This window comes from Gloeocapsopsis crepidinum LEGE 06123, assembly GCF_015207655.1.
Lineage (GTDB): Bacteria > Cyanobacteriota > Cyanobacteriia > Cyanobacteriales > Chroococcidiopsidaceae > Gloeocapsopsis > Gloeocapsopsis crepidinum.
This window is the reverse complement of the sequence record NZ_JADEWN010000006.1, coordinates 57672-115342: the sequence shown is the minus strand read 5'-3', so window position 1 is coordinate 115342 and position 57671 is coordinate 57672. Positions and strand designations below refer to the sequence as shown.

The following is a 57671-nucleotide window of genomic DNA, read 5'->3' as shown; positions in this document are numbered from 1 at the left end:
AGCTTCTAGCGGAAAATTAATTGTGCCAATTGAATGCGGTTTCGTCCAAAATAAGCGTTCGGGCTGGATTAATTGAATTAATCTACCTTGATAAATTTCTGCTTCTGCATACTCGGCAGCCAATGCTACTTTACCAGGATAGCGCTGCAATACTTGAGCTAATTGTTGATCGTCAGCGGAACCGTAGCTACTAGGATTGGTAAATAAAATATCCAAAGCAACGACTTTTGCACCTGCTGCCATCAACTGATCGATTACTTGTGCATACGCAGCACGTTGCCATGCCCAAGCTTTCAGTGGTTCCAAATAAGCATATTTTTGTGGATCTGCTTCCAACAATTGCTTGGGTATTGATAATGATGGCTCATCAATCGCCAAAATGACAATATCCTCTGGTGGTGCTACTGATCCGCGTAATTCAAAAAACATTGTCTGAACATGAGATTCCCACAGCTGAACTAATCGCCAATTTCCGCCTATTGCGATCGCAGCTGCGATTGCCCAAGCTATTGTAAGAATGTGTCCGATCCAGGCAAGACGTAACGATTGACGTACCGTCAATATTGCAGTGATTTTTGTCGTTGCTTTATGCACTTTAGGCGATCGCTTACCAGCTGAGTCTTTTTTCTGGAGCTTGGATGCTGTATCGTGTTGTGTCATATCTTGCCTGGAAGCTTGTTTTCCCTACAACAACCTGATTTTGTCTTTTCTAAGTTAATCTCTCAAAATTTCAATATCAACCGAATTTAGCTATGATATGCATATATTACTCGCAATAGCATTTATACTTAGGCAGTAAAAATCTCTGGTACTATGTACCCTATCAACAATTTTATTCGACAATGGAAAATCTCCAAAATTAAAGAGTTGTCTCGTGCTGTCTATATTTAAGCAAAACTACTTGCTGTCATCGACACTAATAGGTGCCTAAGAAGTAGCGTTAGCATTAATACTATAGACTGTGCCTGTGATTATAAATTTCTCAGAGTGTAGAGACTGTTATAATTCAGCCGACAAGCATAAAACGACAACTCAGATTTATATTTGTGACTAAACTTATTATGTCTTATTATCAGTTTACACGCTATTTAGGAGGTATTACTAAGCTACATTAAAGCCTAAAATTAGTGGCAGTAGCAGCGATTTAAACAATTTTAGCCAGCTATACTGTGTGTTTTAGTAAGTACTGAGAGCAACAAGCTAGGAAAAAATTGGTAGGAGTTATTGCAAAAAAGCATTAAACCTCAAAAAATGTTTAGATGCTATGTGACAGTAGGGTAGAAACAAAAGGCAATTGTGTATTATCTGAAACAGTAACCTGAACAAAGGATTTTCTAAAAAATGCGGCATATTTTGCGGCTTCGGAAAAATATATTTTATTCAATTATTTTAAGTAATATAGTACTTCTAAATGATTTGTGAATTTGATAACGTACTAGAAGAGTGGCTAATGGCTAACGAAAGAGAAGCTAGTATGCCGATCAAATAGTGAAAAAGTGACTCTTGAATAATTAGCAGCCCCAAGGAGATGTTCATAAATCAAATAGAAACGCTATATAAGTTGCAATATAAATCAAAAGGAAACTAACTATTTTTCTAAGCTTTTAGGTTTAACTTTTATGGCATGCTTAATAAACCGCACGTCTATTTTTGTAGACGGCAATAATATGTTCTATGCGCAACAAAAAAATGGTTGGTTTTTCGATCCAAGAAGAGTATTGGAATACTTTAAAACAGAGCAGCCAGAGACGATATTAATCAATGCCTTTTGGTATACCGGCTTAAAAGATCCACAAGATCAGCGTGGTTTTAGAGATGCATTAATCAGCTTAGGATATACAGTACGGCATAAAATTCTTAAAGAATATTACGACGATACCTCTGGACGTTATTCGCAAAAAGCGAACCTAGATATTGAAATTGTCGTAGATATGTTTAATACTGTAGAGCAATATAACCATGTTATTTTATTTAGTGGAGATGGAGATTTTGAACGAGCAATTGAGCTATTACGATCAAAAGATACTCACATTACTGTAGTATCCACAGAAGGAATGATTGCACGAGAATTACGGAATGCTACTGATAGATATATTGATTTAAATGATATTAGAGAATACATAGAGAAAGTAGATTATTAATAATTTAGTTGGAATATAGTTGATATTTTAGACTTAAATACAAAGAACAAAAGGCAGAGTATACAGAGCAATAGCATGAACGTGTTTACATATAATTTACGATTGCTGTAGTAGAAATCAAGAATAAGTTGACACAAACAACATCAAATAAGGAGTACTATGCACGCACAACAAGATCGCATCATTATCTTTGACACAACATTGCGGGACGGAGAACAATGTCCTGGTGCCACATTAAATGTAGAAGAGAAAGTGATGATTGCTCGCCAACTGTCACGGTTGGGTGTAGATATTATCGAAGCTGGATTTGCATTTGCCAGTCCTGGAGACTTTAATGCAGTACAGCAAATTGCCGAAACTGTGGGTACTGAAGATGGTCCTGTAATTTGTAGTTTGGCAAGAGCAATCAAGGATGATATTAAAGCAGCAGCAGAGGCATTAAAGCCAGCTACTAAAGCAAGAATTCATACATTTATTTCCACGTCAGATATTCATCTAGAGTACCAGTTGAAGAAATCCCGTTCTGAGGTGTTAGCGATCGCCGAAGAAATGGTCGCCTATGCTAAATCTTTCATGGATGATGTAGAATTTTCCCCAATGGATGCGGTACGCACTGATCCAGAGTACTTGTATCAAGTGCTAGAACGCGCGATCGCGGCTGGAGCAAAAACAATTAATATTCCGGACACCGTAGGTTACACCACCCCTAGTGAATTTGGAGCGCTGATTCGTGGTATAAAAGAGAACGTTCCGAATATTGACCAAGCAATTATTTCGGTTCACGGTCATAATGACTTAGGTTTAGCTGTTGCTAACTTCTTAGAAGCCGTTAAGAATGGAGCGCGACAACTCGAATGTACGATTAACGGTATTGGGGAACGCGCTGGCAATGCAGCCTTAGAAGAATTAGTCATGGCGCTACACGTCAGACGGCAACACTATAACCCTTATTTAGGTCGCCCAGTTGAGTCTGAAGCACCTTTGACAAATATTGATACGCACCAGATTTATAAAACTTCCCGACTTGTTTCTAACTTAACAGGGATGCTAGTACAGCCAAATAAGGCGATTGTTGGGGCAAATGCTTTTGCCCACGAATCTGGAATTCATCAAGATGGGGTATTGAAAAATAAGCTGACGTATGAAATTATGGATGCCCAATCCATCGGCTTAACTGATAATCAAATCGTCTTAGGCAAACATTCAGGACGTAACGCCTTCCGCACTCGTCTAAAGGAATTGGGATTTGAACTGTCGGAAACAGATTTAAATAAAGCATTTTTGCGGTTTAAAGACTTAGCAGATAAGAAAAAAGAAATTTCTGATTGGGATTTAGAAGCAATCGTCAACGATGAAATTCAACAAACGCCAGAACTATTTCGTTTAGAGTTTGTGCAAGTCTCCTGTGGCGATCGCGCGTGTCCCACTGCTACTGTGTCGATTCGTACTCCTGAAGGCGAAGAATTAACCGATGCGGCAATTGGAACCGGACCCGTTGATGCTGTCTATAAGGCAATTAACCGCGTGGTGAATGTCCCCAATCAACTCATTGAGTTTTCTGTTCAGTCAGTGACTGCGGGGATTGATGCGATCGGTGAAGTCACAATTCGCCTGCGTTATGAAGATCGCGTGTATTCTGGTCATGCAGCTAATACAGATATCATCGTTGCCTCAGCCCAAGCGTACGTTAACGCCCTGAATCGTTTGTATGCTGCCATCCAGAATAAGCAGCAACAATTAACCGTGTAAAACATGATAGGGTGGGCAATGCCCACCTTTTTTATTTGCAGCCAGGTCATCATGCGCGATGATGTATTTGCCAAAGAACAACGATTCCATGACGAATGGGCTTCTACAATCGACGTCGAAGGAATTCAAGTTAGAGATTATTTTGAAGCTTGTACTGCCCCCGAAAATCGCTTTATTCTGAATCATCTGGGAGATATTAGAGGCAAGTTGTTATTAGATTTAGGTTGTGGCGCGGGTGAAAACAGCGTCTACTTTGCGAAAAAAGGGGCAAGATGTGTTGCAGCAGATTATTCACCAGGAATGGTGGAAGTTGCATTGAAACTTGCTGAGGCAAATGGAGTGAAAGTCCAAGGACGCACAATGAACGCGATCGCACTTGATTGTCCTGATAACACCTTTGATATAGTTTATGCCTCAAATCTTCTACACCATATCCCTAACCCCCGCGCAGCCATTCGAGAAATGCATCGCGTTCTTAAGCCAGGTGGAAAAGCTTGTTTTTGGGACCCTCTACGGCACAACCCTGTGATTAATGTCTATCGACGCATTGCCACAAAGGTGCGCACGGAAGATGAAATGCCGTTGGATATCAATATTGTAGATTTTGTGCGATCGCACTTCTCAAAAACAACTTACGATACCTTTTGGCTAGCGACTTTATGGATCTTCCTCCGCTTTTATTTAATTGAAAAAGTAGATCCAAATAAAGAAAGATACTGGAAGAAAATCATCCTTGAACACTCCCGACTAGCACCCACATATCAAAGCTTAGAAAAGTTTGATATCCTTCTCAAAAAACTACCTCTAATGAAACGCTTCGCCTGGAATATCGCCGTTGTCGCTACAAAATAATTTGTACTAAGGGCAAGGAGATTAGCTATCAGAGATTTTAATAATTCCTCTCACCCCTCACTCCTCGCCCCTCACCCCTTTCTTCTACGGTTGCCGATTTGCTGCCCGATCTAATTCAGGAACTGCTTCCGCAGATTCAACTGCTGGTTCTGAATCAGGAAATACAAACCGCAATAAAGGTGGTGCTAAAAAGGTCGTCAAAATGACCATCATAATAATCGCTGCTTCTAACGGTTTAGAAAGCGCACCACTTGCCGAACCAACTCCAGCAAAGACAAGTCCGACTTCACCACGAGGAATCATCCCCACACCGATCGCCAAACGATTGATTCCAGGTTGACCAAATACAGCTAAACCTGTGACGACTTTACCGACGATCGCGATCGCAATTAAAAAACTTGCAATCAACAAACCTTCGCGATTTGTTGGATTGGCTGGGTTCAATACTCCCAAGTCAGTTTTTGCACCTACAGTGACAAAGAAAATTGGTACTAGGATATCAGCGATCGGAATGACTTGACGTTGCAATTCTTTGCGTTTATCGGTTTCATCCAATACTAGACCAGCCGCAAAAGCACCTAAAATTGCCTCTAAGTGAATCACAGCTGCTAAGTATGCCATAGCGTAAGCAAAAATGATTGCTGGTATGACAATGCCGCCGCGAGTCTTAAACAGATCCACTACGGAGACAAACGTTTTATTGAATACTTTACCCAGAAGAATAGCACCAATTAAGAAACCACTCGCACTAAGAATCAAGTAAACAACGTTGGTGACATCAATCTCACCAGTTTTTGCCAAGCTAGCAACGACCGCTAAGACAATAATGCCTAACACGTCGTCAATAACCGCAGCACCCAAAATAATTTGACCTTCTTTAGAATTAAGTCGCCCCAATTCAGACAAAACCTTCGACGTAATGCCAATACTCGTTGCAGTTAAAGCTGCACCTGCAAAAATTGCTGGAACAGCTGAAATTCCAAAGAAAACCATCAATCCCGCAGTACCAGCCGCAAAAGGGACAGCTACCCCTACCACCGCGACTAGTGTTGCTTGAATACCAACATCGAGTAATTCCTTTAAATTCGACTCTAGACCAATTTCAAACAGCAGAATGACAACACCAATTTCTGCCAAAACACTAATAACATCATTTTGGTCGCGAAACACAGCGCCTGCTAGATCAGGAGTAAGACCTCCAGTAGATTCTAGAAATCGAATAATCAAAGAACTAGAAGGTTCTACCCCAGCTTCTGGAAAAGCTAAAAGATGCAAGGCAGAAACCCCAACTAACACACCACCAACCAATTCTCCCAAAACAGGTGGTAAACCAACGCGGTTTGAAAATTCTCCGCCTAGTTTACTCGCTAAATAAATGACGACCAAACTCAGCAGTACTGCTGTTAGCAACAGTGTTCCATATTCTGCTTCTGAGGAAGCCTCTGTCGCAGATTCTGTCGCACTTGCCAGCAAATACGTATTTCCCCATCCTGGGAGTTGCATCAACCAGGTTAAACTTGGCAATTGCATTTACCTTCCAATATCTGTACAAACATTCTTTTTACTGTACAAGTTTGCTAACTAAATTAGGAGTGGTTATTAATGATTGTGTAAATAGGGTTTCTTTATACTTAATATTCAAAAAAATTGGTCAACTCCTGATTTTTAACTAATTTTAAGTTACAAAAACTGTAACAATTGCAACATTGTTTTTGTTTAATGTCAGATTAGATAGCACGTCATGCATGACGTCAAAATTTAATTAGCCTCTAAATGTGAGGACAGCAAAATCAATGAATCCCTCTTCTGTAGCTGAAAGTCGCCAACATAAATATTTTTCCAATTTGATGAATCCGTTACGCGGAGTATTTGTAACAACTAGCGTATTATGTTTAGCATTCGCCGCTCCTGTTATGGCACAACAACCACAACCGCAAGTTCCAATTTCTATGCGTACTATTACTGTGAGCGGTCGCGGTACGGAGTCAATTCCCACGACATTGACACAAGTACGTTTAGGAGTTGAAGTCCAAGGTAAAACTGCCGCTGAAGTGCAACAAGAGGCTGCCCGACGCTCATCAGCAGTTGTCGCCTTACTCAAAGCACGTAATGTAGAAAGACTCGAAACTACGGGTATCACACTTAACCCAATCTATAGCTACACTGATAATACACAGCGGTTGACTGGATATTCGGCAACAAATATTGTCAGTTTTCGGATTGCTACTGAAAGAACAGGAAATTTATTAGATGAAGCAGTGAAAGCTGGGGCAACAAGAATTGACAGTGTAAGTTTTATTGCGACGGATAGTGCGATCGCTCAAGCCCAACAGCAAGCCTTACGTGAGGCAACACAAGATGCCCAACAACAAGCTAACACTGTGTTAAATGTCTTGAATCTCTCACCAAGTGAAGTTGTCAGCATTCAAATTAATAATGCTGGTACGACCCCACCACCACCTGTTCCTTTAATGCGTCAAGCAGCGGCTATGGCAGATAGCGCTGCTACTACACCAATTGTTGGTGGCGAACAGCAAGTTGAGGCAACAGTAACGCTGCAAATTCGGTACTAGGGAGAATGCCCTTCGACTGAAGTCGGAGCTACAGAAACAAAGTGTGCCTCCGCACACTAGGATAAAAATTTTACTAGTAAGTCCACGAAGGTGGACTATCCTGCGGGAAGCCGCTACGCGTCTACGTTTGTCTAGTAGCGAATTTATTCGCACTCGCATTCATGCAAATGTCATATGTTCTGCTAAAAATTGTCGTCGCCACCAGAAAAATTGGAGTTGGAATCTTGTTTGGAACCTAAAAGATCTAATTTATCAACAAGGATAATCGGTGACGTGCGTGTTGCACCTGTATTGCGATCGCTCCAAGTATCAAACTTTAAAGATCCTTTGACTCCAATTAGACTTCCTTTGTGGACATAATTCCCTGCAATCTCTGCTGTTTTGCCCCACAACTCCAGCGTAAACCAATCAGGTTCATCACTATTACGTGACTGACGTCTTACCGCCAACGTCAATCGGCACTTAACACTGCCAGATTCAAAATATTTGATATCTGGTTCGCCACCAACACGACCTACCAAAGTTACAACATTAAGACTCATCGCTTTTTCCAGTACAGATGTACTCTCTTATAGTGTAATTGCGAATATCCTCACTCTCACCAGGTTTGGTGAGGAACAATTATGTTCAACTTTTCTAGCATATGAATTATGATCTAAGCATCTTGCCCGCCTTGAGTTGCCATCCATCAAAATTCTATTAAATTTGGACTCACAAGCTGCTATTTTTGACGTCACACATTAGCATAGAAGTGTGACTGATTTGTATAAACCCTTATGCTCCTTAAAAGAAGGTCACTGGTTTAAGTTGATCTGTGGAGCTAGTTTTCAACATCTACCTGCGGTTAGAAATTTAACATTAGCTTACACATTAGCTGGTGCTGACTGTATTGACGTGGCGGCTGATCCTGCAGTAGTTGCAGCAGCGCAAGAAGCGTTGGAAGTGGCGAAGTTGCTGGCTGTTGATGCTCAGCAGCAGGGTTTTGCTTACCAGGGTAGCCCGTGGTTAATGGTGAGCTTAAATGATGGAGAAGACCCGCATTTTCGTAAAGCAGAATTTAACCCCCAGGTGTGTCCAGTTGCATGTCCTCGACCGTGTGAAAAGATTTGTCCAGCGCAAGCAATCGTGTTTGACCGCGATCTCTTTTCTGGCGTAGTCCAAGATCTTTGTTATGGATGCGGTCGCTGTATACCGGTTTGTCCTAGCGATCTAATTTACACTCGCTCGTACGTTTCTACACCAGGGGCGATCGCACCGTTAGTTTTATCTACTGGAGTTGATGCACTTGAAATTCACACGCAAGTAGGGCGAATAACTGAATTTAAAAGATTATGGCAGGGAATCAAACCTTGGGTTAACAGGTTAAAGTTAATAGCAATTAGCTGTCCTGACGGAGACGGCATGATTGATTACTTGTGGAACCTGCATAGTATCATTGCACCACTACCCTGCCCGTTGATTTGGCAAACCGACGGACGACCTATGAGCGGTGATATTGGTGATGGCACAACCCTAGCTGCCGTGAAGCTCAGTCAAAAGGTACTCGCAGCCGGATTACCTGGATATGTACAGTTAGCTGGAGGGACTAATGATTATACCGTTGCAAAGTTAAGAGCGATCGGACTGATGAAGGGGTCAGGGGACGCTGGCGCAGATCTTCGGTTCAGGGTTCAGAGGTCAGGGAAGATTGAAAACGATCGCTCACCATTAAGCTCATCACTTACTACTAGCCACCAGCTACTAGCCACTAGCCACCCCTCCATTTCTGGTATTGCTTACGGTAGTTACGCTCGCGCTTTACTTTCACCTATTTTAGAGCAATTAGATCAAATGCCCATAAATCAAGCTACTGTGGTGTCCCCACTGCATTTAGAAGATAACCAGGAATTACTCTGGCAGGCTGTGAAGCTAGCAAATTCTTTAGTTTCTCAGCTAAAGTCAGTGTAAAAATGCTGAAATCACACGCTCACTCTCTTACTCTCTTGTTGATAACGCCACCCTAGGAAGAATGCCCAATACAGACGATCTGCAAAAATTGCTAGATATTTTGCCGTTAGAGATTCGACAAGCTTTAGAGTACCACCCTTTGAGGGATAACTTGGTTGAAGTAGTGATGGACTTGGGGCGTCTTCCCGAAGCCCGCTTCCCCAATCAAGCCGAGTACCTTTCTGATACACCTATTTCGCAGGAACAACTCAACGAGTGCATCCAGCGTGTAGGGGAATTCGGAGGAGATAACCGAGCCGGAATTGAGAAAACTTTACACCGCATTAGTGCTATCCGTAACCGCACAGGTAAAATTATCGGCTTAACCTGTCGTGTTGGTCGCGCGGTTTACGGCACAATCGGTATGATTCGCGATCTGGTAGAAACTGGTCGCTCAATTTTAATGCTTGGTCGTCCAGGAGTCGGTAAAACGACAGCTTTACGCGAAATTGCACGGGTACTAGCAGATGAACTCAATAAACGAGTTGTAATTATTGATACATCGAATGAAATTGCTGGAGATGGAGACGTTGCACATCCGGCAATAGGTCGCGCCCGTCGCATGCAAGTTACACGTCCTGAATTGCAGCATCAAGTGATGATTGAGGCAGTGGAAAACCATATGCCAGAAGTCATTGTCATTGATGAAATTGGTACTGAACTTGAAGCTATGGCAGCACGGACAATCGCTGAACGCGGTGTACAGTTAGTCGGAACAGCGCACGGTAATCAAATTGAAAACTTGATTAAAAACCCTACACTGTCAGACTTAGTTGGAGGAATTCAAGCTGTCACATTAGGCGATGACGAAGCCCGACGGCGACGCAGCCAGAAAACTGTTTTAGAACGTAAAGCGCCACCTACGTTTGAAATTGCGGTAGAAATGCTCGAACGCCAGCGTTGGGTAGTTCATGAAAGTGTAGCAGATACTGTAGATAGTCTCTTACGCGGACATCAACCAAGCCCCCAAATGCGTACTGTAGATGATGCGGGTAAAGTGACTGTAACTCGTCAGCAACCTGTCTCAATTCGAGGCATTACCGACGAGAAACAAGACCTCAGAATGCCTGGAAATACATCAACTACGCCAGTACTACAACCAAATGGATGGCGGGCATCAGGACAAATGTCACCATTGCCTCGCTACTCCAAAGAGCCAGAATCAGGAATAAGTGAATTCGAGCGATTACTCGACCAATCGCTCGATCAGAGCGATCTCTTTGGCTATGGTGCGCAAACTGCAGGACCAAATGGAGAAGATTTACCTCTACACATCTATCCCTATGGTGTGAGTCGTCACCAGTTAGAACAAGTGATTCAGGTGTTGAATTTACCTGTAGTCTTGACAAAAGACATTGATAGTGCTGACGCAATTTTGGCATTGCGATCGCACGTCAAAAATCACTCAAAGTTGCGTCATATCGCGAAAGTGCGTCAAGTTCCGATCCACATGATTAAAGCCAGCACTATTCCCCAAATTACGCGGACGCTGCGCCGGATGTTGGACATGGACGAACCACTGACAACTGATGAACGCGAACTGAGCTTATTTACCCAAGGGGGAAGTGAAGACGAAATTGATGCCTTAGAAGAGGCACGCCTGGCAGTAGAGCAAATTGTAATTCCCAAAGGACAACCTGTGGAGTTATTACCGCGATCGCCTAAAGTCCGCAAGATGCAACACGAACTTGTAGAACACTATCGCCTAAAATCCAATAGCTTTGGCGAAGAACCTAATCGTCGCTTGCGGATTTACCCAGCTTGAGTGACGGAAGAAGGGGCAGAGGGTAGGTGGGTAGTGGGTAGACTAAGAGAGTTATGAATGTTGAGTGTTGAGTGTTGAGTTAAGAAAACTCAAAGTTCAAATTTCTTTTAATAAATGCCTCCGGCACCTTTCTTCGCGAACAAAACTCAGAACTCAAAACTGCAAAACTCTATTACCTACACTCCCACACTCCTACTCTCTCACTAGCTACTAGCCACTCTTCCACTCACTCCTGACCTCTCTTAAAAAGACTTGACACTTTTTCTAAATTTACTGCTAATATAGTTAAGGTTGACCCATTGGGGCGTAGCCAAGTGGTAAGGCAGCGGGTTTTGGTCCCGCCATTCCTAGGTTCGAATCCTAGCGCCCCAGTTCTTAAAATCACCAAGCAATTGTAAAGCTCATACAGCGCTACCTTCAGTCAGTGAAGGAAATTGAAGACTTGTCGCCTATGTGCTTGAAAAATGTTGCTAAAGCAATCTTAATGGTGTAGTACACCGTAACAATAAGATTGCGTAGAGGGTATGACAGCACAACCAACGATTCTCGCACTTGATTTTGATGGCGTCATTTGCGACGGGCTGAAAGAATATTTTGAGACAGCTTGGCGTACCTACTGTAATATTTGGCTACAAACAGACGAAACGCCACCAGATAATTTAGCCGAAAAGTTTTATCGGTTACGACCAGTCATTGAAACAGGCTGGGAAATGCCAGTATTAATTGCTGCTTTGCTAGCGGGAGTCGCAGAAGAGCAAATTTTGCAAGATTGGAATGCGATCGCTCCTGCGATCGTGCAAGAGAAACATCTTCAATCTGCTGATATTGCCCAGAAACTCGACTTTTTGCGCGACAAATGGATTACAGACGATTTAGCAAGTTGGCTTGGTTTACACCGCTTTTATCCTGGCGTTATCAAAAAACTCGATTCCTTAACTAATAGCCCCATCCAAGTGTTTATTGTGACTACTAAAGAAGGACGATTTGTGCAGCAACTACTGGCACAACAAGGAATTCAACTACCAGAAAAATCAGTGTTCGGGAAAGAAAACAAACGCCCTAAACATGAAATTCTGCACGAGTTAATTACGGCGGCAAAAACATTGCCCGCAAGCTTGTGGTTTGTTGAAGATCGAATCAAAACGCTAGAACTTGTTGCTCAACAGTCAAATCTTGGCACTGTAAAACTTTACTTAGCCGATTGGGGCTACAACACCAGCGATGAGCGACAAGCTGCCCAAAATCACGATCGCATTCAGCTATTGTCACTTTCTCAGTTTGCTGATGATTTTTCAATTTGGGGTTAAATCGTGCAGCCAGCATCTTTACGAAATAAGAAATATCAATAATTTCTCCTGTGCTAACTTACCCTCCTGCTGTCTATTTGTCTCAACCTTAGAGAAAACAATATAAGCTAGAAGCTAATAGCTAAAAGCCCATAGCTAACTATGCTCGATTTAACAAAACTAGCAAAAGCGATGCAAGGCATTAGCCAGCATCTTACTTTAGAAGCTGCTGCCAGTCGCCAGCGCGTAGAATTAGCCCAAGAATTATTTGCGGATGCGTGTACGCAACAAGCTGAATTAGTAGAAAAACAACACAAATGGCGCGATCGCATTCTGTTCAGCATCGCTACACCCGTTGAACCTCTTGATACTGCGATTGACATTCCGATTCCGCCACCTGTCCACACCGTCATTGCGACTGATGGCTCGCAAATTGCCCCAAATCAGCACGAAATTGCTTACTGCTACCTTCTTAATATCGGGCGCGTTGTCTTACACTATGGGCAAAATCGGCAGCCATTATTAGATAGCTTACCCGAAGTGTTTTATCGCCCTGAAGACTTGTACATTTCACGTCAGTGGGGAATTCGTACGGAAGAATGGATGGGATATTGCCGTACCGCTTCGGAAGCCACTGTTTTGGCAGAATTAGCAATTTTAGGGGCGAAAAGCGTTAGCGTTAGCGAAGCGAGGCGAAGCCCAGCGGGACGAAGTCCAAAGCGTGGGGCGAAAAATGGAAAGTTATCGTCTTCAGTGCCACTCTTAGCAATGGTTGATGGTTCGCTTATTTATTGGTTTTTAGAGCAATTACCTTTAGAAGCACGCGATCGCATTTTGCCACCAATTCTAGATGCTTGGGATCAGCTCAAAGATGCAGGAATTCCGATCATGGGCTACCTCAGTGCTTCGCGCAGTGGAGAAGCCATTAACTTTTTACGCTTACAAGCGTGTCCGCACGAAAATCCTGATTGCGTGACATATTGCCCTAATCTTGTTGCCGAAAAAGCACCGTGTCAGATGCTCGATCCTCTGCGAGATATTGCATTGTGGACGTTTACCCTTAAACCAGGACAGCGCAGTGCCTTGTGGCGCAGTTCGCACCGCATCCTCGACCTGTATGGCTGCCATAGTGTTTATTTTTGCTACGTCCATGTAGGAACAGAAATTGCTCGCATAGAAGTACCAGCCTGGGTAGCAGAAAACACAACGTTACTCGATCAATCCCTAAGCTTGATGTTGGCTCAGGTACAAAAAGGATACGGCTATCCGGTAGCGCTTGCAGAAGCACATAATCAAGCCGTGGTTCGTGGCGGCGATCGCGCCCGTTTCTTTACCTTGCTCGAACAACAAATGATTAAAGCTGGTTTACGCAATGTAGGAATTTCCTACAAGGAAGCCCGAAAACGCGGCAGTATTGCCTAAAAGGTATTAGTTTTGAGTTTTGAGTGATGAGTTTTAAATAGATAGAAAAGAGTATTCTCCTCTGCTTTTTCAATTCTCTGACCTCTCATTCGGGTTCATCACTCAAAGTTTCAATCAATAAATCTACCTGCTGCTGTCTTTGTTGGAGAAAAGTTTCGCATTGACGTAAATATTCAACAGCTGCTGTAAATTTCTCAAAGACCTCTTCTAATTCCAACTCCCCAGCTTCAATTTGCGCAATAATTCTTTCTACTTCAGCAACCTTAGCTTCATAATTCCAATCGGGTTTGAGTGTTGCATCTACTGCGTCAGAGTTGACTACCTTACTTCGTCTAGCCATAAAACAACCATTATCTAGTACTTCAATTGATGATTTGTGTCACTTCAACTTTGACTTGACCTTCAGTTAACTGAATAAATAGTTTCTGTCCTATTGCTAAATTACTAGCATGACGTACGATCTCTCCCTGCTCTTGTCTGACTACGGCGTAACCTCGCTTTAATACTGCTTTGGGATCGAGACTCGCTAATTTCTGCTCTAAAAACTGGCAGCGTAAAGTTGCTTGCTGTAACTGCTGTTTTGTTCTCGCGACAAGTTGATGACGCTGCGATGCTAATAACTGTCTTTCTTGGAGAATCTTTTGCTCTAAGCGTAAACGCCGCAAACGAATTTTAAATTCCTCTAGCTGGTTTTCTGCATTCTTTAGCTGCTGATACATGACTGTGCACAAAGTTGTTATTCTTTGCTGGTGTTCAAAATAAAGTTCTTGTAATTCAGGCACAACGCATTCCGCTGCTGCTGTGGGAGTATGGACGCAAACATCGGCAACTAAGTCAGCTAAAGATTCATCGCGTTGATGACCAATACCCGTAATCACCGGAATCGAGCATTGGGCGATCGCTCTCACCACTCGTTCATCATTAAAGCAAGCTAATTCTTCAACTGCACCACCGCCCCGCGCCAAAATTAAGACCTCTGCTCTACCGTCTTCTTCCACCCGTGCAATTGCCTTCGCGATTGAGCTTGGTGCTTGCTCACCTTGAACTAAAGCTGGAGAGAATAATACGCGCACCCCTGGATAACGGCTGCGAAGTGTTTTTTGAATATCACCCCATGCTGCACCCGCAGGAGAAGAGACAACCGCAATTGTCTGAGGATGGATCGGGAGCGATCGCTTGCGTTCAACGGCAAATAACCCTTCTGCTTCTAAGCGGTTACGGAGCTGGCGATAACGTAATGCCTGTAAGCCATCGCCTGCTGGCAAAGCTTGCCATACAGTTAACTGATACTGTCCTCTTTGGGGATATAGTCGCAAACTTCCCAAAACAATTAACTGTTCTCCGCGTTGAGGAATTTGTGTCAGTTTGTCTATTTGACTGTGCCACACCACACAGTTGATCGCGGCTTTGCCTTCGGTATCTTGTAGTGTAAAAAACAGCCCCTTAGAGTGCCCATTAGCGCTAGAAACTTCACCAATGACCCAAATGTGGTGTAACTGGGCATTTTCCTCTAACAGCGCCTGAATGTAAGCGGTTAATCCAGCTACAGAAATTGCAGTATCCGTCACTAAATCTGCTTGATAAAAAGTCATTACAAAACTAAAAGAACAGTTAGTTGTCAGTGGTAAGCTTAAAACTATTATCTCTTGTGTATAAGCCAAGATTGTTAGTTAAAAATCTTACTAAATTACTACGTAGGATAAACGTAGATTCATGGTTCAGCCGTTTATTGAGAGTGACTTGTTTTACCATTAAAACTCGGCTTGAAGTTTCATGCAAAAGTAGAGAAAATCTAGCTAAAATAGTATATCTGCACTAGTCATAACTCCCAGAATAATTTTAAACCTCCCTACTTAGAGGCAATAATGGCTATTGATACAACTGATACATCCGGAAAGCAAAAAGCCCTGAACTTGGTACTAAACCAAATTGAACGCAGCTTCGGTAAAGGAGCAATTATGCGTCTTGGTGATGCCACTCGAATGCGGGTGGAAACAATTTCCACGGGCGCGTTAACTCTAGATTTAGCTTTGGGCGGTGGTTTACCCAAAGGGCGAGTCATCGAAGTTTATGGTCCAGAAAGTTCTGGTAAAACGACAGTAGCACTGCACGCAGTTGCAGAAGTTCAGAAAAATGGTGGTGTTGCTGCATTTGTTGATGCGGAACACGCCCTCGATCCTACCTATGCTGCTGCACTGGGAGTTGATATTGCCAATTTACTGGTTTCTCAACCTGATACAGGGGAAGCGGCTTTAGAAATTGTGGATCAGCTCGTCCGCTCGGCAGCTGTAGACATTGTCGTAGTAGACTCAGTAGCTGCACTTGTTCCCCGTGCTGAAATTGAAGGCGAAATGGGTGATACGCACGTTGGTCTTCAAGCTCGTTTAATGAGCCAGGCGTTAAGGAAAATCACAGGTAATATTGGTAAATCTGGCTGTACTGTCATATTTCTCAACCAGTTGCGCCAAAAGATCGGTGTGACTTACGGCAACCCAGAAACAACTACTGGTGGTAACGCTCTAAAGTTTTACGCTTCAGTTCGACTCGACATTCGCCGGATTCAAACCTTGAAAAAAGGTACCGAAGAGTTTGGTAATCGTGTCAAAGTTAAAGTTGCTAAAAACAAAGTTGCTCCACCTTTTCGAGTGGCAGAATTTGACATTGTGTTTGGCAAAGGTGTTTCAACTCTAGGCTGTATTGTTGACCTAGCGGAAGAAACTGGTGTTGTTGTCCGCAAAGGAGCTTGGTATAGCTATAACGGCGATAATATTGCTCAAGGTCGTGATAACGCCATCAAATATTTAGAAGAAAATCTTGAACTAGCGCAGCAAATTCAGCAGATAGTTCGAGAAAAGCTGGAAATGGGAGCAGTTGTTTCTGCTAATTCAGTTGGAGAAACTGAAGACGACGCAGAATTAGATGCTGACGAATAATTATAATTATTAGGAGTGGTAAGACAAGTCAAGTCTATTCCACTTCTAGTACTTTGTTAAGTTAAAATCCCTAGCTGTGCTGTACGAGCTAGGGATCTTATTTGGATCTGATCTTTGCGCAGTTGCGTCCTATAAACCTAAGTAGCGATCGCCTTGCCACCTGCTGAGACTAAAAGATTTAGAGTGCCACAATCTCTAAACCTTTTTGCTAAGCAATATTGGTGATTCATTAGGGGAAACAGAATGTTTGACTAAATTAGCAAGTTCTTGTAACTGACTAATCGCTTCAGCGCCCTCTAACTTCATAAGTTCCCGATCGTCACGCATCTCAGTCCAAGTGATGCCATAATCGGACACGAGAAACCGAATCAAATGGTTGTCTCCCAAGCTAACCATAAATGAGGCGCTGCTCATTTGCCCGCCACAGGTATAACATGATGCCAAATAACCACGTCGCTCTAACACGGTTGCCAGAGCTTGCAGATTCATCACGAGATCCTGGACATATTGTCGGTGTTGTTCTGCTAATCTGAGAAACACGGTCGTCCTCCAAACACCACACTTAATTGTAGACCTATTTTTAGACTTTCTTTATATTTACCTAAAAATATATTTATTTCAGAGGTAAATATCCTATCTAAATTCAGATAAACATTTACATAGATACAAGCTAACTGATTATTTGCTGATTGACTGTATGCAAAAAGTCATATTTCTTGCTTAAATCTACAGACTGTCACTCTCACAGAGTGTTTCTATCGTTAGCGGTAGCTAGAAATAACGCAAAAGTCAAGTCTGGCTCACCTGATACTCTGCTATTTGAGAATGACAATAGCAAGCGTAAATTTTTATGACATTTATGAAGAATCAATTCAGTCAGACCTAGGTCACTTGCCACCAGCCAAAAGCTGGACCAATAAACCGAACAGTGATCCACCAAATAACTAGAAAGCCAATACCAAACCAAGCACCGCGATTGCTCCATTTACTAAATTGTTGGGCTTGACTTTTGGTGACAGGAAGCCAAGGAAGAATTTGAGCTTCTTTACCGTAGTTCTCCCCTAGTGCTGCTTTACGACGCTTTGCTTCGCCCATAGTCCTATTCCATTCTGAATTTTGAGATTGTGGATTGAAAAAACTTAATAAATACTCAGTAATCAGTCTCGTAGTCAATGTCAAACATCTGCTGTGCCTTGATAATAGCGCTCCTACTAGCACGACAGCAATGGGTGAGGGATCGTGAAGAAGCTGGGGAAGATTAGGAGTCGTGAAGTGTTGAGTTCTGAGTGCTGAGTTATGAGTGAAGAAAATTCTTTTTATTCAAAATTCAAAACTAATCACTAGCCAAAGCGCCACTCATCACTCACCCCTCAATTTGTTGGAGAGAGGAAACTGGAATCTAAATAATCAATTCTTGCCATAGGACTAAGAGCAGCTAGAATTTGAGAGCCATAACTACGGTGTAAGACTCTGCTGTCGAGCAAGGCAACTACACCTTGGCGATCGCGAACTGGGGCGATCGCGCGGGCTAATTCATTCAAAGCAGCTGGCAAGAGGTAAAAACGAAACCAATCTTGATGCTTGTGCTTGTAGTAAGCAACTCGACCTGCGACTAGGGGGTTTTCTAAAGAAGGGAGAGGTAACGTGGCAATGATCAATAATTGTGGAGTTGGGAATTCACTTTGATGCTGTCGCCAAAAGTCCCAACCAGTTACTAAGATCCCGCGATTGTCTAAAGTCGTTTTCTCAACTTGTACCCGCGAACCAAATTCTGCAGCTAAAGTTGCACCAACTTGTGCCTTGAGAGGTACATCTCCTACCAAAATGACAGTCGTTCCAGGAGATGCAACGGTTAAGCTAAGGAGCGAAAGTACTTTCTCAATAAATGCAGTTTGAAATTCTGGTGTATTTGGTAAAGGTAAGCGATCGGGCAAATAAAGTTGAATGAGATTCTCACGGCGCTCGTCAGAAAACTTTAGACAAGTTAATTCGCCTAAACCCAAGTTTCTACGATAGATGGGAGCTTCAGCCTCTTGATCCAAAGCACTTCCAATTAACACAACTGGTTGTCTAGACCAAATTGGGGCAAGTGCAGACGCAACTTCCACAGGCGTAGAGTGGACGGAAAATAAGCCTTGAGATCGCGAAATTGTTGCCCAAAGTAGTTGATTGTCGCGCGGGCGTTGCCAAAATTTACGCCAAGCATTTGGCATCCAGAGGTCATGTGAGGATGTAGCGAGTTGCTCAATATCATCGCTGTGTCGCGCTTGATCTTTTGTGCAACTTATTTTTAGGTTTTGATAAAGACTAGCGAGAATGTCTTGTTCTTGATGCGAGCATAGATAGCACTCGTAAGGATTAATTGGATGTTGAAAAACAGCTTTTGTCAGTTGTACTCGTGCATTGCGAATAACTTCTACCTGTTGGGGAAAAGCGAGCATTAATTCATCCCAATCACCAGTTTGAATACTTGCCGTAAGTTGAGTTCGAGTCCACATTTCCAGATCATCTACGCCATCAAGAATTGTAGGAATACTCGCAGGAAATCCTTTTCCTGCCAACTGCGCTGCTAACCAAGCTGTAGGAGAGACGATCAATAATCCTTGAAAATTATCGTAAGCCCAAGAATCACCTGTGAGAATTTTTTTATCAGTTTGCAACCACTGCTGGAGTGGTGGAATTTCAACACGTAATAATCGCTGCTGCACTTCCTCAGAAGCAACAATAATCACAGGTTCTTGCCACATTAATGCGGGAGCAAGATAACTCAGGCGATATCGCCCTTGATAGCCACTACCAGCCCCGACTTGAATTAAAGCACTACGCTTGAGCCGCAATCCTCGTGCTACCAACCGTGCCATCGTTAAATGATGATGCCAGGAAGCTTCGCCCTGCGATCGCAGGAAGTTATGCAGTGAGTAGTGGACTTCTGCTTCAATCACGTAGTTTTACTCGTACTATCAACTTAGGATTGCTCGCGCCTGTTTTATTATGAATGCAAACACAAAAAAGTCTTCCTTGGTAACTGTTACAACCACTGAGAAGCATAGGTATAAAACCAAAATACTAACTCATCGATATCGCAGTGTAGGGAGGCTTTATGCAGTGTAGCTAAATTTAATGCGATCGCGCCTCCCTGAAGTTAAGAAGTATATGTTTGGATACTTACATACTAGAAAACAGACATTGTAACTCTTTACAAAAGCAGACTATTTCCCTGAAGCATTCAGTTGCAAAACCACTTTGATACCATGCTCTGGTCGCAGAGTAATTGAAGGCTGCGGCACAATTGGAACAGGCAAAAGATTGAGACGAAACTTCTGAGCAACTGTTGTGAGTAATAAAATAGCTTCCATGAGTGCAAAACCTTTGCCAATACAAATGCGTGGTCCATCACCAAAAGGAATATAAACGCCTCTGGGCAGTTGTTTTTCTAAATCGTCTGCCCAGCGTTCTGGCTTAAAAATTTCGGGATCGGCAAAATACTGAGGATTGCGATGCATTGCCCACTGGCTAATCATAATCGTGCAGCCTTTGGGTACGTTGTAGTCACCAATTTGACAATCCACCGCAGCTTCGCGCCCAAAAATTGCAACTGGTGGATAGAGTCGCATCGATTCTTTTACAATCATATCGGTATAACGCAATTGCGGAATATCAGCGTCAGTAGGAGAACGTCAATCAAGTACTTCTTGCAACTCAGTTTGGAGTTTAGCTAATACTTGAGGATGTTGAGCAAGTAGCATCCATGTCCAGGTCAACGCGTTTGCTGTTGTTTCATGCCCTGCTAACATCAAAGTTGCCACCTCATCGCGTAATTGGCGATCGCTCATTCCAGTACCATCGTCTTCATCACGCGCCTGCATGAGCATTGAGAGTAAATCTCCAGGATCTTCACCGCTAGTGCGTCTTTGCTCAATAATGCTATAAATCGTCGTGTCCATTTGACTAATAGCATTGCGATAGCGAATATTTTCTGGTCGAGGAAACCATTCCCAAATCAAAAAATTCTGCTGGCGCTTACTTTCAAACCAATTCATTGCGACATCCAACGCATGAGCGATCGCCTGTGCGTTTCCTTCATCAATGTTCTGATTAAATAGACATTTCATCACAATATTGAGAGTAAGACGCATCATATCGGCATGAATATTCCGCGTTTCTCCATCTTGCCAGGTAGTCAGCATTCGTTCAGTATATTCAACCATTACCGTGGCATAACTAGCAATTAGCTTTTGGTGAAACACAGGCTGCACAAGGCGGCGCTGGCGAAACCACGATTCACCCTCGCTTGTTAATAATCCTTCACCCAATAAAGTGCGCAATGCCTGAAAACCACGACTTTTAATAAAAGAGTCCCTGTCTTTAAGGATTTCCTCAATTAAATCAGGGTGCGTAACTAAACATGTTGGAGTTAATCCCAAGCGCATTGGCACAATATCACCATACTCCCGCGCACAATGCGTTAAAAAACCTAATGGATCTTGGCTCAAGTCGAGTAGATTACCAACTAAAGCCTTGCCTTCTGGTCCTGGTAGTTCAAAAATATCTTGCACCATGATGTCCCTGATGATTTCTACTACGATGCAACCCGTACCCCCAATTTATCGAGGCTAACAAAAAGTGACGGGCTGATCGTTAATAGCTTTAGTTCCGCTGCGAGTGCAAAGATGTTAGCTCAAAGACAATATTTGTTTCAGTTTTAAAGCCATGTCGTCATAGAGCAGTAGAACTGGGTTTACAATTATGGGCAAGAGTCTTTGTAAAGTAAATAGGATGTCTTGCTGCACCAGTGCAGAAAGGGCATCACCAGAACGTCTCTGTGCTGAACCTGGTCAGAATATAGCAGGAACACTAAATGCAGAATGCTTAGCCGAAAGATTGCTTAGGAATTGATCCTGATGAAGCTATCAATTGAGATAACTACACTGCGACAGGAATTGCAACGCAAGTTTATAATCGAAAGCATTGCCAGTCTGTATAGTTCCTCAGTGGCTCTTAAATAATTACCATGTCTGCCGATCACTCTTCAAATTCTCAAAGTACCTCAAGTCTAGAAGAAATCCGTGCTGCGCGTTTAGAAAAAGTTGCTCAACTTAAGCAACTAGGGATGAATCCTTACGCTTACCGCTGGGAAGTGACGCATCATACAACACAACTCCAAGAAAAATTTGCCGATTTACCAAGCGGTGAAGAGGTTGATGTCGAAGTTGCGATCGCCGGTCGTATCCTCGCACGTCGCGTTTTTGGTAAACTTGCTTTTTTCAGCTTGCAAGATGAAACTGGCACAATTCAACTATACCTAGATAAAAAAAGAATCCAGCAAGGCATGGCAAGTACCGATCCCGATGCTTTTAATCACTTGAAGCAGCTAACGGATGTGGGAGATATTCTAGGAGCCAAAGGTACTATCAAGAAGACAGAAAAAGGTGAGTTATCGGTTAATGTCAGCGAGTACGCGATTCTGACTAAATCTTTGTTGCCTTTACCAGATAAATGGCATGGTCTCACAGATACCGAAAAGCGCTATCGTCAGCGGTATGTTGATTTAATTGTGAATCCAGAAGTACAGCAGACTTTTCGCCGCCGCGCTCGAATTACTGCTGGAATTCGTCGTTATTTGGAAACACAGGGCTTTATTGAAATTGAAACTCCTGTACTACAAGCAGAGGCTGGAGGCGCAGATGCACGTCCGTTTATCACCTACCACAATACGCTGGAAATGGAGTTGTATCTGCGAATTGCGACTGAACTACACCTCAAGCGGATGATTGTGGGTGGATTTGAAAAAGTATTCGAGTTAGGACGCATTTTTCGTAATGAAGGCGTTTCGACACGCCACAACCCAGAATTTACCTCGGTAGAAGTTTACCAAGCTTATGGTGATTACCATGACATGATGGCGCTGACGGAGGATTTGATTGTTACTGTGGCGCAAGAGGTATTGGGTAAGCTGCAAATTACATACCAAGGTGAGGCAATTGATTTAACTCCTCCTTGGCGACGCGTGACGATGCACGATTTAGTCAAAGAAGCTACAGAAATTGATTTTGCGGCATTTTCTTCACTGGAAGAAGCAAAAGCTGCGGCGGCAAATGCTGGAATTGACGTTGAGGCATGTGATTCAATTGGTAAAGTTCTCAATGAAGCATTTGAGCAAAAAGTAGAATCTCAACTTATTCAGCCGACGTATGTTCTCGATTATCCTGTAGAAATTTCACCTTTGGCAAAGCCGCATCGTTCCAAGCCTGGTTTGGTTGAGCGATTTGAATTGTTTATTGTGGGTAGAGAGACAGCAAATGGTTTTTCTGAGTTAACCGATCCGATCGATCAACGTCAGCGACTTGAAGCCCAAGCAGCGCGGAAAGCAGCTGGAGATTTGGAAGCACAGGGCGTTGATGAAGATTTTATCACCGCCTTAGAGTATGGAATGCCACCAACTGTAGGTTTAGGTATTGGAATTGACCGCTTGGTGATGCTATTGACAGATTGTGCGAGTATTCGCGATGCGATCGCTTTTCCATTACTCAAATCCGCTAGCAGCTTGATCAAAAAATACGATTACGATCCAGCTAGGAAACTTCTCCAAATTGAATTCAAAAATGGCAGCATCTACAACTACCAAGATGTTCCCGCTGATATTGCGCAAGGGTTAGAACAGGAGACTTCTCAAGGACATTATTTCAACGAATACATTCGCGGTAAATTTGCATACGACCAAGTGCGGCTGAAAAGTGAGTGAGAGAAGGGATCAGAGGTTAGGGAAGAACAATAATAGTATTTACCTAAAACCTAATCACTATTTCCTTGCTTCTCGTCCCTAGTTAACAATCCTTTAGCCTACTTCTACAAGAAGTTGAACGATGCGATCGCAAACTCTTATGGAGATACGAAGACTACAGGAGAACGATCATGAGCTTTTGGCTTCCGCCCTTTGGCTATTGATCCCAGAGTCAGAACGAGGCAGCGTAGCTAGCCATGCTTATCTGAAGCAAGCCTTGGGTTGTAAGAATTGCTATTTCCTTTTGTGTCTAGTTGATTCAACTCCCGTTGGTTATTTGAGTGCTTTTCGTTTTCCCGCTGTAGAGAATACCAGCTTCCAAGTGTATTTGTACGATATTGTCGTTGATGCAAGGTTCAGGAGAAAAGGGATAGGAACTCGAATGATTGAAGAGCTTAAAAAGTGTTGTATAGAAGATCAGGTTAGCCGCATTTGGGTCGGAACATCTTTGGATAATGAGGCGGCAAAGAGGGCTTTTGAGATAACCGGTGCGCGGAAAGTTCGAGAGACATATATTGAATACATCTACGATCTTGATGAGGGTGCCTAAGGTAAAAGAAATTCTTTTTATTGGTAAATACTGTATAACAACCGCATGCAGCTAACCCCCAGCAGCGTCGTCAAGAAGCCTCATCGTATTCGATGCCAGGTAGTTTTACGCAAAAGAGTCATTGAAATTGCAGCAATACAGACAGTATTAGTCCACGTAGGTGGACTTTGTATATTTAGCCTGCGTCCCGTAGCATCCACCTTTAGTTAGAAACTTCAGCTAACTCAATCACGCGTCCTTCGAGATCTTTGACTAAAAAGGTTAATGGCTTTTGACTGAGAATTTTGTGCTTTAACCCACGAACTTCCACACGCATTAAGATTTGTTCTAAACAGTCGCGGTCAAAGCAAACATGACGTTGCTGGTTCTTTCTACCCAAACCAGCACCAGAGACTACGTGCAACTGAGTATTTTTCTTGAGTTGATACCACAGCCCATCAGGAGCATTCAAACTACGAGTTGTACCAATTCCTGGACTAGCAGACATATATAATGGGTCAATTCCTGCTGCACCAATAGTTTGCTCATAGTTGTAGTAATAGTGTAGTGGCACATCAGCAGCGGGTAAATCAAGCAGTCCTTCATACAACTGTCTGGCTATTTCCATATCTGACACCATCACGGTGTGTACTTTGGGCGCGCTGGTAAGAAATAGCCACATAGCACCTGCATAGGCGGCTAGTAGCATAACCATAATTCCTTGCGTAGAAAACAAGGTGTCGAGTCCTGGGAAAAAAGCACCTACAGTTAAAGGCGAAAGGAGAGACATATTACCAAAAACTAAAAACATTAATTTACAAGGGTTTGAGCGATAATTTGTATTAAAAACTGCAACTGCTGTCTTGCTTGAGAGTGCGATTAATTCACTTTGAGCAATCAAGTGTTGCTGAGCTAAATATTCTTACGTATACATTTCTAGTTTATCAATGACAAAAAATCTAACTTTTGTCCTCCCGTCTATTATGCGCTAAGCATTTGTACTGAAGCAAACGAGCGAGAAGTTCCTCACTTAAGTTTTAAGTTAATTTAGCAAGCGATCGCTATTTTGATAAAACAGCAAAAAAGTGAGGATAACCACTCCTCACTTTTCGGATGAAGTTTTTGAGAGTTGATGGAGGCAACTTACTAATTGACTAAGACAGCACCATCTTGTTGGACTCGAATTGTTGTTCTATCCTCTGCTAAATCAGTTGTTGCGTCTAATGTAACTTCCAACAATCCCATTGAAGTTGCACTCAAAGTTGGTCTAAGTAATCCTCGATCTTGTCGGGAAAATGTTAACGATACAGGTGCAGGTAGATCGCGTAATGTCACTTCTGACTTTCCTGCGAGGCTGCGTTGTTCAGTATTACCAATGACTTGATAGAAAATCACAGCATTGGTTGTATTAGTCAATCTAATATTCACTCTCCCATCAACAGGCATTACTCTTGTAATAGGAGCTTGTTGTTGTTCTGGTAGCGGAGGCTGAGTTACAGAACTAGGTGCTGGAGTTGAACTGGGTGCTGTAGGTGGACAAGGGGAAGGAGGTGTTGTTCCTGGGGTTGTAGGTGATACTGGTATATCAGAACTTGGAGATACTGGAGTTTGGGTACGGTTATAAGGTGGTTCGCTAAAAATGCTTGGTCTAGGGTTAAGCGATGGACTACTAGGACTGGGTTGAACTTGGGAATATAACTTACTTCCTCTGGGAACGGCAAATGCTGCGCTTCCAGATATTATTGGCATTATTATTATCGTACTAAAAACAGTTAGAAATTGGATTTTTTTAAAATTATGTGGAGTAACGTTAAACATTTTTACCTCTTGGGCAAACATTCAACCTTGTTCAGTTTGATCAACTTATTTAAAAGTACTTTCTTTCATCAAAAGCTATACAATAGCTACCTTCAATTTCCTTTCTCTTAACTGGATTATATGCTAAAAAAAATTAAGTTATGAGTTAATTAAAACATTGAACTCATAACTTAACTATACTCAACTATTTACTATGAATTAAGCTTCTTCCCAGAGTTGTCGAACTTTTCCAGGTAGATATTGAGCAATTTCCTGACTTCGTTCTTCCGATAATTCCTCTTTAGTTGCAGCAAACACAGCTTTGACGGCTTGGTCGCGGTCTATATCGTAACCTGTTGCTGCCATTGGTGATTCATTTTTAACGCGCGTTAAAAAGCGTTCGTCATTAACATTGGAAATATCAGTAGGATTGTGACGATTTGAATGATCAAAAGGCGCGCGAATCCTGCTCAAGAAGCCAACAATGGGATTAGTATCGCGCCAAAGGTCTGCGATTTCCATTTGTAGCGCTTTATCCTCTGTAGGCAACACTTCTTTGTGTAACTCTTGTTCTACTTGGTCAGAGGTTTCTGTGGGCATCAAATCGCGCATGGCACGGTAAATTACCTCAGTGACATCCCTAGCATCAAAAATATCCTCAAATCCCCCTTTGATCATTACCTTTTCCAGAAAAGGCATATCTTTTGTGGCAATCGGAACTGATACCCCTTCTTTGAGAGATTTAGGAGGATTCTCCTCCATTTTTTGTAGCATTCGCTTACCTTTTTCGGTGAGTTCTGCTGATTCAAAGGTAATTAAATGTGGTAAGGGACCATCTTCTGCACCAAAAGTATTAGCAACTCTAAAGTCAACTTCTTTAGATTCAACTGCACTAGGAACGTCTTCTTGGTTGGCATAGGCATTTCCTGAAAATTCTGCCTTGATATATTGTGTTTGATTGAGATAATCGAGATGACCTAATAATTCAGCTCTTGTTATCTGTATGCCTGGGAAGAAGTCACTTTCCTCAAAGTTAACTTCGTGCATTTCCTGACCACTATCGTTAATTTTATTGAGGATGATGTAGACAATATCTTCTCTAATTGGAATGGGCATTGCACTTTTCCTAATTTTTCTAAATTGTTAGCAGTAGTAGCACTATGAGTACAGGTATTTGATTTTCCAGTTGTGACCCTATTTTCTTACAGGAGCGGCACTGAGTAAACTGACGAGGGATCAATTGCGGCAAAGCACTACAACTGATATCAAAAAAGCAATTAGCTTTTAGTTGAAATAAAACGGATAAATCCGATAGTTTGAAACCAAGATATTATCCATTGATTAAGGGAATTAGCTAATTGCTAACCACTAGTCGCCAATTGTCATGTCACTGTAAATTATTAGGAATAATTACTTCCTTGCATCTGTCACAGGAAGCATTTTGATAACTTTTTATTTTAAGGATGAGTATTAAGACTCAGTATTTAGCGGTAAAGTAACAGTAAAAGTTGTGCCTTGATGTAAGAGACTTTCTACTTGAATTTGACCGTGGTGATTCTCGGCGATCGCCAACGCGATCGCTAAACCAAGTCCCGAACCTGTTGGAATAGCAACCGGAGTTGTTGCAGTATGAGTGCGCGCAGGGTCTACGCGATAAAAACGATCAAACAATCGCGGTAAGGCTGTTTCAGGAATACCAATACCTGTATCACTCACCTTAACTTGCAGCAAAGCGATACGAGTCGCCAGCGGTGAAGCGATTCTCGTCAACTCAACATTGACTTTACCACCGTGTGGTGTGTAATGTACTGCGTTAACGATTAAGTTGGTAAACAAACGCACGAGTTGATTCCAATCACCTTGAAGCGTAAACCAATCCTCAATCAGTTGCGGGTTATGCGATTCAGGCGCTTCAATTAAATGTAGCGACAGCGTAATATTCTTTTCATTTGCGGGTAGTTGTTGTTCTTCCACCACTTCCATCAGCAAAGCATCCAAAGGACACGCAGCAAAACATGGCTGCACAATGCCACTATCTTGTCGTGCGAGAAAGAGTAAATCGTCTACTAAACGACCTAATCGTTGAGTCAGCCTTTCAATGACGGTTAACTGTTGGTAGTATTTAGCACCAGCGCCTGAAGCTTCTAAAAGTTCAGGGTCTGTGAGTGCTACTTGGACATTAGTTTGAATCAAGGCAATTGGACTTCTCAGTTCGTGGGAAGCATCAGCAGTGAATTGTTTGAGGCGTTGATAAGATTCGCGTACGGGTTCCATTGCTTTTCCGGAAAGAAACCAACCACAAAAGGCAACAGAAAGCACCATTAACCCTGTTCCAAGACTTAAGTCAAAAATTAACTGGCGGATTGGTTTTGTGACTTCAAACCACGGATGGCTAACGCGCAAATACCCTAACACTTGTCGTCCAACTTCAACTCTTTCGGTCACTTGTCGCAGTAAGAGTGAAGTGTAATCTTCCTGTCCTTCGACTGCATCTTGATCTCGAATAACCTTGACAGTTTCACCAGTGCGATTTGGATGAACTGGAAGACCTAATGGTTCAGATAAAGTTGACCATAGAAGTTCGCCAGTGGGGCTAAACCACTCCAAATCAATATGGTCGTCCTCAACAGCATCTGCATTATCGCGAAAAGTCGCTTCGATGTTGATGCGAAATTTGTCAGCATTCGTTGTGGTAGATTCAATCACAAGCGATCGCTCGACTACCTCGACAACGTGATTGAGAGTATCGTCAATGCGCTCGATCAACGTACTCCGAACATACAGATAGACTCCACTAGCAAACAATAGTAGTAATACGGCAGTTACAGATGTATACCACAAAGCCAAACGGCGACGAGTAGCTTGAAACATTTTGAATTTTTGAGCTTAAGATTACGGTAGTGCATCCTCCTCACACGTTGCTAATGGTACAAGCGTTGGTTATCTCTAAAACAAGCTCAACTGATCTACTGACGCTTCACTCGATGCCGTTATTTTAATCGTATGACATTACCTGCATAGAGTGTCATTCTTATTACGTTCTTATTACGTTACTCAGTTTCCGAGCGTTAGGGTGAACGCTGCTGCTGCCAAAAATGCTGCTATTGCCCGAATATGGTTCCAAAATGTCCAGTTAGTCAGGTAGCTAGCCCACAAGTTTGCACCCTCAATGGTGTCTGGCTTAACTGTCGCTAGCGCTTCATTGAGTGGCACATTAAACACGATTGTTACTAGCACTGTACCGACAAGATAGAGGAGGCTACCAATAAGCAAGTAAGCAGCGCCAGGTTGATGCCACTTTGATAGCGAAAAAATAGCTAAAAGAAGGCAAGATAGGGATGTTCCAAATAAGGCAGCCATGAACAAGGGATTAATTGCTGTGATATTGATCGATTGCATGGCAATGATACCTTGCGTTGATGGAAGTCGGGCAAGTGCGCTCATCACGAAAGTCGAGAAGGCAAAGAAAACTCCGGCTACCAACCCGCAGCCTAACGCTGCAAAAAGCTGCAAAACAACAGGTAAGTGGTTAACACTTATCATAAAGCCTCCTAATGTTGTTGCAACGCTTTACGCCACTAATTGAGCAACTTGGATACGCGCAGCTGCAATGGATTGCGCTAAACTTGTGCCACCGAACTCATCATTTTCAATATGAATAAATGTGATATCGGTGATGCCAATAAATCCAAAGATTGCTCTTAAATATGGATCTTGATAATTGAGCTTCTCGTTATGCTCACCAGGTGCAAAACCAGAACTACCTCGCGCTGTAATCACAAACATTTTCTTACCCAACACGAGTGGTTTATAAGGATTTGCAGTATTTTCTGGCTCAAACGCGAAGGTTCGCCCCACACGCACAATCTGGTCAATATAAGCCTTAAATGTACTGGGTACGCTGAAATTGTACATGGGTATGCCGATGACGTAGAGATCAGCCGCTAAAAACTCATCTATGAGGCGATCGCTAATAGAAATTGCCTTTGATAATTCAGGTGTGCGTTGCTCTAGCGGTGTATAAGCTGCTGCAATCCACAGTTCATCGACATGGGGAACAGGATTGCGACCAATATCCCGATAGGTGACAAGATCAGAGGGATGAGTTTGCATCCTCGCCTCAATGAATTCTCTTGTCATGCGGCGCGAGTGCGATCGTTCTCCTCTAGGACTAGAATCAAGGTGTAGAATGCGTGCCATATTTCCTCCTGATCTCTCACCATTTCAGCTTAGGCAAACGATTTAGACTCAGCTATCTGATTTTTGTGTAATTATCAAAATCTTGCGGTCAGATTTCAGGCTACTTGGTAGAAATCACCCAAACGTGAAGACAATTGAAGACGAAGTGGGTTTGGAGCATGAAGACAACAGTCCCGTATCAACAAGAAACAACCTGTGTGCCCGTTTTGTCTAGTCAAAATCAAGATTGGGAAAATATTCTGGTTGAGCAATTTCAACATCCTGCGGGCGAAGGCTGGTGTCATTACAGCGAGGAACACGCGATTAGTTTATCGCTGGCATCCCGTCCAGTTCGCTTGCTGCAAACGAGGGAAGGTAAAACCTACGTAGGACTATACGGGAAAGGCGACATTTCTGTAACGCCTGCAAAAACGCCGTTTTTTGCCCGCTGGGATAGTGATGACCACTACTTGCAGATTCGCATTGCGGCACGTTTCCTTCAGCGCGTTGCTAGCGAAACGATTAACATCAATTCCGATCGCCTTGAATTACTTCCCGAATTTCGGACACGCGATCCGCAAATTGAGGCGATCGCTATGTTGCTGCTTGCTGAACTCAAACAAAAACATATAGGAGGAAGGCTCTATACTGAATCACTGGCAAATGTGTTAGCAGTGCATTTGCTCAGACAATACTCTGCGTCTGCACCTCGTTTGGCAATTTATGAGGGCGGTTTAACCCAGCGCCAACTTCTGCAAGTTTTGGAATACATTAACGAACATTTGAGTCAAGACGTTAAGCTTACCGACTTAGCCCAGTTACTAGGCATGAGTCAATTTCACTTTAGCCATTTATTTAAGCAATCACTAGGGATAGCTCCTTATCAATACCTACTTCAGCAACGCGTAGAACGAGCAAAGCAGTTGTTGAAACAAACCAATCAATCAATTATAGATATTGCCTTCTTGTGTGGATTCAACAGCCACAGTCATTTAAGCAAACAATTTCGGCAGTTGACAGGTATGACACCCACAGCCTACAGAGCGCATTAAATAACCGTAACTCAACAAAAATGCCACTGGATTGCATTCCCTAATGACGAAGAGTACGATAAAATTTTGGCGTCTAGACAAGCCAGCCTTTTACACAATAAGCTTTAGACGTAGTGAGGAATGTAAATAATGTCTGAGGCAGCACTGTTAGATTCTGTACTCGGGTTGCCAGTTCATCTGATGGATGACTATGTGAGTTGGTTGCGATCGCGCCTCAAACAAGAAATTGGCACTCATGTGATCACGCTAAATGCAGAAATGACGATGCAAGCAGAGCAGCATACTGCTTTAGCTCAAGCAATTCAACAAGCCGAGTTAGTTATTCCTGATGGTGCTGGAATTGTCTTATATATGCTACTTCGTGGCAAACGCATCCAGCGGTGTCCAGGCATTGAGCTTGCAGAGCTACTGTTAGATAGTATCGGACAAACACCAACGTCTTATCCGGTGTTTTTCTATGGAGGTTCTCCAGGAGTAGCTGCCCAAGCCGCGAAAAATTGGCAACAGCGATCGCCACATCTGCACATAGCTGGCACAGAGCATGGCTATTTATCAGCAACTGAAGTTGAAAAATTAAAGCAAATGTTGCAGACATTGCAACCGAGCTTGATTTTAGTAGGACTTGGAGTGCCGCGTCAAGAATTATGGATTGCCCAAAATCGTCATTTATGCCCTCAAGCAACTTGGATTGGTGTGGGAGGTAGCTTTGACATTTGGGCGGGGGTGAAGTCTAGAGCGCCAGCTTGGTTAGGAAATAATCATTTGGAGTGGCTGTATCGCTTGTATCAGGAACCTTGGCGTTGGCGGCGGATGTCAGCTTTGCCTAAGTTTGCTGGCAAGGCTTTAGTTAGTCGATTAACACAAACTTAGTATTGCACGCTCTCAAGTGAGTAGTAATGTCATTTTCAGTTGAATAATCAGGCTGTGCTTGAGTTGCTAGTGGCTAGTTACTAGTTACTGGATGCTAAGCACAATAATATCAAGTCCGGTTGATTAGTAGACATCCTGCGTGAATGCGCTAGCTAGATAAACAAAGTCCACCTATGTGGACTTACTGCTAATCAAGTAAGTTTTGAGTGTACGAAGGTACACTTTGCTTGGATAGCCTCGACTTCAGTCGTAGGCTATCTGTGATTCATGCTCACCACTAACCACTAACGACTAACAATCTCCACACTTTTTTGTAATGCACTTCTACCAAAAGAAAAGCGTTGACCGTGATAGTCTTTTGCAGGGATGACATAGCAAACTAAGGCATATCTTTTACTCTTGTCTTGCTGATGCCATCCTTTATGTACTAACTGTTGATTGGATATAACCATTGTTCCTGCTTTGCCAAACAGCGGAACAGCTTGTTTGTCGTTATATAAAAGTTGAATATCTTCTTTATAATTGCGGCTATTTTTGGATGCATATAGTACTTGCTTGATCCAACCATAGCAATAATTAATGAGTCTTCTGTAGGTATGAAGATGAGAGCCAGGAATCACAGTGTATGGTCCATCGCCATATTCATTAACGTCAGTGAGATAAATAAAGACTTTGTAAACTGTCTTAGTTACGCAATCAGTATGATAGCCTCGCTTTGAGGTGGTATCGGGATTGTCAATCTTGATTGAGATATTTCGCAGCAAAACAGGTTCGCCAATGCGCGCTTCAAAGATATCTTCAATGATGTGTGAACTGAACAGTTGTGCAAGTTTATCATCAATTTCTTGGGCATTCATGATCTGTTGAACGTCCAAATCTACATCATGAATATCTTTGCGACAAAGTAAATAGCAGTCTCCAGCAATAAGATAGCTGTGATTATTGATATAAGAATCTGCAACCTTAATTAAGCGATCGCACTCTTGTTTATCCAAAAACTCAGGAATAACTTCATAGCCTTGCTGGGTGAAATGATTCCGTGGTTGACGTATATACTCTTGACGATCGTTAATCATTCCAGTTATCTCTGGCTGAATGACCGACAATTCTCGCTGAAGACGTTGACTAAACTTCTTAAGGCGTCTGAGCATTGGATAAAGAGTTGGTTATTTTTTGTAACAGTATGCTAAATTTTATACTTATTATAAGTCTTTTTGCAATTATAAACTCAGTATTATTGCTGAACCTAAGTCTGATGAAAAACAGGAAGTTACTACTAGTATATCTTTTAAAGATTTAAAATATCCAAATTAGAAGTAACAGTTCTATTAGCTTTGTTTATTTATTTTACCGAATTACAGTTATCGGTACGCGCAAAGTGTTTCTTTGTTAAGAAATCTTGCACTAGCGAGTTATTTTTATCAGATATGTTGATTTAGTAAATTCATAGTAACTAGGAAAGAAAATTCTTGTGCTGCGCTGTTATCAAGAGCTAACAGGTGTTGAATAATACATTAATAGTTTGACTATAAAGACTGAATTTTCTTTATAAATGGTAGATTACAGCAAAAATACAAAGTTCGCTGCAACAGCACGAAGTATTATAAAATTCATTAATTTACTTAGTGAAAGACAAGCAAATTATGACTTTAATGTCAGTTCGATGAAAAAGAGCTGAGTGGTTGAAATATACGCCAGTGTCTAGTGGTTGGCAAGCAGCCAAGCTGTTGCTCGAATTTACGTTAAGTCAATTGAATTATCAAAATAAGGTAAGAAATTTAGAGCAAAACTCTGGAAAAGTTTTACTAGTAGAGCAATACATAGTTACGTTGTTGCGGATAAGATACCCGTTGTAACAAGTGGCGTTAAACTGCCGTGGAGCAGGACAAAGGAAAATGATGATTTGTTGTAATGACGATCTCAAATGGTATGTGTATACCGTTTGAGGAATAAAAATAAATAATTTTAAACGGCGATCGCAGGCAATAGTATCATATGTGGCGTTTTCTCTTCCTAGATAGCTCACCTTCAGCGGTACCAGATTTCAGTAAGTTTGGGTAGGATTTTTAATGGGACAATCATTAAAGATTAAAGCCAGAGAGTACCCCGAATATGCACCTGAGTGAAATCACCCATCCTAACCAGTTGCACGGCTTATCGATTCGCCAACTGCAGCAGATCGCCCGTCAAATTCGGGATAAGCATTTGCAAACCGTGGCGGCGAGTGGCGGACACCTCGGACCAGGATTAGGTGTGGTGGAGTTAACATTAGCGCTTTACCAAACCTTAGACCTCGACCACGATAAAGTTATTTGGGATGTAGGGCACCAAGCCTATCCTCATAAACTGATTACTGGTCGCTATAGTCGCTTTCATACATTGCGGCAAAAAGACGGTGTAGCGGGCTATTTAAAGCGCTGTGAGAACAAGTTCGACCATTTTGGCGCGGGTCATGCTTCCACAAGTATATCTGCTGCCTTGGGCATGGCACTCGCGCGAGATTTAAAAGGCGAAAAATTTAAAGTTGTCGCGGTCATTGGTGACGGTGCCTTGACTGGTGGTATGGCGTTAGAAGCGATTAACCATGCAGGACACTTGCCGAAAACAAACCTGCTTGTGGTATTAAACGACAATGAAATGTCGATTTCTCCCAATGTAGGTGCAATTTCGCGCCATTTAAACAAAATGCGTTTAAGTCCGCCAGTACAGTTTTTGTCTGATAATTTAGAAGAACAAGTCAAACAAATTCCTTTTGTTGGTGATTCTTTAGAAACCGAACTTGAACGGTTTAAAGAGGGCATGAAGCGGCTAGCAGTACCGAAAGTAGGAGCTGTCTTTGAAGAATTAGGCATTACCTACATGGGACCTGTTGATGGGCATAACTTGGAAGAACTGATTGCTACCTTCAAGCAAGCCCATAAAATTGCAGGACCAGTACTCGTACACGTTGCTACTGTTAAAGGTAAAGGATATGCGATCGCTGAACAAGACCAAGTAGGCTATCACGCGCAGTCACCTTTTAACCTGACAACAGGTAAGGCAATTCCTTCTAGTAAACCTAAGCCTCCTGGATATTCCAAAGTTTTTGCCCACGCTTTGGTAAAACTCGCCGAAAACAATCCCAAAATTGTCGGCATTACAGCAGCAATGGCAACAGGTACAGGGCTAGACAAACTACAAGCAAAACTGCCCCACCAGTATATTGATGTTGGGATTGCAGAACAACATGCTGTGACTTTAGCCGCAGGCTTGGCTTGTGAGGGAATGCGTCCCGTTGTCGCGATCTACTCAACTTTCTTGCAACGCGGCTATGACCAAATTGTTCACGATGTGTGCATCCAAAACCTACCTGTATTTTTCTGCATGGATCGGGCGGGAATTGTTGGTGCAGATGGTCCAACGCATCAAGGAATGTATGATATTGCTTATTTGCGTTGCTTACCCAATATGGTGTTGATGGCACCGAAAGACGAAGCCGAGTTGCAGCGGATGGTTGTCACAGGAGTGAACCACACTGATGGTCCAATTGCGATGCGTTATCCTCGCGGGAACGGCTATGGTGTTCCTTTGATGGAAGAAGGGTGGGAACCAGTCGAGATCGGCAAAGGCGAAACTCTACGCCATGGTGATGATGTGTTGCTGCTAGGATTTGGCTCAACGGTTTACCCAGCCATGCAAATCGCTGAAATTCTTAGCGAACATGGAATTCAAGCGACAGTCGTCAACGCTCGGTTTGCCAAGCCGCTTGACACCGAATTGATTCTACCATTGGCACAACACATCGGACGTGTTGTCACTTTAGAAGAAGGTTGTCTGATGGGTGGCTTTGGTTCGGCTGTAGCGGAGGCATTACTTGATGCCGATGTTGTTGTACCTGTCAAGCGTTTTGGCGTGCCAGATGTCTTGGTGGACCATGCTTCTCCGGAACAATCCAAAGCAGAATTGGGTCTAACCAGTCCCCAAATAGCGCAAGAAGTGTTAAAAGCCTTTTTTAACAAAACACTTTCATCTGTAAGCTAAATCAGGTTTATGGGCGTACACTTGTGCGCCCGTACAAACTTCAAACAGTCGCTTTCTATTCTTTCCCCTTGCCCTTGCGAGCCTCTAACTATGTCCCCCTGCCCCTCTCAGGTTTTTCCCGTTGTTTGGTATGAAAACTCAGTCTTGCTAATCGATCAAACTCGGCTACCCCACGAGTATGCATTCGTCGAGATTCACCGCTGCGAAGATATGGTACAGGCAATTAAAACCATGATTGTGCGGGGTGCACCCGCAATTGGCGTTGCTGCTGCTTATGGCATGTATCTTGGGGCGCGTGAGATTTCAACTCAAAATCGCGAAGAATTTCTACATCAGCTTGAGGAAATTGCTGTGATGCTCCGCGCGACACGTCCTACGGCTGTTAACTTGTTTTGGGCGATCGCACGGATGTTGAAAACGGCATATGAAATGCTGGGATCAGTTGAACAAATTAAACAAGCTTTACTCCATACTGCGCAAACGATCAATGCTGAAGACTTGCAAACTTGTCAAGCAATTGGCGATCGCGGTTTAGAAGTTTTACCTTCGACTCCAGAAAAACTCAATATTCTGACACACTGCAACGCGGGTGCTTTAGCAACAGCAGGCTACGGTACAGCCTTAGGGATAATACGTTGTGCTTGGGCAAAAGAGAGACTAGCCAGAGTTTATGCTGATGAAACTCGTCCCCGTTTACAAGGCGCAAAATTGACTGCATGGGAATGCGTTCAAGAAGGAATTCCTGTCACCTTAATTACTGATAATATGGCAGCACACTGTATGCAACAAGGATTAATTCATGCGGTTGTTGTTGGTGCAGATCGCATTGCTGCCAATGGAGACACTGCGAATAAAATTGGCACATACAGTTTAGCAATTGTTGCTCAAGCGCATAATGTTCCTTTCTTTGTTGCGGCTCCCCTCTCGACGATTGATTTTTCCTTAACAAGTGGTGATGAAATTCCGATTGAAGAACGCGATGCAAGTGAAGTTTATGCAATTGGTGAGACTATAATTACTCCCGAAGGAGTTGAGTTTTACAATCCTGCTTTTGATGTCACTCCTGCAGATTTAATTACAGCAATCATTACCGAACACGGTGCATTTGCGCCAAATCAGTTACAGGAGAAGTTGAAAGAAAAAAATCTAGTTTGAAGAATATGTAAGAGGCAATTGCAATGCCTGCCAATTCCTTAGATTCACAACTTACTATTACTTCTTGCAATCCACAAATACATGGCTCATTTATCCGGTCACTAACCAGAGATAATTTTTATCTAATGATAAGTCGTACCATCGGCTGGGACGAGGAACTTCACCAACAAGAACCGTGCTTTCCAGAAAGATACACAATGGTGTATCGTAACCACGACCTCATTGGTTTTTTTGCGATTCGAGAGGCAAGCGAGTACTTATATATCCACACTATTCAGCTTGTAGCATCATTTCGTGGTAAAGGATACGGCACAACCTTGCTACAACACATAGAAAACATCGCTAGAACAAAGAACCTACAACGCATCTACTTGAGCGTATTCAAAGAAAATCCTGCTCAAAAACTATATCAAAGGCTGGGTTACAAGCCAATAGCACAGGATGAATACCTCATCCGTATGGAAAAGTTACTAGAAGCAAACTAACACGGATACAAGCGATCGCCTGTCGTCGAGTTGAAGATAAATAGCTGTTCTAAATCAAGCCCTAGTGAAATGCGATCTCCCAGATGCAAACGCATAACACCCGCCTGTTGAATATTGACTTGCACACTCGAACTGGGTAAACCAGCACGAATTAAAGTTTCTCTTCCCAAAGGTTCTACAAGTTTGACTTCAACTGTTAAGGCTGCAATTTCTTCGTTTTGCGATTCATTAATAAACAAATCCTCTGGACGAATCCCTAAATCCACAACTTGTCCTTCGGATAAACGCAATACGTCACGAATTCTCATCGGACATGAAATAACCTGACTCTCTACCAAAAAGTTGCCATTTTTGTACTTTGCAGGCAAAATATTCATTGGCGGATTGCCTAAGAAAGTTGCCACCATCCGGTTAGCAGGTTTAGCATAAACGCTTTGTGGCTCTCCAATTTGTTGAATTCTTCCCTGATTGAGGATAACGATGCGATCTGCTAAAGTCATCGCTTCAACTTGATCGTGGGTGACATAAATTGTCGTAATACCTAAATTGTGATGCAACTGTTTTAACTCTGCACGGGTATCGTCACGTAGCTGCGCATCCAAGTTTGATAAAGGTTCATCTAATAAAAATACTTGTGCTTCGCGGGCGATCGCTCTTCCTAATGCGACGCGTTGTTGCTGTCCCCCAGATAATTGTTTGGGTTTACGTTCTAGAAGATGTTCAAGTGCAAGCGATCGCGCAACTGTTTCTACTCTTTGTTGAATCACTTTTGAGTCAACTTTTCGCATCTGTAACCCAAACGCAATGTTTTGGGCAACACTCATGTGTGGGTAAAGTGCATAATTTTGAAAAACCATAGCAACATCCCGCTGTCGCGCTGGAACGTTATTTACAAGAAGATCCCCGATGTATAGGTTTCCACTTGTTGCTGTTTCTAACCCTGCGATCGTTCTCAGAATTGTTGATTTACCACAACCTGATGGTCCAACAAGAACCCAAAATTGTCCATCAGGAATTTCAAAAGTAATATTTTCTATCGCAGTTACATTGTTGAACTTGCGTTTAATATTCTCTAGACGAACTTTAGCCATTGCACGATTCCTGGCATCTTTGATTTAAGAATGGAACAACATAACCTGCTGACAATCAGGGAACTTTGCAAAAAGTCTGATATTCTACATACAAAATACTTCTTTTGTTGTTTCCAATACATTACTTTGATGACTAAACTACTAGAAATATCATTATGTTAAACTTCTACTTATCAGAATCATAGCCGCAAATCAGTTCTTACTAGTAAATTCAATTTTTAGAAATGCTTCCCGTGAAAGCGGCTATTGATGTATTTGAACCACCATCTAGCTTTTGACAGCATTCTCAGTGAATGAACTATTTTTTATCGGAAAAAGTCATACTTTTTCTAGCTGTCACTCTAAAAAGAGCTAAATAATTTTTGGTAAAAACATATGCAAGAGATAGATTTTGACCGTACTTTCGACGTCTCAGTTGGTTTTAGTTTGTGTATGTACTTGCTGAGGTTTACTGTGGCGTATTACTCCTAGCTAGCCTAGAGATACTGATACACTTTGGCACTCAATTTTTAAGCTGCACAGTATATTCCATAATAACTTTGCCAGCACAACTTCCAGCAATGCTATCCATAACACTTTGCTTTAAATATTTGTATATTATAATACGTTGCAGCTCATATTAAACGATGATATATTGTCTGTAATTAAAAAAATGTTAAAAATAGCTGCGACTAGAGTGTTTCAAGAAGTTGTTATGCCTTAGCCTCCAACCAAAGCTGCACGATGTTAACGAAAGTACTTGCTTAATTTTTTATGTAACTGCGACTTCTAACAAAGAATGTAGTGTCAACAAAAAATGTTATTGTAGTGCTCACTTCTACTTACCTAGTCTGAATGGCGACTATATCTGCCATACACTTACTCATACTGCTGCAGATCTTATAAGTAATGAACTCTAAAATTTCGCTATCATTCCGCAATTTGTTAAGTGCTACAAAAATTTGGCAAGAGAACTACTTTCTAATTAGAGAATTTCGTAATTTTCGGGGTATTGCAATTCTAGCTATTGTCTTTACTATAATTGCTGCCATATTTGAAGGTATTGGAGTAGGATTTATTCTTTCATTTCTCCAAAATTTAACAAATCCAGATGCCCAACCAATTCGTACTGGAATCGAGTGGTTTGACATTTGGGTTTTGGGAGTGAATGCTCCAGCATCTGAGCGAATTTATCGAGTATGTGCCTTAATATTATTAACAACTTTAGTGCGATCGCTCTTTACTTATTTAGGTCGCCTTTACACGCAAATTACACAATTTAAATTAGTTTATTTTCTACGAAAGCGAGTATTTGAATTATTTCAATCGTTAAGCTTGCGGTACTTTGCTAAGACAAGATCAGGAGGATTAGTACACAGCATTACCACTGAGATCATGCAGATCATGCAGGCATTTAATTTTGTCTCAGTCATTCTGACAAAATTTACTATATTATTCGTCTACATTATTTCTATGCTCTTGTTGTCTTGGCAACTGACGATTGTTTCTATCTTGCTCTTTAGTTTAATATCAGTAGGAATTTCATCGCTCTTAGGGCGCGTACGAGAAGCAAGTTTTGAAAAAACAAGAGCCGCAAAGTGGTATACAACAATTTCGCTTGAATATATTCATGGAGTTCGTACCGTTCAAGCTTTCGCAGCATACAACTTTGAAAGAAAAAGATTTGACGAGGCTAATTCTAACTTTCTCAAAGCCACTACTAAAGCCGTCTCAATCTCATCACTCATTGAACCACTTTCAGAAGGAGTAGCAACAGCAATTTTAGTGGGAATGCTGCTGCTAGCATTTACAGTTTTAATTCCTAACGGACAATTACAAGTCTCCTCACTACTAACGTTTCTGTTTGTTTTACTCCGAATTATGCCTTTGCGGCGCCAAATTGATGGGGCAAGAGTACAGTTAAGCAATTGTCAAGGATCGTTCAGCAATATTAAAGAATTACTTCGCGTAGACAATAAACCCTTATTTTATAACGGCAACAAAAAATTTATTGGCTTGAAGCAAAAAATTGAGTTTGTTGGAGTAAATTTTGGTTATGACTCAGAGGAAATTGTCTTACACAACATTAATTTAACGATTGAAAAAGGCAAGATGACAGCATTAGTAGGAGCATCAGGTGCTGGCAAAAGTACTTTAGCCGATCTAATTCCTAGATTTTACGATCCTACTCAGGGTAAGGTGTTAATTGATGGTGTCAATCTACGCGAATTTAATGTCTACTCATTTCGTAATAAGCTAGCTGTTGTCAGTCAAGACACTTATATCTTTAATACTTCTGTGCGAGACAACATTGCTTATGCATTAGAAGATGTAGATGATGCAGTAGTCATTGAGGCAGCAAAACTTGCGAATGCGTTGGAGTTTATTCAGGATCTACCACAGGGGTTTGATACGCAGTTAGGCGATCGCGGAGTCCGCTTATCAGGAGGACAACGTCAGCGAATTGCGATCGCCCGTGCCCTGCTGCGTAACCCAGAAATTTTAATCCTCGATGAAGCAACAAGTGCCTTAGACTCGGTATCAGAGCGCTTAATTCAACAGTCGTTAGAGAAGTTAGCTGTGGGCAGAACAGTAATTGCGATCGCACATCGCCTATCAACAATTGTTCGTGCTGACAAAGTTGTTGTTCTAGAGCAAGGTCGCATCATTGAACAGGGAGGATATCAAGAACTACTCGAGCAACGTGGCGAACTTTGGAAGTATCATCAAATGCAGCATGAATACAGTCAAGCGGGATAACAAAATCGTACTCCAAATGCTTGGCATTGTTTAACCCTATTGCTGTTGCGTTACACAACACTACTATTTAGACTCCCATCACTATTTACGACAAAAGAGTAACTAATCCAATGAGTCTTAATGGGAACAATCAAATAGAACAAAATCATCTCGGTTCATCCAAAGTTTCTATTGTCATCCCTACAAAAAATCGCTACTTACTGTTATTAGAAACAATCAAATCTGTGCGCGAACAAACCTACGAAAACTGGGAAGTTCTTGTCGTTGACGATGGCTCAACAGACGAAACAGAAACACAAATGTTGGCATTGTCACAAGCAGATCCGCGTATTCGTTTCATCAAACGTACTCAAGGTCATCCTGGTGCTCCTGCGTCTCGTAATCAAGGAGTTGCTCAGGCAACTGGTGATTATATCATTTTTCTTGATTCAGATGATTGTTTAGCGCCACACTGTTTAGAAAAACGTGTTGCAACTATGCGCGATCGCCCTGATTTAGACTTTGGGGTTTTTCCTTGTCAAGTGTTCTGCGAACTACCAGGAGATGAAGCGTTGCTTTGGAATCGCGAAACTCAAGAGCCAGAAAACGATCTCGATCGATTTTTATCCTTGGATGTTCCTTGGCAAACAACTAGTCCTATTTGGAGAAAAGCGGCACTGCAAAGATTAGAACCGTGGGACGAAAGTTTGATTATTTGGCAAGATTGGGAATTTCATGTCCGAGCATTAATTAAAGGATTAAAGTACAAAAGGTTTTCTCAACCTGATTGCTTTTGGCGAATGCCTGTAAAACATAGAGATTCTATTGGTAAAAAAGGAATTACAGCCGAATACCTGCTTTCTAATGAACAACTCATTGCAGACGTCTATACAATGCTTGCTAAAGCACAATTGCTCAATGAGCATCGCCGCTATCTAATCGCAGGACTTTATTTCTGGTTGGCAACGCAATGGTCAACATATGTCAAATCTACTGATGAAGCTGTCAGAATTTGGTCAATTTGTCGAGACAAAAATTTAGTTAATACGATGGAATACTGGGAAGGTCTAATCTATTTTAAAGTTAGAAGAACTCGTTATATCAGACGCTTAGCGAGAGAATATCTTAGTATTCGTTGGTCTACAGAATTAATGCGGCAAAGGCATTCTATTACATTACAAAACACACCTATGTCTACTCAATTAGCCCAATGAGTAAAAGCTGATTTCTATTGCCTAATTACCAAGTTCTACTACGTTTTACAATCAATTTGAACTGAATAGCTTTAAATATTCAAGTTTATTCTACTTTTTGACTTAGTAACACAATGGTCAATCAAGTTAAAACATTATAGAAGATCGGAAGCATTAATCTAACTCAATTTAATTCTGAAAGTAGGTCTGCAAAGCATCCTCTGAATCCTGAATCTTGCTAAATATGAAAATTCTTATTACCATTTCTCACTTAATGACCGGAGGTGCGCAAACTTTTGTTATTAGGTTAGCAAGTGCTTTAGCAAAGCATCATACTGTATATGTTTATAACTGTAATTTTTTTCCAATTGCTGACAATACTTTAGTTGATAGATTTCCTGATAATGTCAAAGTAATATCTTTCTTTCCTCCTTCCTCACCGAATTTACTAAATCAAGCTTTGACAAAATTAGAGCGTTTAATAGCGAAAACAGGTAAAAAAGTAAAAATTAGAGAAAAATTAAGAAAGCTGCATTTTCAATTTATTCTGAAACAAATAAAAGTAGATTTAATTAATAGTCATTTATATCATGCAGATAAATTTGTTGTAGAGAATATACAAGTATCAACTCCAGTTGTTGTGACAGATCACGGTGACTATAAATACGTGATCGAGCAACAACTCAGCGATCGCAGTAGTACTCAAAAAATCTTCAATAGAATTAATGGAATTGTTGTTCTATCAGAAGATAATGCGACAGCAATAGCACCATATGCGACGAGTAATCTGCCTATAAAAAAGATTTATAACGGTGTGGCACTACCTCAACCACAAAAGACGATCTCTGGGCGAGAGAAACTAAAGATACCGAAAGATGCTCTCGTATTTGGTATGGTTGCTAGAGGAATTCAGGAAAAAGGTTGGGCAGAGTTAATTCAAGCATTTCAGCAGGTGCTACACGCAACTCAACGAGAAGCTCATTTAATTTTGGTTGGTGACAGCGAATATCTCAGAAATCTCAAAGCATCGCTTAATGACATGGCTGATAAAATACACTTTGTTGGCTACTCTGCTGATCCTAATGACTGGATAGAATGTTTTGATGTTGGGGTTTTGCCGACATATTTTGACGGTGAAAGTCTTCCTTATTCGATTATTGAGTATTTATCTTTCGGCAAACCAGCGATCGCAACTGAGATTGGCGGAATCCCTGAAATGATGATACATAACGCTCAAACTGCGGGTTTTACTATTAAAACTCAAGCAGGTAAAGCAAATGTGTCTTCTATCGCTCATGCCATGCTGCAATATATAAACAATCCCGCTCTACTCAATCAGCATTCTCAAATTGCACAACAAGCTTTTGAGAAGTTTAATATAGAAAATTGTGTTAAAAGTTATGAATTATTTTTTCAACAAGTATTAGTTCATCATAGGACTTCACCTGATCAAAAATGAATGTATTACATATTAATCAATCTGATATTAGTGGGGGAGCCGCAATTGCAGGCTACAGACTGCACCAAGGTTTACTTGCTCAAGGAGTAGATTCACACCTGTTAGTGGGGAATGCTCAAAGCAACAGCGATCGCATAACGACGACTCCGGCTAAAAAGACATATATCGAAAGGCAGTTATATCTTCGTTTAACTAAGCCTTTGGGACTAAATTACTTACACTTTTTGAATACATTTAATATTCCTAAAAATAGTGTCTATAAAAATGCTGATATTATTAACTTCCATAACTTGCATACAGGATATTTTAACTACTTAGCAATATCATCTTTAACAAAAGATAAACCTGCTGTGTTTACACTCCATGATATGTGGAGTTTTACAGGACATTGTACATATAGTTACGACTGCGATCGCTGGAAAACTGGCTGCGGAAAATGCCCTTATCCTGATGTTTATCCAAAAATTGAAAAAGATAACACTCGCTTAGAATGGAGATTAAAAAATTGGATTTATAGTCAGTCAAATTTAACTGTAGCTACTCCTAGCCGATGGCTATACGAACAAGCTAAGCAAAGTATCCTCAATCGCTTTCCAATTCACCATATCCCTTATGGCATTGATACCCAAGCCTATCAACCTCTCGATCCAGAACAGTGTAGAGCGCACTTAGGTATACCAAGAGGTAAAAAAGTCCTTATGTTTGGTGCTGATAGCCTGACAGAACGTCGTAAGGGTGGAGATTTACTAGCACAAGCATTACAAAACTTACCGGGTGGATTGAAAGCAGAAACTGTGCTGTTAATCTTTGGTAATAGTGGTGCAGCAATTGCTCAAACTGTAGGAATGGCAACAATCGATTTGGGTTATCTTACCAGTGACGAATCAAAAACAATCGCTTATTCTGCTGCTGATTTGTTTGTTTTTCCTACACGAGCAGATAATTTACCCTTAACGTTACAAGAGAGTATAGCTTGTGGTACGCCGATGATTTCTTGCAAAATTGGTGGTGTTCCTGACTTGGTACGCCCAGGTATAACAGGTTACTTAGCCAAGCCAGAGAATGCCCAAGATCTCTGTGATGGTATTGTATACCTGCTAGAGGAGCAAAATCTGCGCGAACAGATGCGGCACAATTGTCGGGCGATCGCACTTTCTGAATACCCTCTAGAATTACAAGCAAAACGCTATCTTGAACTTTATAATCAATTGGTTAAAAATACATAAATTTATTCATAAAAATGTTAAAAAATAGTCGTGAAAAAAAACTTTTTTTAGAGCTAAATTCAGATTACAGACAAGCAATTTTTCTAGCAGGAACTGGTAGAAGTGGCACAACCTGGGTTTCTTCTATTATCAACTATAATAATGATTATCGAGATATATTTGAGCCTTTTCATCCCTATAAAGTAGAGCTAGTTGAGCATTTTAGATATCGACAATATTTAAGACCAGATAACCAACACCAAGAGTTTCTTCAACCGACAAAAGCTATATTATCTGGAAAAATCAAAAATCGGTGGACGGACCAGTTTAATAAAAAAGTATTTTGTCAAAAACGAATGATTAAAGATATTAGAGCAAATTTTTTATTGAAATGGCTACACCGCAACTTTCCAGAGGTTCCCATCATCTTATTGTTTAGGCATCCATGTGCTGTTGTCAACTCTAAACTTCACTTGGGCTGGGGTAATCATTTAGATGAACTGTTAGCACAACCAGAATTAGTCGAAGATTTTTTACAACCATTTAAGCAGGAAATCATAGCAGCCAAAACTGATTTTGAAAAGCAGATATTTCTCTGGTGCTTAGAAAATTATGTTCCTTTAAAACAGTTTGCTCCACAAGAGATTCATCTAGCTTTCTACGAAAATTTTTGTAAAGAGCCTAAAGCAGAAATTGAACGTTTATTTACATTTTTAGGCAAAAAATTTGATGACACAGTCTTTGCAATTCTTAATAAGCCTTCTGCGACAAGTCGGCAAGAAAGTGCGATTATTACTACAGGTAATGTAGTTGATAGTTGGAAAAAATACATTACAGACGAGCAACTAGAAAGGGCAATAGAGATTCTGAGTCTTTTTGGACTGGACACACTATATTCGCAAGATCCTCTGCCAAATATCAGTGGTGCATATACTTTAATGAAAAACTAAGAGAGTCGGATTGCAAGTAGATAATATTTAGCCTTACCCACCATTCAAAATCCTAAAATTACACAACGAGGAAGCCTAGACTTAATATCACGCGCTAATAACTGAATTTAGCAGTAGGATAACGTTTTTCTGGAAAAGCGTTAATAACTTCTGTAGAAATAACAGATAACCTATTGCCTCGGCTTTTGTCTACCTACTACAAGAAGATTATCTTCGTTTCATGATTAAGTTCTGTTAAAAATAAAGTCCAACTTGCGAAGGAATAATTGTATATAACTAATTAGCTATGCTTTAAGTAACGCAGGATAATGCCCCCACTTTAATCTAATGATTAATAAATTATCATCATTATGTAGTTTGTTATTACAAGTTCCACTGGCTAGTTTGCTCCTAGGAATGGGCATTTTTACGAGTGAAGTTATGCCAGGGTTAATGCCTTCTGCGATCGCTGCCTCACCAGGCAGAAATAACGTCAATATTTCAGGTAAAGATACGTTTCCAGCCTTGCGAGGAAAACTACCACAGCAAGACGGCGTATACTTATACGGCAGAGCACCACAACCGCAGCAAATTGGGCAAGAATATATGGTGTTTGAATTGCATCAAGGTAAGGTAATTGGGGCATTTTACTTACCTTATTCAGAGTTTAGTTGTTTTTCTGGCAATATCAACTTAGGTGAACTCGCTTTAATGGTTGCTAATGCGCCCTCTGCTGACGAAGATACAGCAGCGCAACCGCAACAAATTGCTACTGCGGGTGATAAACCAAGAATTGGAGAAGAATTTGATGCGATCGCTTATCCTTACGCTGTTGCCTTGCAAGAATATTATCAACTGCCTGAAGTGAGTACTGGCGATCGCCAAATTCTCCAAACTTGTCAAAATTACTATTCCAACTAAGTACAATAGAACTTAGGACTCAGAGGTTAGAGACGCTAACACAAACCTTCGGGTTCAAGGCTAAAAGTTAGTTGGGGCAATTGTTCTGAGTTGCGATAGTGTTCCAACTATGTTGAGTGTTGCCATCTATATCACAGATACAAAGCTAATTGCTTATTGCTCATGTTAAAACTCAATTCCTGGTTGGGCTTTGACACCTTGTTCGCGAAAAGGATGCTTGACTAGCGTCATTTCAGTTACCAAGTCAGCGCGTTCAATTAAAACCGCTGGTGCGCCTCTCCCTGTCAAAATTATGTGGGAATCACTTGGCTTTTGCTCTAGACCTGCTAGCACTGTGTCAACACTCAAAAAACCTAATTTCAGGGCAACATTCACTTCATCTAACAGTACTAATCTCAAGTCAGGATTACAGATGCAGTTTAACGCAATTTCCCATGCTTCATTAGCTTTTTGGATATCACGTTCGCGGTTTTGAGTTTCCCAAGTAAATCCTTCACCCATTGCATAGAATTGTAACTGATCTGCCCAGCGACTGAGAACTGCTTTCTCTGCAGGTTCCCAAGCTCCTTTAATAAATTGGACAATTGCTACTTTATATCCATGACCAAGCGATCGCAATACCATCCCTAGCGCTGCTGTTGTTTTTCCTTTACCGTTACCAGTATTAACAATAATTAAGCCTTTTTCTTGTGATGCTTGGGCGACGCGCTTTTCTTGCACTTCTTTACGCCGCTGCATTTTGCGCTGATATTGTTCTTCCGTTAGTGATGAAGCCGTTGCTTCTTGATTCAAGCGTTCAGCTTCTACATCTGGATTTAGATTCGTGGAGGTCTTAATTGTCATACTTCTAAAATAATCAAATTACAACTATATTTTGTCTTCATTTGTAATGATAAAGATCCAGGTTCAGGAGAGTCCTATCTACAAATAAATGACAAACATAAGTGGTCACAAAAATCTGGAGAGGCAGCCGCCGCAAATCTCGTAGCCGTTGCCTCGGCATTACGCGATCGCCCAACTCCTGCTTTTGCTAGTTAAGTTCACGAGCAATCAATCCTGAGAAAGACGTAACCACCTATCTGCCATCCTAACTTTGTAAGAGTCAACAGCGAACATGAGACTTGCTGTGGCAAATAATCGTTGAGTAATAGGAGTTTACATAGTTATGGATTCGTTAACCCGACCCTTGGCTGTCGTGACGGGTGCTTCCAGCGGTATTGGCTATGAACTCGCTAAACAGTTCGCCCAAAATGGTTTTGATCTTTTAGTTACAGCTACAGGTTCAAGCATCAATGAAGCGGCTCAAGCTTTCGAGGAATTGGGTGCCAAGGTCGAGACAGTGCAGGCGGATCTTGCCACTTATGATGGTGTCGAGACGCTCTATAAACAGATTCAGGCGACGGGACGACCTATAGATGCGATCGCGATCAATGCGGGTGTCGGTGTCGGTGGCGAGTTCACTAAAACCGATTTACAGGAAGAACTGAATTTGGTCGAGCTGAACGTTGCGTCAACGGTTCATCTGGCTAAACGAGTAGTGAAAGATATGGTTGATCGCGGTGCCGGAAAAATTCTTTTTACGTCGTCGATCGTTTCCCAAATGCCCAGTCCGTTCCAAGCAGTTTATGCGGCATCTAAGGCATTCGTTCATTCGTTTTCCGAAGCGATTCGCAACGAGTTAAAGGATACGGGTGTCACTGTTACTGCACTCATGCCTGGAGCCACTGAGACTAACTTCTTCCACCGTGCGGGTCTAGATGATACGAAAGTGGGTGCGGATAAAAAGGACAATCCAGCTGAAGTCGCAAAGCAAGGATTTGAGGCTTTAATGGCAGGTAAAGATGCAACCTTAGCAGAATCGCTGAAGACGAAAGTTCAAGGCGCGATTGGCACTATCTTACCGGATACAGTGACAGCTGAGATGAACCGCAAGCTCAATGAGCCAGGTTCAGCCAACAAGTGATTTACCTGAAGCTACCGGACTTGTTCGCGATCTAGATCTAGGAGACATGGAAGAGTGGTTAGTCAATGCTACCAATTATGAGTATCAAGCAATTCTCTGGCGTTCTACTCAAGGAGAATGGGAAACAGTACTACATGTCCCACGTTTGATGTGGACAGATACGCTTTCAGTTGTCACCAATGGCTACCTCTACGTCACCGCCAACCAGTTGCACCGTCAGGCGAAGTATCAAAAGGGAAAAGACCTGCGTCAAAAAGCCTACACGCTCTTTCGCATTCGCATCGACGCTCAACCTGTGCTGCTGTGATGAACTCATATTTCGCTCAAATAACTGGCACACAAACTACTTATGCACATTCATCATCTCAACTGCGGCTGTATGTGCCCAATCGGCGGCGCACTTTTCGATGGCTTTAGCCGTGGCTTATTCTCTCACCTTGTCTGCCACTGTCTGCTGATTGAGACGAATCAGGGACTTGTTCTAGTTGATACTGGCTTTGGCTTGCGTGATGTCCAGTCGCCTTACTCGCGGCTGAGTCCGTTTTTCGTCCAGTTTAATAATATCCAGTTTGATCGTAAATATACGGCGATCGCACAAATTAAGGATCTGGGATTTTCTGCTAATGACGTGCGCCACATTGTGCTAACTCACCTCGATTTCGACCATGCAGGCGGTTTAGAAGATTTCCCTGAAGCAACAGTACATGTCATGCAGACTGAGATTGAGGCAGCCCAAGATCGGCATGGTTTCATCGCAAGTCGGCGTTATCGGTCACAGCAGTGGGATGAAGTTAAACACTGGCAATACTATACGGCAGGGGGCGAACCTTGGTATGGATTTGAGGCAGTCCGCGATCTTGCTGGATTGCCACCAGAAATTCTGCTGATTCCGCTAACGGGTCACACGCGGGGTCATGCTGGCATTGCCATTCAAACACCGGACGGCTGGCTTTTACATGCAGGCGATGCCTACTTCTACCGACACGAGATGGATGCCTTAAATCGACACTGCACGCCAGGGCTACGAGTTTATCAGTCGATGATGGAGGTAGATCGCAAAGCGCGGCTTCACAATCAAGCACAGCTACACACACTATCGATCAATCACCGCGATGTTCGCCTCTTTTGTAGTCACGATGCCATCGAATTCAAAACATTTGCCAACGATCGTGATGAATGACATCGCCACCGAATTACTTTGTCACCGATATAAGTGGCACGTCGAGATCGAAATAGCTCACTAGTTGCCAAAACCTAGCTACATTAGATCGGGGCGATCCATCAATGGGAGTGAAATCATGGCAATACCTAGCAAAAAAATTGCACCAGTACCAATACCATCAGATATTGGTGTCGTAGACTTAATTGATAACTACTTCACTGCATATAATTCAGCAAGGTTACGGGAAATTTGTCAACTACTTAGCCGCGAAGTGCTACAAGAAGGCGTGACAGTAGGCTTGAGTGTATCTGGCGCGATGACTCCAGCAGGATTTGGAGTTTCTGCGCTTGCACCATTAATGCGTCATGGCTTTGTTGATTGGATTATCAGTACTGGCGCTAACCTTTACCACGATTTGCACTACGGCTTAGGAATGAAGTTGTATAGTAGCAGTCCTTTCTTAGATGATGTCAAACTACGCGAGCAAGGCACAATCCGTATTTATGACATTATTTTTGATTATGATGTGCTGCTGGGAACAGACGATTTCATTCGGAAAATTATCCAAGCCGAACCATTTCAAAAACGCATGGGAACGGCTGAATTTCATAATCTGTTAGGTAAATACGTCCGAGAAGTCGAAAAACAAGTTGGTGTAGAACATTCTTGCTTGTTAGCAACAGCCTACGAATGCGGTGTTCCTATTTATACTTCTTCTCCTGGCGACAGTTCGATTGGAATGAACGTCGCAGCATTATCTTTATCGGGGTCAAATATGATAATAGATCCCGCAATTGATGTAAATGAAACTGCCGCGATCGCCTACTGTGCCCGTGAGTCTGGGGATGCTGGTGTCGAAGGGAAAAGTGCTGCGGTCATTATTGGTGGTGGTAGCCCAAAGAACTTTTTGTTGCAAACACAACCGCAACTGCACGAAGTTTTAGGCTTAGAAGAACGCGGTCACGACTACTTTGTGCAAGTTACCGACGCGCGACCTGATACTGGCGGGCTTTCTGGCGCAACTCCGAGTGAAGCTGTCAGCTGGGGTAAAGTAGACCCTGAAGAGTTACCCAGTACAGTTGTTTGCTATACCGACAGTACGATCGCATTACCCATCATCACAGCTTATGTCATCAACCAGTGCAAACCTCGTTCATTAAAACGCTTATACGACCGCCGCGAGGAAATGTATCGTAAGCTGCAGCAAGACTATCAGCAAGCACAACTAGTAGGCGCTAGCGGCTAGATATAGCAGAGGTCAGGAAGTTTAAGAGAGTTATGAGTTATGAGTCGTGAAGTGTTGAGTTTAAGAGAGTTAAAAAAATTCTTCAATTCACAATTCAAAACTCAAAACTCCTACTTCTTCAACTCAAAATTCACAATTCAAAACTCAAAACTATTCACTAACTACTATGCTTTCAACCGCTTAAATGCGCGATCGCCTGGCGAATCCATTCCTCAGCATTAGCGTTTTGCTGTAGAATCGCACTGTCACTCACCGCAGTAATTGCTTGAGAAACTTCACTGGCACTGTAACCTAAAGCTAATAGTGTCATTTGCACATCTTCAAAAATTGCAGGTGGAGGTCCTCCAGAAGTCATAGCAACAACTCCAGCAGTCGTGCGCCAATCAGCTAGCTTCTTTTTTAACTCCAAAGAAATGCGTTCTGCTGTTCTGCCACCAACACCTGGCGCTTGAATCAGTAACTGCGTGTTGCCACTCACAATAGCTTGCACTAAGTCAGGTAGATCTAATGTATCTAGTAGCGCGATCGCGAGTTGGGCGCCAATACCACTGACACTAATTAGCTGACGAAACAAATCGCGCTGCGCGGCTGAACCAAAACCATATAGCAAGGGCTGTTCTTCTCGCATTTGTAGATGCGTAAACACTTGTACTGTTTCCCCAATTGCTGGTAATTCCTCAACAAAACGCGCCGGAATTTGCAAGTCATAACCTACCTGATTCACATCTAAAGTGAGAATGACACGATTGCTATTGCTTTTGTCTACACCAACGATCGCACCTTTGAGATAACTAATCATCCCAAGAACCCAAAATAATGTAAGCCTTCTAAAATACCACCCGCACACGCTGCTTGCGCTAGATAGCGATAGTCAACCGGATTAGCATTATGCCACTCTAAAAGTTCTGCACTCGCGTTTCCGACAATGACTCCGCGTTCTTGTCCACTAGAAAATAAAGCAATATCATTGCCAGAGTCACCACACACAACAGTTTGTTCGGGGGACATTTCCCATTGTTGACGCAGAAATTGCACTGCTAGCCCTTTATCGCTGTTGCGCGGCAAAATATCTAAATCTTGACCTGTGCTGTAGATCAGCTTGACATCTAACCCTCGGTTTTGCAACAAAGTTTCTAGTTGGGGAATCACTTCACCAAAAACGGATTGAGTTAAGAAAAAGCTGACTTTAAACGGACGCTGTTCTGAATCAGGTTGCGGAACTAAATCAGCAAAATGCGCACTTGCCGCCACAATCGAATCGCGATTCCAGCCTTGAGCAATTTTTGTACTCCATCCAGAGTCAGGAGTGTCGCTACCGTTGAGGTATATTTCAGTTCCCACTGAAGTAATCAAAGCATCAGGTTCAAGAAGAGTCTTTTCGCTTGTCAGTAGGCGGTATAGTTCTGGCGATCGCCCTGTAGCATAAACGATCTTTGTTCCATGTTCCTGGCGATGCTGACTCAATTTATCATTGAGTGTTGATAGGGCTTCGTCATCGCCTACGAGGGTATTATCTAAGTCGGTTACGAATAAAAATGGTGACACAGCTTCTAGTTTCAAAATAAAGGTACATCGCGATTGGCTTATGACAATATTTGCAAATATCTAGCTCAACTTTATCCCCAAAATTTTGTGCGTTGGCTATTGTCATCTCAAGTATCTGATATCCAGGTACTCAAAACCGAATTAAGTTTAGAACCAATTCGTGCCGATTCAATGACGTTATTGCAAACCTCCAACCACATCCTACATCTAGAATTTCAAACTTTACAAAGAAAGGCAGAAGGTAGAAGGCAAAAGGCTGAGAATATTAATAAAAATTTTAGTTGTGGATCAAAAGCTCATTAAAGTAGAAAATTTGTATCAAGATGCACGAGCCAGAAATACAAGGCGTCCTTGCTTCGCTTCAATCCCAATTTTTTAAGCATAAGTTCCTTCTACCTTCTGCCTCCTGCCTTCATGAATACAGCAAGCCGCCACCAGAGTCGTTAGTATTGAATCGACCGACGAACGCCGCAATTTAGTAGCAAATACGCAGATATTGGCAGGGCTGAGGTTTGATAAAAACTTGATTAGAAGTCTGTTTCGCGAGGACATTATGAAAGAATCAGTGATTTATCAAGAAATTCTACAAGAAGGCTTACAGCAGCGTTTGCAGCAGGGCTTGCAACAAGGTTTGCAACAAGGGGAAGCAGTTTTAATTATCCACTTACTAACGTACAAGTTTGGCTTACTTGACCCAGCAACTCAGCAACAAATACAAAACTTACCTAGTAATCGGTTGGAGGAATTGGGTGAAGCACTGCTGTCTTTTGTGACTATGGATGAATTAGTTCAGTGGCTACAATAACTTTCAAATGAAAACGGGGAGTAGGGTAATTGTACAAGTCTAAGCAAGTAGAATACTGTAGGCGATCGCAAACTTGAAAACCCTTTTCTTTTGGGGTTGAAAATAATCTACAAGTAAGTTGCAGTATTGCTGTAGTCCAATTTTCATATCGTATGCTTAATTATGCCTATTTATTGCGAAATATTTTGATATATTGATTTAGCTATCTAGCTTTTTTTAGTGTGTGAAAACTGATTCAATTCTCTATCGACTGTTCAAAACTTTTCCTGGCGTTTTCTTTGAATTACTCGGTCAGTCTCCAGTGGAAGCGGAAGCGTATGAATTTTTATCAGTAGAAGTCAAGCAAACAAATTTTCGGATTGATGGGGCATTTTTACCCAAACAACTAGATTTAAAACGTCCTATTCATTTCACTGAATTTCAGTTTCAACCTGATCCCGAACTTTATTCCCGCCTCCTCACGGAAATTTTTATGTATTTGGATAAGACAGAAATACGCAACGATTGGAGGGGAACTGTGATTTGGATGAGTCGCCGCCTCGATCCTGGTGTACCGATGCGCTATTGGGAATTTTTTGAAAGTCAACGAGTGCAAGTCATTTACCTAGACGAGTTGAGATTAACTAATCAATCAATTGGTTTAGGAACTCTCACATTGGTAGTGGAACCACCAGAACAGGCGAGTGTAAAAGCTCGGAGTTTAATTGACAGAAGTAGACAAGTTCCTGATGAACAGGTCAGGAGAAAATTAGTAGAATTAATAGAGACAATCATTGTTTATAAGTTTCCTCACAAGAGTCAAGCGGAGATTCAAGCAATGTTAGGATTAGGTGATTTGAAACAAACCAGGGTTTACCAAGAAGGCTTGGAAGACGGAGAGCGTAAGGGGCGCATTGAAGGTAAACTTGAGGGTAAACTTGAGGGTAAACTTGAGGGCAAACTTGAGGGTAAACTTGAAGCAGTACCTCGGTTATTGAAGTTGGGGTTGACTTTAGAACAGGTAGCACAAGCACTAGAATTAGATGTTGCAGAAGTTAGAAAAGCTGCGCGATAAGCCTGATGGCATAGCTACGCTTACCGCAAACTGAGCAACAAAAGTAGTAGTTATCGCAGTATCAAAAGCGATTCGCTCAATGATGTAGCGACGTATCGCAAACTTGAAAACCTGCCCTTTTGCGGCTTAAGATAATCAACAAGTAAATTCCAGTATTGCGGTAGTCCAATTTTCATCATGCCAATTTCACTAGACTACTAACTTGATACTGCTTTACTTCCTCTAAAGTAGGGTTTTCTCCTGATTTCCAGGCTGTCATAACTGAGCCTTTCACCTCCACCCTGGCTTGATATGCACTGCTGATATTTCCATCGGCTGTGGTGTAATCAATGCGAACATTAGCCCATTCTTGATTAATTTCATCACTGGCTAAAACTTGACCTGCTTTATAATATTCCAGCCATTTCCAACCTTCAAGCATCCAAATTTCTCGTTCGGCAATTTGTTCAAAGAAAGATAAGCCCCCCCAGCCTCGATAGTAGGGATACAGTTCTGTGACTGAACCATTACGTCGGACTAATAAATCTAAAATTTCTGGCTTTAAATGACCCCAATATTGTCCTTGAGGTAAATCAACTAAGGTAGGTGCAAACTCGTGTCCACCAAAATGACTACATCGCCAAAAACGTAAGTTATTGTTATTTGCAGTCGCGTATTCAGAACGTAATTTTTGATAAAGCGGATAACCAAATCTGCTACAAGCTGCATCAACATTGCCGTGGTTGCAAACAAGTATTTCTCGAATGTGGTTTGTTTGTTGACGATATTGCTCAAAGTTTGGTAATTCTTCGGGATTTTTAAGTAAAGCTAATGCCAAAGAACCCAGTAAAGCATGAGGTACAATAAATTCTTGTTTCTCAAATTGGGCAAACAATTTTGCTGGTCGGCGATAGTAGAATACACGAGTATAATCTGGATGGGAGTATTCTTTATCTGGTGCGATCGCAAGTGGTCGAATTGTCCCACCATTTTCCCAAATAAATTTTAATGGGTCTAATACACCCTGTGGTATGGAGTTAGGTTCCATCCAAATGTTATTTGGCCAAGGTTGTGCCGCTTCGATAATGAAGTATTGTTCGGCGTTGTTCGCTGAACCAATGGGATCTTCACCGTTAGCTTGAGAAATCTCGGAACAAAAACGGCAATTGTTGTGAGTCTTTTGGGTTGAGATATTCATGATTACTTCTAATACAGAAAACGGTAGGTATATTTTAAGTTTGCAACAGTTGAAGAATTTGATTGATAAATATTTCAGCCGAAATTGGTCCCCGAATGCGACTGAGTTGATAGTCCATAAAATGAATGTTTCCAGCTTGGACTGCGGGAATTAAACTCAGAATCGGATTTTTTTCCCAGTCCTGTTTCGCATTATCGATGGTGTTATCCCCAGACGGCAACACTAAAATGTGATCGGTTTTCAGGTTTGCTATAGCTTCAATTGATGTTCTAGGTCTGTTGGCTGCTCCTAAAACAGTTTTAAAGCCTAAATCTTTTAACAACCTGGTAATAAAAGTGTCCGGAAAAATAAATGATTGCTTGGTAACTCTTGACCAGCCTAGAACAATAATAGTTTGTCCTGATATCACTGGTGCTAATTGTTTTTTAGCTGTTTCTATCAGTTGATTATGGGATGTAATTACTTGTTGTGCCTGTTCTTCTCGGTTTAGGGCTGGTGCAATTGCCTTAATAGTGGTTTTCCAATCTGATTCTCCTTCATTTACAAAAAATGCTGTTGGTGCAATGCTGGAGAATAATTTGTATTTTTCCTTGATATGATACGCTTCACCTATAATTAAATCAGGTTGAAGTTGCACAAATGTTTCTAGCGAGGGATTATTGCGATCGCCTAAATTTACAGGTCGATTTGTCACTAAATGCCCTAGATAAGGAATCTGCTCACTAGGATTATCAAATACTTTTTTGTTGAGTAAATCCACTTCCGAATAACCTGCGGCTTGCACTCCTAAAGATAACAAAATATCTAATATGGGTGGACCAAATGCCACAATTTTTTCGGGTTGTCCGCAAATTTCTGTTTCTCCCCCGTCATGATTAATTACCCGACAATCTGAAGGTCTGCTTGTGAGTGTTTGATTGGTATTTAGTTGAGGTGTACTACTATTGCAGGCGACTACTAAAATTAGTGAACATATTGAAAGTAGCAATAGTTTAAGATGTCTGAACCAATACTTCATTTATTTAACTGATATAAATTGATTTTTTGGAGTATTGAGAAAGTGTAGCGTTTACTAGGTGCATGAGATACATATAAAAACCTCACCCCTAACCCCTCTCCTTACTAAGGAGAGGGGAAATTAAAAGCCAAAATTGAATAATGGTTTTGGGATTTTGTCATGTCCTAAACGCCTTGGCGGTTGCTGTAAAGCATAGCTTTATCGGGGTGAAGTCAATGTTGTATCTCATAAGATTAAAAAAGTTGTATCTCATAAGACTAAAAAATGCTATGGTTTTGCTTTTTAATCAGTACATAGCATTGTCGTTGGACACCATTGGGTATTGTGAAATCCTGATTTAGTTCAATCTAAAACTCCACTGATACCGTTCCTCTGACTGTAAACGGCGCACCAGGACCTTCAACGCGACTCCGGCGATCACCAGGAGCGTCGATATAATCGACATTGAAAAGGTTATTAATATTAATGCCAGCCCGCCAGTTATTTCGTCGATAAAATATACTGGCATCAGTACGTACATAGCTAGGCACTTGAAAAGAGTTATTCAAATCACCTTGGCGTTCACCCACATAAAATAAACCTAAGCCAAATCCTAAGCCTTGGAAATTAC

Annotated in this window: 51 protein-coding genes, 1 tRNA gene and 1 pseudogene (2 of these 53 cut by a window edge); 30 read left to right on the top strand and 23 right to left on the bottom strand. The window is 41.8% G+C overall.

What is annotated here, in order from left to right:
- Positions 1–660, bottom strand: partial view of a serine/threonine-protein kinase gene (locus tag IQ230_RS04090; RefSeq protein ID WP_193930800.1) — the 5' end (the start) only. Its footprint begins 1743 nt before the window's first position; only the first 660 of its 2403 coding nucleotides appear in the window; the start codon lies at positions 658–660; the stop codon falls past the left edge of the window.
- Positions 661–1619: 959 nt separating this feature from the next.
- Between IQ230_RS04090 and IQ230_RS04085 the strand changes: the two genes are divergently transcribed.
- From IQ230_RS04085 to IQ230_RS04075, 3 genes are all read left to right on the top strand, one after another.
- The gene (locus tag IQ230_RS04085; protein WP_015187313.1) at positions 1620–2141 is read left to right on the top strand and encodes a LabA-like NYN domain-containing protein; all 522 of its coding nucleotides are present in this window, start codon (positions 1620–1622) and stop codon (positions 2139–2141) included.
- A gap of 159 nt (positions 2142–2300) precedes the next feature.
- Complete coding sequence (locus tag IQ230_RS04080; RefSeq protein WP_193930799.1) at positions 2301–3890, top strand: 2-isopropylmalate synthase; 1590 nt, start codon at positions 2301–2303, stop codon at positions 3888–3890.
- Positions 3891–3908: 18 nt separating this feature from the next.
- A complete protein-coding gene (locus IQ230_RS04075; protein WP_228054560.1) occupies positions 3909–4742 on the top strand; it encodes a class I SAM-dependent methyltransferase in 834 nt (277 codons plus the stop codon).
- Positions 4743–4826: 84 nt separating this feature from the next.
- On the opposite strand, the gene IQ230_RS04070 is transcribed toward IQ230_RS04075, so the two are convergent.
- Entirely contained in the window at positions 4827–6272 is a 1446-nt protein-coding gene (locus tag IQ230_RS04070) for a cation:proton antiporter (protein ID WP_193930797.1), read from the bottom strand.
- 263 nt (positions 6273–6535) lie between these two features.
- Here IQ230_RS04070 and IQ230_RS04065 point away from each other — a divergent pair, with 263 nt between their 5' ends.
- A complete protein-coding gene (locus IQ230_RS04065) occupies positions 6536–7315 on the top strand; it encodes an SIMPL domain-containing protein (RefSeq protein WP_193930796.1) in 780 nt (259 codons plus the stop codon).
- Positions 7316–7497: 182 nt separating this feature from the next.
- Here IQ230_RS04065 and IQ230_RS04060 read toward each other — a convergent pair whose 3' ends face one another.
- Positions 7498–7857 carry a single-stranded DNA-binding protein gene (locus tag IQ230_RS04060; RefSeq protein ID WP_193930795.1) on the bottom strand — a complete coding sequence of 120 codons (360 nt, stop codon included), beginning with the start codon at positions 7855–7857 and terminating at the stop codon, positions 7498–7500.
- A gap of 211 nt (positions 7858–8068) precedes the next feature.
- Here IQ230_RS04060 and ldpA point away from each other — a divergent pair, with 211 nt between their 5' ends.
- From ldpA to IQ230_RS04035, 5 genes are all read left to right on the top strand, one after another.
- Positions 8069–9262: a circadian clock protein LdpA gene (ldpA, locus tag IQ230_RS04055; RefSeq protein WP_193930794.1), complete on the top strand. Its 1194-nt coding sequence runs from the start codon at positions 8069–8071 to the stop codon at positions 9260–9262.
- A 61-nt stretch (positions 9263–9323) separates the two neighbouring features.
- Positions 9324–11066, top strand: a complete 1743-nt coding sequence (locus IQ230_RS04050) for a R3H domain-containing nucleic acid-binding protein (protein WP_193930793.1) — start codon at positions 9324–9326, stop codon at positions 11064–11066.
- A 300-nt stretch (positions 11067–11366) separates the two neighbouring features.
- A tRNA-Gln gene (locus IQ230_RS04045) sits at positions 11367–11438 on the top strand.
- Positions 11439–11590: 152 nt separating this feature from the next.
- Positions 11591–12373, top strand: coding sequence for an HAD family hydrolase (locus IQ230_RS04040; RefSeq protein ID WP_193930792.1), 783 nt, complete (start codon positions 11591–11593; stop codon positions 12371–12373).
- A 141-nt stretch (positions 12374–12514) separates the two neighbouring features.
- A complete protein-coding gene (locus tag IQ230_RS04035; RefSeq protein ID WP_193930791.1) occupies positions 12515–13774 on the top strand; it encodes a DNA double-strand break repair nuclease NurA in 1260 nt (419 codons plus the stop codon).
- Positions 13775–13859: 85 nt separating this feature from the next.
- Here the strand turns inward: IQ230_RS04035 and xseB are convergent, their stop codons facing one another.
- Positions 13860–14114, bottom strand: coding sequence for an exodeoxyribonuclease VII small subunit (gene xseB, locus IQ230_RS04030; RefSeq protein ID WP_099701044.1), 255 nt, complete (start codon positions 14112–14114; stop codon positions 13860–13862).
- A gap of 22 nt (positions 14115–14136) precedes the next feature.
- On the bottom strand, positions 14137–15366 hold the full coding sequence (gene xseA / locus IQ230_RS04025; protein ID WP_193930790.1) for an exodeoxyribonuclease VII large subunit: 1230 nt from the start codon (positions 15364–15366) through the stop codon (positions 14137–14139).
- 273 nt (positions 15367–15639) lie between these two features.
- Here xseA and recA point away from each other — a divergent pair, with 273 nt between their 5' ends.
- Positions 15640–16707 carry a recombinase RecA gene (recA, locus tag IQ230_RS04020; RefSeq protein WP_099701046.1) on the top strand — a complete coding sequence of 356 codons (1068 nt, stop codon included), beginning with the start codon at positions 15640–15642 and terminating at the stop codon, positions 16705–16707.
- Positions 16708–16902: 195 nt separating this feature from the next.
- Here recA and IQ230_RS04015 read toward each other — a convergent pair whose 3' ends face one another.
- From IQ230_RS04015 to IQ230_RS04000, 4 genes and pseudogenes are all read right to left on the bottom strand, one after another.
- Positions 16903–17247 (bottom strand): DUF1815 family protein, encoded by a 345-nt coding sequence (locus IQ230_RS04015; protein WP_099701047.1) that lies wholly within the window; start codon positions 17245–17247, stop codon positions 16903–16905.
- A gap of 342 nt (positions 17248–17589) precedes the next feature.
- Positions 17590–17802: a DUF2839 domain-containing protein gene (locus IQ230_RS04010; protein WP_193930789.1), complete on the bottom strand. Its 213-nt coding sequence runs from the start codon at positions 17800–17802 to the stop codon at positions 17590–17592.
- A 275-nt stretch (positions 17803–18077) separates the two neighbouring features.
- The gene (locus IQ230_RS04005; protein WP_193930788.1) at positions 18078–19649 is read right to left on the bottom strand and encodes a helicase C-terminal domain-containing protein; all 1572 of its coding nucleotides are present in this window, start codon (positions 19647–19649) and stop codon (positions 18078–18080) included.
- A 267-nt stretch (positions 19650–19916) separates the two neighbouring features.
- Positions 19917–21266 (bottom strand): annotated as a pseudogene (locus IQ230_RS04000) (cytochrome P450).
- 452 nt (positions 21267–21718) lie between these two features.
- Here IQ230_RS04000 and lysS point away from each other — a divergent pair.
- On the top strand, positions 21719–23449 hold the full coding sequence (lysS, locus tag IQ230_RS03995; protein ID WP_193930787.1) for a lysine--tRNA ligase: 1731 nt from the start codon (positions 21719–21721) through the stop codon (positions 23447–23449).
- Positions 23450–23570: 121 nt separating this feature from the next.
- Positions 23571–24038, top strand: a complete 468-nt coding sequence (locus IQ230_RS03990) for a GNAT family N-acetyltransferase (RefSeq protein WP_228054559.1) — start codon at positions 23571–23573, stop codon at positions 24036–24038.
- A gap of 202 nt (positions 24039–24240) precedes the next feature.
- On the opposite strand, the gene IQ230_RS03985 is transcribed toward IQ230_RS03990, so the two are convergent.
- The 6 genes from IQ230_RS03985 to IQ230_RS03960 form a co-directional block, all read right to left on the bottom strand.
- The gene (locus IQ230_RS03985) at positions 24241–24807 is read right to left on the bottom strand and encodes a glyoxalase-like domain protein (protein WP_228054558.1); all 567 of its coding nucleotides are present in this window, start codon (positions 24805–24807) and stop codon (positions 24241–24243) included.
- Between the two features lie 356 nt (positions 24808–25163).
- Positions 25164–25766, bottom strand: coding sequence for a hypothetical protein (locus IQ230_RS03980; protein ID WP_193930786.1), 603 nt, complete (start codon positions 25764–25766; stop codon positions 25164–25166).
- 267 nt (positions 25767–26033) lie between these two features.
- On the bottom strand, positions 26034–26930 hold the full coding sequence (locus IQ230_RS03975) for a DUF2267 domain-containing protein (protein ID WP_193930785.1): 897 nt from the start codon (positions 26928–26930) through the stop codon (positions 26034–26036).
- A 354-nt stretch (positions 26931–27284) separates the two neighbouring features.
- Entirely contained in the window at positions 27285–28685 is a 1401-nt protein-coding gene (locus tag IQ230_RS03970; RefSeq protein ID WP_193930784.1) for a sensor histidine kinase, read from the bottom strand.
- Between the two features lie 183 nt (positions 28686–28868).
- Entirely contained in the window at positions 28869–29357 is a 489-nt protein-coding gene (locus tag IQ230_RS03965) for an anthrone oxygenase family protein (RefSeq protein WP_193930783.1), read from the bottom strand.
- A 27-nt stretch (positions 29358–29384) separates the two neighbouring features.
- Positions 29385–30014, bottom strand: a complete 630-nt coding sequence (locus IQ230_RS03960; protein ID WP_193930782.1) for an FMN-dependent NADH-azoreductase — start codon at positions 30012–30014, stop codon at positions 29385–29387.
- A gap of 158 nt (positions 30015–30172) precedes the next feature.
- Here IQ230_RS03960 and IQ230_RS03955 point away from each other — a divergent pair, with 158 nt between their 5' ends.
- Both IQ230_RS03955 and IQ230_RS03950 read left to right on the top strand, forming a co-directional pair.
- Positions 30173–31045, top strand: a complete 873-nt coding sequence (locus IQ230_RS03955) for a helix-turn-helix domain-containing protein (protein ID WP_193930781.1) — start codon at positions 30173–30175, stop codon at positions 31043–31045.
- A 129-nt stretch (positions 31046–31174) separates the two neighbouring features.
- Entirely contained in the window at positions 31175–31915 is a 741-nt protein-coding gene (locus tag IQ230_RS03950; protein ID WP_193930780.1) for a WecB/TagA/CpsF family glycosyltransferase, read from the top strand.
- Positions 31916–32199: 284 nt separating this feature from the next.
- Here the strand turns inward: IQ230_RS03950 and IQ230_RS03945 are convergent, their stop codons facing one another.
- On the bottom strand, positions 32200–33066 hold the full coding sequence (locus IQ230_RS03945) for a phytanoyl-CoA dioxygenase family protein (protein WP_193930779.1): 867 nt from the start codon (positions 33064–33066) through the stop codon (positions 32200–32202).
- Between the two features lie 961 nt (positions 33067–34027).
- Between IQ230_RS03945 and dxs the strand changes: the two genes are divergently transcribed.
- The 3 genes from dxs to IQ230_RS03930 all read left to right on the top strand — a co-directional run bounded on the left by dxs (position 34028) and on the right by IQ230_RS03930 (position 37575).
- Complete coding sequence (dxs, locus tag IQ230_RS03940; protein ID WP_193930778.1) at positions 34028–35935, top strand: 1-deoxy-D-xylulose-5-phosphate synthase; 1908 nt, start codon at positions 34028–34030, stop codon at positions 35933–35935.
- A gap of 90 nt (positions 35936–36025) precedes the next feature.
- Positions 36026–37090 (top strand): S-methyl-5-thioribose-1-phosphate isomerase, encoded by a 1065-nt coding sequence (gene mtnA / locus IQ230_RS03935; protein WP_193930777.1) that lies wholly within the window; start codon positions 36026–36028, stop codon positions 37088–37090.
- A 125-nt stretch (positions 37091–37215) separates the two neighbouring features.
- Positions 37216–37575, top strand: coding sequence for a GNAT family N-acetyltransferase (locus tag IQ230_RS03930; protein WP_193930776.1), 360 nt, complete (start codon positions 37216–37218; stop codon positions 37573–37575).
- Here the strand turns inward: IQ230_RS03930 and IQ230_RS03925 are convergent.
- Entirely contained in the window at positions 37572–38666 is a 1095-nt protein-coding gene (locus IQ230_RS03925) for an ABC transporter ATP-binding protein (protein WP_193930775.1), read from the bottom strand. The two genes, IQ230_RS03930 and IQ230_RS03925, sit on opposite strands and share 4 nt — an antisense overlap.
- A gap of 888 nt (positions 38667–39554) precedes the next feature.
- Here IQ230_RS03925 and hepA point away from each other — a divergent pair.
- The 6 genes from hepA (at position 39555) to IQ230_RS03895 (ending at position 47091) form a co-directional block, all read left to right on the top strand.
- On the top strand, positions 39555–41405 hold the full coding sequence (gene hepA / locus IQ230_RS03920) for a heterocyst formation ABC transporter subunit HepA (RefSeq protein ID WP_193930774.1): 1851 nt from the start codon (positions 39555–39557) through the stop codon (positions 41403–41405).
- A gap of 110 nt (positions 41406–41515) precedes the next feature.
- Positions 41516–42598, top strand: coding sequence for a glycosyltransferase family 2 protein (locus IQ230_RS03915; protein WP_193930773.1), 1083 nt, complete (start codon positions 41516–41518; stop codon positions 42596–42598).
- A 223-nt stretch (positions 42599–42821) separates the two neighbouring features.
- Complete coding sequence (locus IQ230_RS03910; protein WP_193930772.1) at positions 42822–44036, top strand: glycosyltransferase family 4 protein; 1215 nt, start codon at positions 42822–42824, stop codon at positions 44034–44036.
- Positions 44033–45262 carry a glycosyltransferase family 4 protein gene (locus tag IQ230_RS03905; RefSeq protein WP_193930771.1) on the top strand — a complete coding sequence of 410 codons (1230 nt, stop codon included), beginning with the start codon at positions 44033–44035 and terminating at the stop codon, positions 45260–45262. Before IQ230_RS03910 ends, IQ230_RS03905 begins: the two co-directional genes overlap by 4 nt.
- Before the next feature lie 14 nt (positions 45263–45276).
- Positions 45277–46191 carry a sulfotransferase domain-containing protein gene (locus IQ230_RS03900; protein ID WP_193930770.1) on the top strand — a complete coding sequence of 305 codons (915 nt, stop codon included), beginning with the start codon at positions 45277–45279 and terminating at the stop codon, positions 46189–46191.
- A gap of 327 nt (positions 46192–46518) precedes the next feature.
- The gene (locus IQ230_RS03895) at positions 46519–47091 is read left to right on the top strand and encodes a hypothetical protein (RefSeq protein ID WP_193930769.1); all 573 of its coding nucleotides are present in this window, start codon (positions 46519–46521) and stop codon (positions 47089–47091) included.
- A gap of 165 nt (positions 47092–47256) precedes the next feature.
- Here IQ230_RS03895 and cobO read toward each other — a convergent pair whose 3' ends face one another.
- Positions 47257–47934: a cob(I)yrinic acid a,c-diamide adenosyltransferase gene (gene cobO, locus IQ230_RS03890; RefSeq protein WP_193930768.1), complete on the bottom strand. Its 678-nt coding sequence runs from the start codon at positions 47932–47934 to the stop codon at positions 47257–47259.
- Positions 47935–48256: 322 nt separating this feature from the next.
- Here cobO and IQ230_RS03885 point away from each other — a divergent pair, with 322 nt between their 5' ends.
- The 4 genes from IQ230_RS03885 (at position 48257) to IQ230_RS03870 (ending at position 51462) form a co-directional block, all read left to right on the top strand.
- Positions 48257–49054 carry an SDR family NAD(P)-dependent oxidoreductase gene (locus IQ230_RS03885; protein WP_193930767.1) on the top strand — a complete coding sequence of 266 codons (798 nt, stop codon included), beginning with the start codon at positions 48257–48259 and terminating at the stop codon, positions 49052–49054.
- Positions 49029–49361, top strand: coding sequence for a hypothetical protein (locus tag IQ230_RS03880; protein WP_193930766.1), 333 nt, complete (start codon positions 49029–49031; stop codon positions 49359–49361). The genes IQ230_RS03885 and IQ230_RS03880 overlap by 26 nt, the downstream gene beginning before the upstream one ends.
- Before the next feature lie 42 nt (positions 49362–49403).
- Positions 49404–50234, top strand: coding sequence for an MBL fold metallo-hydrolase (locus IQ230_RS03875; protein WP_193930765.1), 831 nt, complete (start codon positions 49404–49406; stop codon positions 50232–50234).
- A 118-nt stretch (positions 50235–50352) separates the two neighbouring features.
- On the top strand, positions 50353–51462 hold the full coding sequence (locus tag IQ230_RS03870; RefSeq protein WP_193930764.1) for a homospermidine biosynthesis protein: 1110 nt from the start codon (positions 50353–50355) through the stop codon (positions 51460–51462).
- Positions 51463–51634: 172 nt separating this feature from the next.
- Here the strand turns inward: IQ230_RS03870 and ruvA are convergent, their stop codons facing one another.
- Positions 51635–52261, bottom strand: coding sequence for a Holliday junction branch migration protein RuvA (gene ruvA / locus IQ230_RS03865; protein ID WP_193930763.1), 627 nt, complete (start codon positions 52259–52261; stop codon positions 51635–51637).
- Positions 52258–53007, bottom strand: coding sequence for a sucrose-phosphate phosphatase (locus tag IQ230_RS03860; RefSeq protein WP_193930762.1), 750 nt, complete (start codon positions 53005–53007; stop codon positions 52258–52260). The genes ruvA and IQ230_RS03860 overlap by 4 nt, the downstream gene beginning before the upstream one ends.
- Positions 53008–53040: 33 nt before the next feature.
- Between IQ230_RS03860 and IQ230_RS03855 the strand changes: the two genes are divergently transcribed.
- The 3 genes from IQ230_RS03855 to IQ230_RS03845 all read left to right on the top strand — a co-directional run bounded on the left by IQ230_RS03855 (position 53041) and on the right by IQ230_RS03845 (position 54866).
- Positions 53041–53310, top strand: a complete 270-nt coding sequence (locus IQ230_RS03855) for an RpnC/YadD family protein (protein ID WP_228054556.1) — start codon at positions 53041–53043, stop codon at positions 53308–53310.
- A gap of 250 nt (positions 53311–53560) precedes the next feature.
- Complete coding sequence (locus IQ230_RS03850; protein ID WP_228054555.1) at positions 53561–53812, top strand: DUF4351 domain-containing protein; 252 nt, start codon at positions 53561–53563, stop codon at positions 53810–53812.
- A gap of 223 nt (positions 53813–54035) precedes the next feature.
- Positions 54036–54866 carry an Rpn family recombination-promoting nuclease/putative transposase gene (locus IQ230_RS03845; RefSeq protein ID WP_193930761.1) on the top strand — a complete coding sequence of 277 codons (831 nt, stop codon included), beginning with the start codon at positions 54036–54038 and terminating at the stop codon, positions 54864–54866.
- 175 nt (positions 54867–55041) lie between these two features.
- Here IQ230_RS03845 and IQ230_RS03840 read toward each other — a convergent pair whose 3' ends face one another.
- From IQ230_RS03840 to IQ230_RS03830, 3 genes are all read right to left on the bottom strand, one after another.
- On the bottom strand, positions 55042–56043 hold the full coding sequence (locus IQ230_RS03840) for a sucrase ferredoxin (protein ID WP_193930760.1): 1002 nt from the start codon (positions 56041–56043) through the stop codon (positions 55042–55044).
- Positions 56044–56077: 34 nt separating this feature from the next.
- Positions 56078–57061, bottom strand: a complete 984-nt coding sequence (locus IQ230_RS03835) for an ABC transporter substrate-binding protein (RefSeq protein WP_193930759.1) — start codon at positions 57059–57061, stop codon at positions 56078–56080.
- Positions 57062–57408: 347 nt separating this feature from the next.
- Positions 57409–57671, bottom strand: the 3' end of a protein-coding gene (locus IQ230_RS03830; protein ID WP_322742275.1) for a TonB-dependent receptor. The gene runs 2329 nt beyond the window's last position; only the last 263 of its 2592 coding nucleotides appear in the window; the start codon falls outside the window, past its right edge; the stop codon is at positions 57409–57411.

Coding starts and splice junctions, on each gene's coding strand:
- IQ230_RS04085 (WP_015187313.1), top strand. CDS start 1,620: ATGGCATGCTTAATAAACCGCACGTCTATTTTTGTAGACGGCAATAAT.
- IQ230_RS04080 (WP_193930799.1), top strand. CDS start 2,301: ATGCACGCACAACAAGATCGCATCATTATCTTTGACACAACATTGCGG.
- IQ230_RS04075 (WP_228054560.1), top strand. CDS start 3,909: ATGCCCACCTTTTTTATTTGCAGCCAGGTCATCATGCGCGATGATGTA.
- IQ230_RS04070 (WP_193930797.1), bottom strand. CDS start 6,272: ATGCAATTGCCAAGTTTAACCTGGTTGATGCAACTCCCAGGATGGGGA.
- IQ230_RS04065 (WP_193930796.1), top strand. CDS start 6,536: ATGAATCCCTCTTCTGTAGCTGAAAGTCGCCAACATAAATATTTTTCC.
- IQ230_RS04060 (WP_193930795.1), bottom strand. CDS start 7,857: ATGAGTCTTAATGTTGTAACTTTGGTAGGTCGTGTTGGTGGCGAACCA.
- IQ230_RS04050 (WP_193930793.1), top strand. CDS start 9,324: ATGCCCAATACAGACGATCTGCAAAAATTGCTAGATATTTTGCCGTTA.
- IQ230_RS04040 (WP_193930792.1), top strand. CDS start 11,591: ATGACAGCACAACCAACGATTCTCGCACTTGATTTTGATGGCGTCATT.
- IQ230_RS04035 (WP_193930791.1), top strand. CDS start 12,515: ATGCTCGATTTAACAAAACTAGCAAAAGCGATGCAAGGCATTAGCCAG.
- xseB (WP_099701044.1), bottom strand. CDS start 14,114: ATGGCTAGACGAAGTAAGGTAGTCAACTCTGACGCAGTAGATGCAACA.
- xseA (WP_193930790.1), bottom strand. CDS start 15,366: ATGACTTTTTATCAAGCAGATTTAGTGACGGATACTGCAATTTCTGTA.
- recA (WP_099701046.1), top strand. CDS start 15,640: ATGGCTATTGATACAACTGATACATCCGGAAAGCAAAAAGCCCTGAAC.
- IQ230_RS04010 (WP_193930789.1), bottom strand. CDS start 17,802: ATGGGCGAAGCAAAGCGTCGTAAAGCAGCACTAGGGGAGAACTACGGT.
- lysS (WP_193930787.1), top strand. CDS start 21,719: ATGTCTGCCGATCACTCTTCAAATTCTCAAAGTACCTCAAGTCTAGAA.
- IQ230_RS03990 (WP_228054559.1), top strand. CDS start 23,571: ATGCGATCGCAAACTCTTATGGAGATACGAAGACTACAGGAGAACGAT.
- IQ230_RS03985 (WP_228054558.1), bottom strand. CDS start 24,807: ATGTCTCTCCTTTCGCCTTTAACTGTAGGTGCTTTTTTCCCAGGACTC.
- IQ230_RS03980 (WP_193930786.1), bottom strand. CDS start 25,766: ATGCCAATAATATCTGGAAGCGCAGCATTTGCCGTTCCCAGAGGAAGT.
- IQ230_RS03975 (WP_193930785.1), bottom strand. CDS start 26,930: ATGCCCATTCCAATTAGAGAAGATATTGTCTACATCATCCTCAATAAA.
- IQ230_RS03970 (WP_193930784.1), bottom strand. CDS start 28,685: ATGTTTCAAGCTACTCGTCGCCGTTTGGCTTTGTGGTATACATCTGTA.
- IQ230_RS03965 (WP_193930783.1), bottom strand. CDS start 29,357: ATGATAAGTGTTAACCACTTACCTGTTGTTTTGCAGCTTTTTGCAGCG.
- IQ230_RS03960 (WP_193930782.1), bottom strand. CDS start 30,014: ATGGCACGCATTCTACACCTTGATTCTAGTCCTAGAGGAGAACGATCG.
- IQ230_RS03955 (WP_193930781.1), top strand. CDS start 30,173: ATGAAGACAACAGTCCCGTATCAACAAGAAACAACCTGTGTGCCCGTT.
- IQ230_RS03950 (WP_193930780.1), top strand. CDS start 31,175: ATGTCTGAGGCAGCACTGTTAGATTCTGTACTCGGGTTGCCAGTTCAT.
- IQ230_RS03945 (WP_193930779.1), bottom strand. CDS start 33,066: ATGCTCAGACGCCTTAAGAAGTTTAGTCAACGTCTTCAGCGAGAATTG.
- dxs (WP_193930778.1), top strand. CDS start 34,028: ATGCACCTGAGTGAAATCACCCATCCTAACCAGTTGCACGGCTTATCG.
- mtnA (WP_193930777.1), top strand. CDS start 36,026: ATGTCCCCCTGCCCCTCTCAGGTTTTTCCCGTTGTTTGGTATGAAAAC.
- IQ230_RS03930 (WP_193930776.1), top strand. CDS start 37,216: ATGATAAGTCGTACCATCGGCTGGGACGAGGAACTTCACCAACAAGAA.
- IQ230_RS03925 (WP_193930775.1), bottom strand. CDS start 38,666: ATGGCTAAAGTTCGTCTAGAGAATATTAAACGCAAGTTCAACAATGTA.
- hepA (WP_193930774.1), top strand. CDS start 39,555: ATGAACTCTAAAATTTCGCTATCATTCCGCAATTTGTTAAGTGCTACA.
- IQ230_RS03915 (WP_193930773.1), top strand. CDS start 41,516: ATGAGTCTTAATGGGAACAATCAAATAGAACAAAATCATCTCGGTTCA.
- IQ230_RS03910 (WP_193930772.1), top strand. CDS start 42,822: ATGAAAATTCTTATTACCATTTCTCACTTAATGACCGGAGGTGCGCAA.
- IQ230_RS03905 (WP_193930771.1), top strand. CDS start 44,033: ATGAATGTATTACATATTAATCAATCTGATATTAGTGGGGGAGCCGCA.
- IQ230_RS03900 (WP_193930770.1), top strand. CDS start 45,277: ATGTTAAAAAATAGTCGTGAAAAAAAACTTTTTTTAGAGCTAAATTCA.
- IQ230_RS03895 (WP_193930769.1), top strand. CDS start 46,519: ATGATTAATAAATTATCATCATTATGTAGTTTGTTATTACAAGTTCCA.
- cobO (WP_193930768.1), bottom strand. CDS start 47,934: ATGACAATTAAGACCTCCACGAATCTAAATCCAGATGTAGAAGCTGAA.
- IQ230_RS03885 (WP_193930767.1), top strand. CDS start 48,257: ATGGATTCGTTAACCCGACCCTTGGCTGTCGTGACGGGTGCTTCCAGC.
- IQ230_RS03880 (WP_193930766.1), top strand. CDS start 49,029: ATGAGCCAGGTTCAGCCAACAAGTGATTTACCTGAAGCTACCGGACTT.
- IQ230_RS03875 (WP_193930765.1), top strand. CDS start 49,404: ATGCACATTCATCATCTCAACTGCGGCTGTATGTGCCCAATCGGCGGC.
- IQ230_RS03870 (WP_193930764.1), top strand. CDS start 50,353: ATGGCAATACCTAGCAAAAAAATTGCACCAGTACCAATACCATCAGAT.
- ruvA (WP_193930763.1), bottom strand. CDS start 52,261: ATGATTAGTTATCTCAAAGGTGCGATCGTTGGTGTAGACAAAAGCAAT.
- IQ230_RS03850 (WP_228054555.1), top strand. CDS start 53,561: ATGAAAGAATCAGTGATTTATCAAGAAATTCTACAAGAAGGCTTACAG.
- IQ230_RS03840 (WP_193930760.1), bottom strand. CDS start 56,043: ATGAATATCTCAACCCAAAAGACTCACAACAATTGCCGTTTTTGTTCC.
- IQ230_RS03835 (WP_193930759.1), bottom strand. CDS start 57,061: ATGAAGTATTGGTTCAGACATCTTAAACTATTGCTACTTTCAATATGT.